At 69.1% G+C, this 57,671-nt stretch carries 30 protein-coding genes (1 of these 30 only partly in view); 23 read left to right on the plus strand and 7 right to left on the minus strand.

Annotated features, from left to right (window positions below):
• The 13 genes in view from gspG to UAJ10_RS06560 are tightly spaced (at most 29 nt apart) and all read left to right on the plus strand, a layout consistent with a single transcriptional unit that may run on beyond the window.
• On the plus strand, positions 1-237 hold the 3' portion of the coding sequence (gspG, locus tag UAJ10_RS06500; protein ID WP_322914567.1) for a type II secretion system major pseudopilin GspG. Its footprint begins 192 nt before the window's first position; only the last 237 of its 429 coding nucleotides appear in the window; the start codon falls outside the window, past its left edge; its stop codon occupies positions 235-237.
• A 24-nt stretch (positions 238-261) separates the two neighbouring features.
• The gene (locus UAJ10_RS06505) at positions 262-1,473 is read left to right on the plus strand and encodes a type II secretion system F family protein (RefSeq protein ID WP_322914568.1); all 1,212 of its coding nucleotides are present in this window, start codon (positions 262-264) and stop codon (positions 1,471-1,473) included.
• Complete coding sequence (locus UAJ10_RS06510; RefSeq protein WP_322914569.1) at positions 1,470-3,164, plus strand: GspE/PulE family protein; 1,695 nt, start codon at positions 1,470-1,472, stop codon at positions 3,162-3,164. The genes UAJ10_RS06505 and UAJ10_RS06510 overlap by 4 nt, the downstream gene beginning before the upstream one ends.
• Entirely contained in the window at positions 3,157-3,996 is an 840-nt protein-coding gene (locus UAJ10_RS06515; RefSeq protein ID WP_322914570.1) for a hypothetical protein, read from the plus strand. The genes UAJ10_RS06510 and UAJ10_RS06515 overlap by 8 nt, the downstream gene beginning before the upstream one ends.
• Positions 3,993-4,547, plus strand: coding sequence for a PilN domain-containing protein (locus UAJ10_RS06520; RefSeq protein WP_322914571.1), 555 nt, complete (start codon positions 3,993-3,995; stop codon positions 4,545-4,547). The genes UAJ10_RS06515 and UAJ10_RS06520 overlap by 4 nt, the downstream gene beginning before the upstream one ends.
• Positions 4,544-5,164: a hypothetical protein gene (locus UAJ10_RS06525; protein ID WP_322914572.1), complete on the plus strand. Its 621-nt coding sequence runs from the start codon at positions 4,544-4,546 to the stop codon at positions 5,162-5,164. The genes UAJ10_RS06520 and UAJ10_RS06525 overlap by 4 nt, the downstream gene beginning before the upstream one ends.
• Positions 5,161-5,691 carry a hypothetical protein gene (locus tag UAJ10_RS06530; protein WP_322914573.1) on the plus strand — a complete coding sequence of 177 codons (531 nt, stop codon included), beginning with the start codon at positions 5,161-5,163 and terminating at the stop codon, positions 5,689-5,691. The genes UAJ10_RS06525 and UAJ10_RS06530 overlap by 4 nt, the downstream gene beginning before the upstream one ends.
• Positions 5,691-8,150 (plus strand): cohesin domain-containing protein, encoded by a 2,460-nt coding sequence (locus tag UAJ10_RS06535; RefSeq protein WP_322914574.1) that lies wholly within the window; start codon positions 5,691-5,693, stop codon positions 8,148-8,150. The genes UAJ10_RS06530 and UAJ10_RS06535 overlap by 1 nt, the downstream gene beginning before the upstream one ends.
• Positions 8,147-8,404 carry a type II secretion system protein gene (locus tag UAJ10_RS06540; protein WP_322914575.1) on the plus strand — a complete coding sequence of 86 codons (258 nt, stop codon included), beginning with the start codon at positions 8,147-8,149 and terminating at the stop codon, positions 8,402-8,404. The genes UAJ10_RS06535 and UAJ10_RS06540 overlap by 4 nt, the downstream gene beginning before the upstream one ends.
• Positions 8,401-8,631: a hypothetical protein gene (locus tag UAJ10_RS06545; RefSeq protein ID WP_322914576.1), complete on the plus strand. Its 231-nt coding sequence runs from the start codon at positions 8,401-8,403 to the stop codon at positions 8,629-8,631. The genes UAJ10_RS06540 and UAJ10_RS06545 overlap by 4 nt, the downstream gene beginning before the upstream one ends.
• 5 nt (positions 8,632-8,636) lie before the next feature.
• Positions 8,637-9,029: a type II secretion system protein gene (locus UAJ10_RS06550; RefSeq protein ID WP_322914577.1), complete on the plus strand. Its 393-nt coding sequence runs from the start codon at positions 8,637-8,639 to the stop codon at positions 9,027-9,029.
• Positions 9,029-9,619: a hypothetical protein gene (locus UAJ10_RS06555; protein ID WP_322914578.1), complete on the plus strand. Its 591-nt coding sequence runs from the start codon at positions 9,029-9,031 to the stop codon at positions 9,617-9,619. The genes UAJ10_RS06550 and UAJ10_RS06555 overlap by 1 nt, the downstream gene beginning before the upstream one ends.
• Before the next feature lie 29 nt (positions 9,620-9,648).
• Positions 9,649-10,401: a DsbA family protein gene (locus tag UAJ10_RS06560; RefSeq protein ID WP_322914579.1), complete on the plus strand. Its 753-nt coding sequence runs from the start codon at positions 9,649-9,651 to the stop codon at positions 10,399-10,401.
• A gap of 85 nt (positions 10,402-10,486) precedes the next feature.
• Here UAJ10_RS06560 and UAJ10_RS06565 read toward each other — a convergent pair whose 3' ends face one another.
• From UAJ10_RS06565 to groES, 5 genes are all read right to left on the minus strand, one after another.
• A complete protein-coding gene (locus UAJ10_RS06565; RefSeq protein WP_322914580.1) occupies positions 10,487-10,750 on the minus strand; it encodes an usg protein in 264 nt (87 codons plus the stop codon).
• A gap of 116 nt (positions 10,751-10,866) precedes the next feature.
• Positions 10,867-11,766, minus strand: a complete 900-nt coding sequence (locus UAJ10_RS06570; protein WP_322914581.1) for a J domain-containing protein — start codon at positions 11,764-11,766, stop codon at positions 10,867-10,869.
• Positions 11,767-11,923: 157 nt separating this feature from the next.
• The gene (locus UAJ10_RS06575) at positions 11,924-12,394 is read right to left on the minus strand and encodes an Hsp20 family protein (protein WP_322914582.1); all 471 of its coding nucleotides are present in this window, start codon (positions 12,392-12,394) and stop codon (positions 11,924-11,926) included.
• A 236-nt stretch (positions 12,395-12,630) separates the two neighbouring features.
• The gene (groL, locus tag UAJ10_RS06580) at positions 12,631-14,250 is read right to left on the minus strand and encodes a chaperonin GroEL (protein ID WP_322914583.1); all 1,620 of its coding nucleotides are present in this window, start codon (positions 14,248-14,250) and stop codon (positions 12,631-12,633) included.
• 28 nt (positions 14,251-14,278) lie between these two features.
• On the minus strand, positions 14,279-14,590 hold the full coding sequence (gene groES / locus UAJ10_RS06585; protein WP_322914584.1) for a co-chaperone GroES: 312 nt from the start codon (positions 14,588-14,590) through the stop codon (positions 14,279-14,281).
• 749 nt (positions 14,591-15,339) lie between these two features.
• On the opposite strand from groES, the gene UAJ10_RS06590 reads away from it, so the two are divergent.
• The 4 genes from UAJ10_RS06590 to UAJ10_RS06605 all read left to right on the plus strand — a co-directional run bounded on the left by UAJ10_RS06590 (position 15,340) and on the right by UAJ10_RS06605 (position 43,227).
• Positions 15,340-17,103, plus strand: coding sequence for a ShlB/FhaC/HecB family hemolysin secretion/activation protein (locus UAJ10_RS06590; protein ID WP_322914585.1), 1,764 nt, complete (start codon positions 15,340-15,342; stop codon positions 17,101-17,103).
• A 23-nt stretch (positions 17,104-17,126) separates the two neighbouring features.
• A complete protein-coding gene (locus UAJ10_RS06595; protein WP_322914586.1) occupies positions 17,127-41,945 on the plus strand; it encodes a filamentous hemagglutinin N-terminal domain-containing protein in 24,819 nt (8,272 codons plus the stop codon).
• Positions 41,946-42,018: 73 nt separating this feature from the next.
• Positions 42,019-42,753: a SapC family protein gene (locus UAJ10_RS06600; protein WP_322914587.1), complete on the plus strand. Its 735-nt coding sequence runs from the start codon at positions 42,019-42,021 to the stop codon at positions 42,751-42,753.
• 132 nt (positions 42,754-42,885) lie between these two features.
• Positions 42,886-43,227 carry a cupin domain-containing protein gene (locus UAJ10_RS06605; protein WP_322914588.1) on the plus strand — a complete coding sequence of 114 codons (342 nt, stop codon included), beginning with the start codon at positions 42,886-42,888 and terminating at the stop codon, positions 43,225-43,227.
• Here UAJ10_RS06605 and UAJ10_RS06610 read toward each other — a convergent pair.
• Positions 43,213-44,616, minus strand: coding sequence for an aminotransferase-like domain-containing protein (locus tag UAJ10_RS06610; protein ID WP_322914589.1), 1,404 nt, complete (start codon positions 44,614-44,616; stop codon positions 43,213-43,215). The two genes, UAJ10_RS06605 and UAJ10_RS06610, sit on opposite strands and share 15 nt — an antisense overlap.
• A 121-nt stretch (positions 44,617-44,737) precedes the next feature.
• Here UAJ10_RS06610 and hemA point away from each other — a divergent pair, with 121 nt between their 5' ends.
• From hemA to UAJ10_RS06640, 6 genes are all read left to right on the plus strand, one after another.
• A complete protein-coding gene (hemA, locus tag UAJ10_RS06615) occupies positions 44,738-45,958 on the plus strand; it encodes a 5-aminolevulinate synthase (RefSeq protein ID WP_322914590.1) in 1,221 nt (406 codons plus the stop codon).
• A 269-nt stretch (positions 45,959-46,227) separates the two neighbouring features.
• On the plus strand, positions 46,228-47,220 hold the full coding sequence (gene cyoA / locus UAJ10_RS06620; RefSeq protein ID WP_322914591.1) for a ubiquinol oxidase subunit II: 993 nt from the start codon (positions 46,228-46,230) through the stop codon (positions 47,218-47,220).
• 7 nt (positions 47,221-47,227) lie between these two features.
• Positions 47,228-49,213 carry a cytochrome o ubiquinol oxidase subunit I gene (gene cyoB / locus UAJ10_RS06625; protein ID WP_322914592.1) on the plus strand — a complete coding sequence of 662 codons (1,986 nt, stop codon included), beginning with the start codon at positions 47,228-47,230 and terminating at the stop codon, positions 49,211-49,213.
• 2 nt (positions 49,214-49,215) lie between these two features.
• Positions 49,216-49,842 (plus strand): cytochrome o ubiquinol oxidase subunit III, encoded by a 627-nt coding sequence (cyoC, locus tag UAJ10_RS06630; protein WP_322914593.1) that lies wholly within the window; start codon positions 49,216-49,218, stop codon positions 49,840-49,842.
• Positions 49,842-50,210: a cytochrome o ubiquinol oxidase subunit IV gene (gene cyoD, locus UAJ10_RS06635; RefSeq protein ID WP_322914594.1), complete on the plus strand. Its 369-nt coding sequence runs from the start codon at positions 49,842-49,844 to the stop codon at positions 50,208-50,210. The genes cyoC and cyoD overlap by 1 nt, the downstream gene beginning before the upstream one ends.
• 116 nt (positions 50,211-50,326) lie before the next feature.
• The gene (locus tag UAJ10_RS06640) at positions 50,327-51,325 is read left to right on the plus strand and encodes a carbon-nitrogen hydrolase family protein (protein ID WP_322914595.1); all 999 of its coding nucleotides are present in this window, start codon (positions 50,327-50,329) and stop codon (positions 51,323-51,325) included.
• 103 nt (positions 51,326-51,428) lie between these two features.
• Here UAJ10_RS06640 and UAJ10_RS06645 read toward each other — a convergent pair whose 3' ends face one another.
• On the minus strand, positions 51,429-57,062 hold the full coding sequence (locus UAJ10_RS06645) for an autotransporter domain-containing protein (protein ID WP_322914596.1): 5,634 nt from the start codon (positions 57,060-57,062) through the stop codon (positions 51,429-51,431).
• Between the last annotated feature and the right edge of the window lie 609 nt (positions 57,063-57,671).

Raw genomic sequence — 57,671 nt, forward strand, 5'->3', positions numbered from 1 at the left:
GACGTGGGCCGCTTCCCCACGACGGAGGAAGGGCTGGCCGCCCTGATGACCCGCCCCGCCACCGACGGCGACAAATGGAACGGCCCCTACCTGCGCAAGGACGTGATCCCCGATCCCTGGGGGCACCCCTACCTCTACCGCTCGCCCGGCGAGAAGGGGGAGTTCGCCATCACCTCCTACGGGCGCGACGGCCAGCCGGGCGGCAGCGGCCCCGACGCCGACATCAGCAACGAGTAGCCAGGCTGGCGGGGATCATTTCGAATGCGGTATGAGGTCCGGGCGCTGTCGCCCGATCACCTGATGACCCAGCTGGTCCTGGATGCCCAGGACGAGGACGACGCGCGCCGCCAGGCGGCGACGCGCGGCTTGGCCGTGGCCGAGGTGCGCCCGGCCAAGGGTCTGCGGATGCCAGGCGCCCTTGGCGGGGCCTTGGGGGGTGCGACAGCCCGGCAATGGTCCCTGGTGCTGTTCAGCCAGGAGCTACTGGCGCTGCTGCGCGCCGGCCTGTCCATCGTCGAAGGGCTGGAGGCGCTGCTGGAGAAGGAGGCGAACGAAACCGCGCGCGCGATCCTGCAGCGCCTGCTGGCCGGCCTGCGCGACGGCAAGCGCCTGTCCGTCGTGCTGGCGGAACAGCCGGCGCACTTCCCGCCCCTGTACGTCGGCATCGTCCGCGCGGCGGAGGGGACCAGCGACCTGCCCCGCTCCCTGGCCCGCTATCTCGACTATCGCCAGCGGGTGGACGGCGTGCGCGGCAAGGTGGTCAGCGCCGCCATCTATCCCTGCATCCTGGCCCTGGTGGGCGGCGCCGTGTCCCTTTTCCTGGTGGGCTACGTCGTTCCCAGCTTCGCCCAGATTTACCAGGGCACGGGCCGTTCCCTGCCCTTCCTGTCGCGCCTGCTGATGGATTGGGGCCGCTTCGCCGGGGCGCATGCGGCGCCACTGGCGGCGGGCATCGCCACCCTGGCGGTCCTGCTGGCCCTGGGCGTTCGGCAGGCTGTCCGGCGCGGCGGTGTGGGCCGGCTGCTGGCCCTCATCCCCGGCATGGCGGCGCGGGTGCGGATTTACGAGCTGTCGCGCCTCTACCTCACCATGGGCATGCTGCTGGAGGGCGGCATCACCGTGGTCGCCGCCATGATCTCCATCCAGGGCATGATGTCGGCCGACGTGGCCGCCCGCCTGCGCCGGGCTTGCGAGGCGGTGCAGGCCGGCACGCCCCTGTCCGACGCCTTCGAGGCCCAGGGCCTGGCCACCCCCATCTCGCTGCGCATGCTGCGCGTGGGCGAACGCTCGGGCGAGCTGGGCGCCATGCTGACCCGCTCCGCCGAGTTCTACGACGGGGAAATCGGGCGTTGGATCGATCGCTTCACCCGCGTCTTCGAGCCGCTGCTGATGGCCGCCATCGGCATCATCGTCGGCGCCATCGTTGTGCTGCTCTACATGCCCATCTTCGACCTGGCGGACAGCCTGCAATGAGCCAAGACGCCCCTCTCCTGACTTGGGATGACGAGGCCCTTCTGCGCCGGGCGCGGCAGGCCGCGCTGACCAGCCAGCGCGGCACGCTGGCGGAGTTCGACGCCCTGGCCGGCGGGGAACCGCGCCAGCGCCTGCACCGCCTGGGCCAGGTGCTGGGCCTGCCCGTGCTGGAAACGGCGGCCATGCTGGCCATGGCGCCGGCCCTGGACCTGCTGCCCCTGCCCCGCGCCATGCAGCGCCACTGCGCCCTGATGCGCCGGGACGGCGGCGGACTGCTGGCCGCCGTCCCCGACCCCTTCGACGCCGATCTGCTGACCTGGCTGGAAACCCAGGCGGGGGCAGGGGCGGAGCTGGGCGTGGCGCTGGCCCTGCCGGCCGACATCCACGCCTATCTGTCCAAGCTGGAAGAGTCCGTGCGCGCCATGGACAGCGTGGTGCAGGCCGGCGACGGCGACCGCCGCGACGGCCGCACCGCCGCCATCCTGTCCTTCGCCAGCGTCAGTGAGGCCGCCAGCCCGGCGGTGAAGCTGGTCAATTCCACCCTCTACGACGCGCTGAAGGCCGGCGCGTCGGACATCCACATGGAAAGCACGGCCACCGGCCTGGCCATCAAGTACCGCGTCGACGGGGTGCTGGACCGGGGCACGGCGATCAACGGCACGGAAACGGCGGAGCAGGTCATCAGCCGCCTGAAGGTGCTGGCCGAACTGGACATCGCCGAACGCCGCGTGCCGCAGGACGGCAGCTTCCGGGTGGAGGCGGCGGGGCGGGAGATCGACCTGCGCGTCTCCATCATGCCCAGCATCCATGGCGAGGACGCCGTCATCCGCATCCTGGACAAGCGCGCCATGATGGCGGCCTACGGCGCGCTCAGCCTGGAAACGCTGGGCTTCGACGCCGCCTCGCTGGCCATCCTGCGGGAGCTGGCGGAGGAGCCGCACGGCATGTTGCTGGTCACCGGCCCCACCGGTTCGGGCAAGACCACGACGCTGTACGCCGCACTGACGGAAATCCACAACGGGCGGGACAAGATCATCACCATCGAGGATCCGGTGGAATACCAGCTGCCGGGCATCCTCCAGATCCCGGTGAACGAGCGCAAGGGCCTGACCTTCGCCAAGGGTTTGCGCAGCATCCTGCGGCACGACCCGGACAAGATCATGGTGGGCGAGATCCGCGACCGGGAAACGGCGGAAATCGCGGTGCAGTCCGCGCTGACCGGCCACCTGGTGCTGACCACCGTGCACGCCAACAGCGTCTTCGACGTCTTTGGCCGCTTCACCCACATGGGCATCGACCCCTACGCCTTCGTCTCCGCCCTCAACGGCATCTGGGCCCAGCGCCTGATCCGCGTGAACTGCCCGCACTGCGCCGCCGATTACATGCCAGAGGACGGGGAACTGCAGCGCCTGGGCCTGACGGTGGAGGCCATCGCCGGATTCCGCTTCCGCCGCGGGATGGGTTGCGGCGACTGCCGGGGCACCGGCTACAAGGGCCGCCGCGCCATCGCCGAGATCCTGACCCTGACGGATGAACTGCGCGAGATGGTGGTGGAGAAAAGCCCCATCCGCCAGATCAAGGATGTCGCCTACCGCAACGGCACGCGCAGCCTGCGCGACGTGGCCATGGCCCTGGCGCGCGAGGGCGGCACCACCCTGGCCGAGGTCAAGCGGGTGACCCAGCATGCGTAAGCCCAAGCCCCCCTCCCTCACCCGTTTCCTGGGCGGCCGGCTGGAACTGACGCTGAGCCGCGCCAGCCTGTCGTTGGCCCTGCGGCGCACGGCTTGGGCGGCCCCCCTTCCCCTGGCGGAGCTGTCGTTGGCCGGCACCTTCCATCCCGACGTGCTGGCCCCCACCCTGGTGGCGGGCCGCCTTGCCGGCCTGCCGCTGTCGGTCACGCTGGACGACGATTTGGTGCGGCTGTTCATGGTGGCGCCGCCCGGCAACGCGCGCGGCCTGGGCGACATCCGCGCCGTGGCGGCGCTGCGCTTCCAGCGCCTCTACGGCGACGACCTGGCCGCCTGGCGCCTGACCTTCGACGCGGCGGTGGACCGGCCCTTCCTGGCCTGCGCCATGCCCCAGGGGCTGTATGACGCCCTGCTGGACCTGGCCCGGACGCACCGGCTGGCGCTGATCGTCCTCACCCCGCGCTTCGTCACGGCCTGGAACGCCGAACACCGGCGGCTGGATGGCGCCTGGCTGGGCGTGGCGCAGGACGGGGCGATCACCCTGGGCTGCGTGGACGTTCCGTCCGGCGGTGGTACCGCCAGCCTGATGGCCGTGCACCGCCTGGCCCTGCCGGCGGGGGCGGACGCTCGCTGGCTGCGTGGCCAACTGCGCGCCGTGGCGCTGCGCCATGGCCTGGCGGATCCGGTGGCCGTCAAGCTGGTGGGGCGACCCCTGCCCGGCTTGGCCAGCCCCGCCGCCGGCACGCCCATCCTGACCTGGCAGCAGCCGGCGCCGCGGCCCACCGCCGCCCAGGCGTTCGCCTACCTTTTCGGCGGGGGGCAGCGCGCGGGATGAGACGGCAGAACATCAACTTCGCGCCCAGCGGCTACACCCGGCTGAAGCAGGAGACCCCCGCCGCCGCCAAGGTGCTGGGCATCCTGGGCCTGGGCCTCTGCCTGGCGGCGGCGCTGGAAGCGCGGGACCGGCTGGACCGCCTGTCGGCCCTGGACCACGCGGTGGCGCAGGCGGAAGTCGACCTGGCGGCACGCACTGGCAGCCGGGCGCCGCCACCCGACATCCCCGTTCCCGAGGCGCAAGCCACGGCGGTGAACAGTGCGGTGCGGCAGCTGAACCTTCCCTGGCGCGCCCTGCTGGACGCGGTGGAGGCGGGCACGCCCAAGACCGTCGCCTTGTTATCGCTGGAACCCGATGCCCGGCGCGGCCTGGTGCGCATCGAGGCGGAGGCGGCGGATGGCGAGGCCATGCTGGCCTACGTGAAGCAGCTGAAGCAGCAGCCCCTGCTGGCCGGCGCCGTGCTGGTGAAGCACCGGACGGAGGAAAGCCAGGCGCGCCGCCCCCTGCGCTTCCAGATCGAGGCCGGGCTGGCCGCCGGGGGGGCGCCATGAGCCTGCTGTCCACCCCCGCCCCCACCCTGCTGCTGCGCGCCCGCCTGGCCCTGGGCCGCGCCGGCTGGACCAGCCTGCTGGCCGGCGCCTTGTTCATCGCGGGCGCCACCGCCTTCCTCATCGGCCTGCCCGCGCTACAGGCGCGGGTGGACGCCCGCCAGGCCGACCTGGCGCAGCTGACGGCGCGGGTGGCCAAGGCGGGGCGGCTGCCGCCACCGGCCGCCCCGCCCCTACCCACGGCGCAGCGCAACCTGCAAGCCTTCTATGACGCGTTGGGCGACGTGCGTTACGTCGACCAGGACGTGGCCGTCATCCTGGACGAGGCCGACCGCGAGGGCCTGACCATAGCCCAGGCCGACTACAAGCTGGGCTATGACAAGGCCGGGCTCTATCACGTCTACACCATGCAGATGCCGGTGACGGGCAGCTATACCGCCATCCGCGCCTTCTGCCGGCAGGTGCTGCTGTCCCTGCCCTATGCCGCCCTAGAAGAGTTCAGCGTCAAGCGCGCCGCCATCGGTGACGCGACGGTGGAGGCGCGGCTGCGCCTGGCGTTGTACCTCGACGGCCCGGCGGACTACGCGCCGGGCAAGCCGGTGGAAGGGGGTGCGCGATGAAGGCCCGCCAAGCCCTGATGCTGGCGGCCCTGGCCGCATCCGCCGGCCTGGCCATCTTCGGCGACCACACGCCGAAGGGCGGCGAGACGGTGGAGCCGGCGCCGCGCCCGCAGCCGGCGGCGGCGGCACCCAAGGCGGCCGTGCCCACCGCCAAGCATAAGCGCGCGGCGGTCATCCTGGCCCTGCTGCCGCGCGAAGACCTGATGGGCCCGCGCGATGAGGAGCGGCCGGAGTCCTCACTGTTCGCCGCGCAGAGCCTGGACCGGGCGCCTGCGGGGGCCGGCGTCCAGATGCCCGTGGCGGCGGCGCCCGCCACGCCGGGGCTGCCCTTCACCTACCTGGGCAAGAAGTACGAGAACGCGGCATGGGAGGTCTACCTGGCCATCGGGGACCAGACCTACTTCGTGCGCGAGGGCACGGTCATCGACCAGAAATACGCGGTCAACCAGATCAGGCCGCCGGTACTGACGATGACCTACCTACCAACCAAGCAGCAACAGACGATGACGATCGGCGGGGAAGAGTGATGGGGGTTGTGAGGGGGTGGCGACCCGGCGCGCGCAAGGGGATTTCCCTGCTGCTCAGCGTGGCGCTGACGGCCTGTGCCGGGCATTCCGCCTATCAGGACGGCGTGAGCCTGGTGGCCGAAGGCAGGATGGACGACGGCCTGGCCAAGCTGCAGGAGGCCTATCGCCAGGATCCGCGCGACGTGCAGGTCCGCACCGCCTATCTGCAGACGCGGGAGCGGGCCCTGACCACGGATGTGGAGCGCGCGGACAAGCTGGCGGCCAGCGGCTCGTATGACGAGGCGCGCGCCCTCTACCGCCACGCCCTGGGCCTGAACGCCAATTACGAGCGCGCGCAGGACGGCCTGGCGGCATTGGAGGCCCGCGCCCGGCAGGCCGGCTGGATGAACGAGGCCGACGCCCTGCTGTCGCGCGGCCAGGTGGACGCCGCCAGCCAGAAGCTGGCCCGCGTGCTGACAGAGGCGCCGGCCGACCCGCGCGCCCAGGCGCTGAAGCATGCCATCGACACACGCCTCGCCGCCTCGACGCCCCAGGCGCGGCTGGCGCAGGTCTACCACAAGCCCATCACCATCGAGTTCAAGGACGTCAGCCTGAAGCAGGTGTTCGAGGTCATCGCCCACACCTCGGGCCTGAACTTCCTGTTCGACAAGGATGTGAAGACGGACCAGCGCACCTCCATCTTCCTGAAGAACAGCACCATCGAGGGGGCGGTGCGCCTGGTGCTGTTGACCAACCAGCTGGAACAGCAGGTGTTGGACGGCAACACGGTGCTGATCTACCCCAACACCCAGGCCAAGCAGAAAGACTATCAGGAACTGAGCGTCCGCACCTTCTACCTGGCCAACGCCGAGGCCAAGACCATCGCCAACACCCTGAAGACCATCATCAAGGTGCGCGACATCGCGGTGGACGAAAAGCTGAACATGGTCATCGTCCGCGACACGCCCGAGGCCATCCGCATGGCGGAAAAGCTGGTGGCGGTGGAGGACGTGCCGGACCCCGAGGTCATGCTGGACGTGGAGGTGCTGGAGATCCAGCGCAGCAAGCTGCAGAACTTCGGCATCCAATGGCCAGCCTCCGCCAGCTTCCAGCCGTCCCCCCTGGGCAGCATCACGACGGGCGGGGACAGCTCCTCCAGCGGCTCGTCGAGCAGCGGCAGCGGCAACAGCAGCTCCGCCGTGTCGCTGTATGACCTGACGCACCAGACCACGCGCAACATCGGCGTCAGCGTGGGCAGCGCCACGGCCAACGCCAACCTGCAGGATTCCGACGCGCGCCTGCTGACCAACCCGCGCATCCGGGTGCGCAACCATGAGAAGGCCAAGATCCTGATCGGGCAGCGGCTGCCCAACATCACCTCCACCGCCACCTCGACCGGGTTCCTGTCGCAGTCGGTGAACTACATCGACGTGGGCCTGACCCTGAATGTGGAGCCCACGATCTACCTGGACGACAACGTCGGCATCAAGCTGACGCTGGAGGTCAGCAGCATCATCCGCCAGGTGACGACGCAGACCGGCACCAGCGCGTACGAGATCGGCACCCGCACGGCCAGCACCGCCCTGCGCCTGAAGAACGGGGAAACCGACGTGCTGGCCGGCCTGATCGACAGCCAGGAACGCACCTCGGGTAACAAGCTGCCGGGCCTGGGCGACGTGCCCGTGCTGGGCCGCCTGTTCGGCGCCACCACGGACGACGACCAGAAGACGGAAATCGTCCTGTCCATCACGCCGCACCTGGTGCGCAACCTGCAACGGCCGGACGTGAACGACGCCATGTTCACCGCCGGCACCGAGACCAGCATGCACACCGCCGTCCCTGGTTCCGGCGGCGGCAGCGTCTCCACCACCTCCACCGTCACCACCACCGTGGCGCCGGTGTCGCCCATGCCGCCGGCCGCCCCCGGCGGGGTCAACGGCTCCTCCGCGACGGGGGGCGGCGTCGGCACCGGCGCGGTGAACGACCTGGGCCTCAGCCAGAACGGCGTGGGTGGTGCCATCGGCGGCTCGGCAGAGGAAGGGGCCGTGGGCGCGGTGCCAGGAGCCGGCACTGCCCAGCTGCAGCTGCAGGGCACCAATCAGGCGGCGGTAGGCGGCACCGTCACCGTGAACCTGCTGGCGCAGGCGACGCAGGGGGTCACCAGCTTCCCCGTCACCCTGGGTTTCGATGCCGCCAAGCTGCAGGTCACCAACATCGCGGAAGGGCCCTTCCTGAAGCAGACCGGCGCCAGCACCAATTTTTCCAGCCGCCTGGGCAACGGCCAGGTCATCATCGCCGACAGCAGCACCGGCGGCGCCGGCGTCACCAGCCAGGGCGTCCTGGCCACGGTGACCTTCAAAGCGCTGGCCACCGGGCCGGCCAGCGTGCAGGTCGCCTCCGCCTCTCCCATCGGGGTGGACGGTGTGCCCATCACCCTGCTGTCGCCCAGCCCCTATACCGTGCAGGTCGCGGCCAAATGACGGGGCGGCGCACCTCGCAGGCGGGGTTCACGCTGGTGGAACTGCTGGTCACCCTGGCCATCGTCGGCCTGCTGGCCACGCTGGTCCTGCCGGTGGCCCAGGTGGCGACCCAGCGGACGCAGGAGACGGAGTTGCGCCGCGCCCTGCGCGACATCCGCGCCGCCATCGACGCCTATCACCGCGCCAGCGACGACGGCCGCATCGCCAAGGAGGCCGGGACCACGGGCTACCCCCCGACCTGGACGTGCTGGTGACGGGGGTGGAGGACCAGAAGGATCCGGAGAAGCACAAGATCTATTTCCTGCGCCGGGTGCCGCGCAACCCGCTGGCCAGCGATCCCGACCTGGCCGACGCCGCCACCTGGGCCAAACGCAGCTATGCCAGCGAACCCGACGACCCGCAGGAGGGCGACGACGTCTATGACGTCTACGCCGCCAGCCCGCGGCTGGGCCTCAACGGCATCCCCTACAACAAATGGTGAGGGCCATGACACGACGCGCGGCGGAGAGGCGCCCGGCGGGCTTCACCCTGGTGGAACTGCTGGTGGTCATGGCCATCATCGGCATGCTGCTGAGCCTGGCCCTGCCCCGCTATTACCACGCCATCGACACCTCCAAGGAACGGGTGCTGGCGGAGAACCTGCGCGTCACCCGCGACGCCATCGACAAGTTCTACGGCGACACCGGCCGCTATCCCGAGGCCCTGGACGAGCTGGTGCGGAAGCACTACCTGCGCGCCCTGCCTTTCGATCCGGTGGCCGACAGCGACAGCGCCTGGATCATCGTCCCACCGGAGGAGCAGTTCACCGGCAACGTCTACGACATCAAAAGCGGGGCGCCGGGCACCAGCCATGATGGCAAGGCCTTCGGGGACATGTGATGCGGGACCGCCGTGACGCCATCCGCCCCGATGAAGCGGGCTTCACCTACCTGGGCCTGCTGATCATCCTGGCCATCATCGGGGTGGTGGCCGCGGTCAGCCTGCAGGCCGGCGCCCTGATGCAGCGGCGCACGGCGGAGGAAAGCTTGTTGGACATCGGGGCGGACTTCCGCACCGCCTTGCGCGGCTATGCCGACAGCACGCCCGCCGGCCTGCCCCGATCGCCCCGCACCTTGCAGGACCTGGTGCGCGACCCGCGTTACCCGGGCGTGCGCCGTTACCTGCGCCGCGTGCCGCCCGATCCCATGGGCGGCGACCACCCGTGGGGCCTGGTGATGAGCCCGGATGGCGCCGGCATCATCGGCATCTACAGCCAGGCGCCGGGCCATCCCATCAAGCGGGACGATTTCCCGGCCGCATACCAAGACTTCCGCAACCGCGACAGCTATGCCGACTGGGTCTTCACCCAGGCGCCGGCCCGCAATTCCCAGCTGCCCTCGCGCCCCATTCCCTTGGGCCCGGGCACCTCCGCGCCCGCCAGCCCCGGCACCGGCGCCACCCCCTCTGGCCCCCCCTCGGGCCCCCACTGATCCCCGCCGCAATCCAGGACCGATCGCCCGTGCGAACCACACTTTCCGCCCTGATGACATCCTGCCTGCTGCTGGCCGGCACCGCCGCCCAGGCCGCGCAACCGGCCCCCCGGCAGCCGGATGATCTTGACGCCCGCATCCACGCCTATCTCCTGTCCCACCCGGAGGTGCTGACGGAAATGCAGCAGGCCCTGGCGGCCAAGCAGGCGGTGGAGCGTGAGGCGCAGACCCGCGCCACCCTGGCCGCCAACCACGACGCCCTGGTGGCCAACGCCGGGGACGCCGTCCTGGGCAACCCCAGGGGCGACGTCACCATCGTGGAATTCTTCGATGACGAGTGCCCCTACTGCAAGATGATGGCGCCCACGCTGGAGGCGGTGGTGAAGACCGATCCCGGCGTGCGCGTGGTGCTGAAGGAACTGGCCGTCCTGGGGCCCGGCTCGGAAATCGCGGCGCGCTACGCCCTGGCGGCCCAGCAGCAGGGCAAATACCTGGCGCTGCACGCCGCCCTGATGGCCGACAAGACGCCGGAACACCAGCTGACCGAGGCGCGCGTGAAGGAGATCGCGGCCGGCGCCGGCCTGGACACCGCCCGGCTGGAGCGGGACAGCCAGTCGGCGGACATCGTCGTCCGGCTGCAGCGCACCCGCGCCCTGGCCCAGACCATCGGCATCCGGGGCACGCCCGGCCTGGTCATCGGCGACACCGTGCATTCCGGCGCCATGACACCGGACGCCCTGGTCAAGGCCATCGCCGCCGCGCGGGCCGCGAAGGCGCCCTGACCAACACACCGCGGCGGGCCGGGACAGCGGTGGGCCGGGACAGCGGTGGGCCGGGACAGCGGTGGGCCAGGACAGCGGGGGACTGTCAGTGCAGCCGGCCCACGTCCTGCCCGTGACGGATTTCCGCAGCTTGGACCAGGGCCGCCGAAACGACCCGCACCCGGTGGATGCGGCCGTCCAGCCGAGCCTCCCAAAAATCGAGGAACCGGCGGAGCTGCGGGAAGCGGGGCGCCTGGTCCAGTTCCTGCCAGACATAGGCTTGCAGCAGGCCGGGATGGTCGGGCATGCGGTAGACGATCTCAGCCGTGGTCAGGCGCCAGCCCAAAAGCTGTTTTTCCAAGTCCGTCATGACGTCCTTCCAACCGTGGTGCGGAGGATGGAATTCTGGCATCACCCGAGTGCCACGCGTCAATATTTATCTAGCTAGTCCAATGCGTTAGCAGCAGACGGCAGCGGCTGCTGCCATCACTCCTCCATGGACCCGCGGGGGGCGTACCCGGCGGGCTGCCAGGTTCGCAGGAAGGAGTCCAGCGCCGCGTCCGCCGACGGTGGCAAGGCCAGTCGCACGGTCACATATTGGTCGCCCCGACCACCCGCAGAGGGTATGCCGCGTCCCTTCAACCGCAGCCGTGTGCCGTTATTGGCCCCCTTGGGAATGGTCATCAGGACGTGACCGTCGATGGTCGGGACCCGCACCTTGGCCCCGAAAACCGCCTCATGCAGCGTGACGGGTAGATCCAGGTGCACGTCGTCCCGTTCGCGCCTGAACCACGGATGGGGGCGCACCGACACCGCGACCAACGCGTCGCCCGGAGGTCCGCCGGCGACACCGGGGGTGCCCCGGCCGCGCAGCCGGACCTTGCCCCCATCCTCCAAACCCGGCGGCAGATCAACGTCCAGCCGCGCCCCATCGGGCAGGGTCACACGATGACGCCCGCCCTTCGCCGCTTCAACGAAGTCCACGGTAATGGTGACCGAGATGTCCTGGCCCTTGCGCGGGCCGGCGCCGGGCCGGGAACCGCCGCCGAACATATCGGCGATGATGTCCTCAAAGCCGCCCATTCCGCCCACGCTGGACGTGAACTGGAAGCCGCCACCCGGTGCGCTGGCATGGTGGCGGCGGGAGTAGGCCTGCGGCCGCTCATTGCCGTCGGCATCGATTTCGCCGCGATCGAAGCGCGCCCGCTTGGCGGCGTCCGACAGCAGGTCATAGGCGGCGGTGATCTCCTTGAACGCGTGCTCCGCCTCCGGCCGGTTCTGGTTGAGGTCGGGATGATGGGCTTTGGCGAGCTTGCGGTAGGCCCGGCGGATTTCCTCGGCCGAGGCGGTCCGCGATACGCCCAGGATGTCGTAGGGATTGCGCATCTGTCGTGCAGGCATCAATGAAGGGGAAGGGCAAGGATGGCCCATCGCCCCTGTTCGAACAGCCGCGCCTTATCGCGGCACCGGCAGCGCGCGAAGATGGGGCCCGGCAACACGCCGCCGGCGCGAAGGCCGGCGGCGGCTCCCTTCATCTTCGGGCTCAGGCGGCTTGCTTCTCGCCGGCCTGATGCTCTTCCAGGCGCGGATTGGCGCCGCCGGCCAGGATTTCGATGCGCCGGGGCTTCATGGCCTCCGGCAACTCGCGCTTCAGATCGATGGTCAGCAGGCCGTTGTCCAGCGAGGCGCGATCAACGAACACGAAATCCGCCAGTTCGAAACGGCGCTCGAACGAGCGGGCCGACAGGCCGTGGTGCAGGTAGTGCGCCTTTTCCTCGGCGGCCTTGCGGCCCTGGACGATGAGCAGGTTGGGATGGGCGGTCAGGGCCAGTTCTTCGGCCGACCAGCCCGCGAGGGCGACAACGATGCGGTAGGCGTTCTCGCCGGTCTTCAGGATATCGTACGGGGGATAGCTGTCCGCCGGGGTGGTGGTGGACAGATGCTCCAGCACCGTGGCCAGCCGGTCGAAGCCGACGCCGGAACGAAACAGGGGCGAAAAATCAAAAGCGCTCATAGCCATGTCCTCCATTGAGCAACGAGGTACGAGCGGCCCCGGGACCCACCCGGGAGCCGGTTCGGGCCGGATCCGCAATCGGCATCCGACACCTGCGAATATAGAATATGCTTGAAATATATCAATAATAAATTTGGCGTAGTTTTGTTTTCACAGAAATAAAAATGGAGCAGGAATAGCCACGGCAGCAAGCGCCACCGTGGCCAAGTCTTCTTAGTTACTTTTATTAGACTACATCAGTCGAATTCCGCCGATACCGGGGCGGCGGGCTTCTTTTCCGGAATCTGGGCCACCATGGCCTCGGTGGTGATCAGCAGGCCGGCAACGGAGGCCGCGTCCTGCAGGGCGGTGCGCACCACCTTGGCCGGGTCGATGATGCCGGCGGCCACCAGGTCGCGGTACTGGCCGGCCTGGGCATCGAAGCCCCAGTTGTAGTCCCCGTTCTCGGTGACCTTGCCGACGACCACCGACCCGTCGTAGCCGGCGTTGGCCGCGATCTGACGCACCGGCGCCTGCAGGGCCTTGCGGATGATGTCCACGCCCATGCGCTGGTCGTCGTTGACCGGCTTCAGGCCATCCAGGGCCTTCACCGCCCGCGCCAGGGCCACGCCGCCCCCGGGCAGGATGCCTTCCTCCACGGCCGCGCGGGTGGCGTGCATGGCGTCGTCGACGCGGTCCTTGCGTTCCTTCACGTCGACTTCGGTGGCACCACCCACGCGGATGACGGCGACGCCGCCCGCCAGCTTCGCCAGACGCTCCTGCAGCTTCTCACGGTCGTAGTCCGAGGTGGTCTCCTCGATCTGCGCCCGGATCTGCGCGCACCGCGCCTGGATGGTGTCCTTGGCGCCCGCCCCTTCGACGATGGTGGTGTTGTCCTTGCCGATGACCACCTTCTTGGCCCGGCCCAGCATGTCGATGGTGACGGTGTCGAGCTTGATGCCCAGGTCTTCGGAGATGACCTGACCGTTGGTGAGGATGGCGATATCCTCCAGCATGGCCTTGCGGCGGTCACCGAAGCCGGGTGCCTTCACCGCCGCGACCCGCAGGCCGCCGCGCAGCTTGTTGACCACCAGGGTGGCCAGGGCCTCGCCCTCCACATCCTCGGAGATGATCAGCAGCGGCCGGCCGCTCTGCACCACGCGCTCCAGCACCGGCAGCAGGGCCTGCAGGCCGGACAGCTTCTTCTCATGGATGAGGATGTCGGGATCCTCAAGTTCCACGGTCATCTTGTCGGCGTTGGTGACGAAATAGGGCAAGACATAGCCCCGGTCGAACTGCATGCCCTCGACGATGTCCAGTTCGGTGTCGAAGCTCTTCGCCTCCTCCACCGTGATCACGCCCTCGTGGCCCACCTTCTCCATGGCCTTGGCGATCATCTCACCGATCTCGGCCTCGCCGTTGGCGGAAATGGTGCCGACCTGGGCGATCTCGGCGTTGGTGGTGATCTTCTTGGCCTTGCCCTTCAGCTCGGCCACGACGGCCTCCACGGCCAAGTCGACGCCGCGCCGCAGGTCCATGGGGTTCATGCCGGCGGCGACGGCCTTGGCGCCCTCGCGCACGATGGCCTGGGCCAGCACGGTGGCGGTGGTGGTGCCGTCACCCGCCAGGTCGTTCTGCTTGGCCGCCACCTCGCGCAGCATCTGCGCGCCCATGTTCTCGAACTTGTCGGCCAGTTCGATTTCCTTGGCGACGGTCACGCCGTCCTTGGTGATGCGGGGCGCGCCGAAGCTCTTTTCGATGACGACGTTGCGACCCTTGGGACCCAGCGTGACCTTGACAGCGTCCGCCAGAATATCGACGCCCCGCAGCAGGCGCGCGCGGGCATCGGCCGAGAACTTCACGTCCTTGGCTGCCATTTCGTTCTCCCGTGAATGATGTACTGCCTCAGGCGGCTTTCCGGGCCGCATTGGTGTCGATGACGCCGAGGATGTCGCTCTCCTTCATGATCAGGAGATCCTCGCCGTCGATCTTGATCTCGGTGCCGGACCATTTGCCGAATAGCACCCGGTCGCCGACCCGGACGTTCAGGTCGATGACATGGCCCTGCTCATTACGGGTGCCGGGACCGACCGCGAGCACCAGGCCTTCCTGGGGCTTTTCCTTGGCGGTATCGGGAATGATTATGCCGCCGGCGGTTTTCTGCTCACCGTCAACGCGGCGCACGACGACACGATCGTGCAAGGGGCGGAATCGCATGGGGGTCACTCCTCATTACAAGCGAATGCCATGGATTTCTAAGGCGGCCCTCCCTTCTGGGCCGGGCCGCGGCAAAAATTATTCAGCCCGGAATCCATGTCAAGAGGGGTGTCCCAGGGGTCGAGGCAAAAATTTTCGGCCTTGATTCCGCTGTCCGACTGGGCGCCCAAGTGGCCGTCGCGGTAGCCGGCCAAGGATGGAATCCCTGCGTCCGGTCGACGTTGCGCCCGGACCGGGATGCCCACCTGGCCGGCCACCTATGCCTTCGGTATAGGCACTGCCGTTTTGAACATTCCTTGCACCCATTGCTTCCCTTTCAATTATGCATACTAGTGTACTTCTTTAAAATAAACTGGTTAACGCTAGGGGATAATTTCGGGCACAGCTTCAATATTTCGACACAGCCGGCTTAAAGATAACTGACAAAATCTGACATCACGGTGCTCATTTTTCCGCTTTACAGGCACAATCACAATTAATCACATATTGTCGTAAATGTTCACTCTTCCAACATTCACACTTTATTAAGTGTCGTCCTGTTGACTATCACCATTCTTGTGCGCCATTGTCCGGCACCCTCAAAAGCGATATGTCCGAAAGTAGCTGACCTTCCGGCCCCTACCCCCCTTTCGCCTGAGCCGTTCTTGTCCGCCGGTCCCATCCAGGCTCGCCCCCTGGGGACCGGGTTTTCCGTTGTCTGCCGCCACCATCCCGTCCGCCGCCGCTTAAGCCCCAAGGTGCCCCTGGAAATGACCGAGACCGCCCAGCCCCTCCTGTCGCCCCACGCGCGCACGGCCCACAAGCGGGCGGACTCGGGGCGCGGCCGGCGTGCCTTGCGGGCGGCGGCGCTCACCACGGCGGCCCTGTTCATCACCCTGCCGGCGATGGCGCAGCAGGCCCAGCCGCCGCGGCTGCCGTCAGGCGCCGAACCGGGTCGCGAGGCGCCCCGGCCCGTCATGCCCACGCCCGGCGCGCCCGGCGCCGCCATCACCGTGCCCAAGGCGACGGCGGCCCAGGCGCCGCAGGGCGCGGAGCAGTACAGCTTCGCGCTGAAGGGGGTGGTGATCGAAGGCGCCACCGCCTTCCCGGCCGCTGAACTGGCGGCCTTCTATGCCGGCCTGGTGGGCAAAACGGTCACCGTGGCCGACATGTTCAAGGTCGCCAACGATATCGAGGTGCGCTACCGCGACGCCGGCTACATCACCAGCCGCGTCGTGGTGCCGGAGCAGACCATCGAGGACGGCCGCTTCCGCATCCAGGTCATCGAAGGCTTCGTCGCCGACATCCGGTTCGACGACGACATCGGCCCGGCCCGCGCGGCCGTGGCCCGCCTGCTGGAACCCCTGCGCGGCGTCACCCCCATCAGCGTGGGTGAAATCGAGCGGCGCCTGCTGCTGGCCGACGATCTGCCCGGCCTGACGGTGCGCGCCAGCCTGGAACCGTCGCCCACCATCCTGGGCGCCTCCATCATCGTGGTGAAGTCGGAGCGCAAGGCGGTCGATGCCTCGCTGGCCTTCGACAACCGCAACACCCCCTACGTCGGCGCCTTCGAATGGGTGGGCTCCGTCTCGGTCAACAGCTTCGGTGAGCATGCCGACCGCCTGACCCTGACCAGCAAGGTCTCCACCCCCTTCCGCCGCGAATGGTTCGTCCAGGGCGGCTACCAGGGCATGTTCAGCAGCGACGGGCTGACCGCCGGCCTCACCTCCAGCTTCTCCCGCGCCAGCCCGGGGCAGGAACTGGACCAGCTGAACGTCCACAGCCGCGTGGCGTCCGAGATGGGCACCGTCACCTACCCCATCATCCGGTCGCGCTTGGAAAACCTGCGCGCCTTCGGGGAGTTCGAGTACCGCGACATCCGCACCACGCTGGGCGCCGACCTGTTCAACCAGGACCACCTGCGCATCTTCCGCGCCGGCGTCAGCTACGACAAGACGGACACCTGGGACGGCATCACCGCCGTGCGCGGCACCGTGCACCAGGGCCTGGACATCCTGGACGCGACACCGCGCAAGTCCGACTACGCCTCGCGCCTGGGCGGCAACGCCGACTTCACCAAGTTCACGGTGGACGTGACCCGCGTCCAGCAGCTGCCGGCCAACTTCAGCCTGCTGGCCACGGCCACGGCGCAGATGTCGCTGGCCCCCCTGCTGGCCAGCGAGGAGATGGCGCTGGGCGGTCCCAACTTCGGCCGCGCCTATGACGAGGGCGAAATCTCCGGCGACAACGGTTGGGCCGGCTCGCTGGAGCTGCGCTACACGCCGCTGGTGCCCGAGCTGTTCCCCGAGGGGATGCAGTTCTACGCCGTGTTCGACGGCGGCCGGGTGTGGAGCCTGTCCAACTACCGTCCCACCGGCCGCGTCACCGTGGCGTCGGTGGGCGGCGGCGTCCGCATCAACATGGCCAAAGAGCTGTTCACGACCCTTGAGGTCGACCAGCCGCTGGACCGCCAGGTCCAAACCCAGGGCGGAAAGCCGACCCGGGTCTTCTTCAGCATCACGGCGCACTACTGAAATCGGAACGGGGAAATCCAATCATGAACCACGGCAGCTTTTTCCGCCCCCGTTCCGGCGCCAACCGTCCGGGCACCCGGCAATCCCAGGCCCTGCCGGGCATGAAGCGTTTCCGCGCCGATCTGCGCGGCGCGCTGATGGCCTCGGTCGCCGGGCTGGCGCCGCCGGCGCCCAAGATGGCCAACCGCCGCAACCGGCGCGCCGGCCGCGCCGCCATCGCCGTCGGCACCACGCTGGGCGCCTACATCGTCTCGTCCCTGCTGTCGGCGGCGCACGCCAACCCGACGGGCGGCACGGTGACCGTGGGCCAGGCGGTCATCGACGCGTCCAAGCCCAACACCCTGACCATCACCCAGGGCACCGACAAGGCCGCCATCAACTGGCAGTCCTTCAGCATCGGCGCCGGTGAAAAGGTCGACTTCCTGCAGCCGTCCAGCGGCAGCGTCATCCTGAACCGGGTCATCGGCAATGACCCGTCCAGCATCTTCGGCCAGCTGACCGCCAACGGCACGGTCATGCTGGTCAACCCCAACGGCGTCGTCTTCGGCGCCGGGTCACGGGTGGACGTGGGCAGCCTGGTGGCCACCACCGCCAACATCAGCGACGCCGACCTCCTGGCCGGCCGGTACGCCTTCAACCAGGCCTCGGCCAACCCCAACGCCGCCATCGTCAACGCCGGCGACATCACCATCAAGGACAGCGGCCTGGCCGCCCTGGTGGCGCCCAGCGTGCGGAACTCCGGCGTCATCCACGCCAAGCTGGGCCGCGTGGCCCTGGGCGGCGCCCAGACCTTCACCCTGGACTTCCAGGGCGACGGCCTGCTGAGCTTCGACGCCAGCTCCGCCGTCACCGCCCTGCCCCACAACGCCGACGGCACGCCCGCGCAGGCGCTGGTGGTCAATTCCGGCCAGATCGCGGCCGAGGGCGGCACCATCGAGCTGTCGGCCCGCGCCGTGAAGGGCGTGATCGACCACGTCATCAACACCGACGGTGTCCTGGTCGCCACCAGCGTCAGCGCCAAGAACGGCAAGATCGTGCTGTCGGGCGGGGACACCGGCACCGTCGCCGTGGGCGGCACCGTGAACGCCAGCGGCAGGGACGCGGGCCAGACGGGCGGCAGCGTCGTGGCCATGGGCGCCGACGTGGCCGTGGCCGCGGGCACGGTGGTGGATGCCGGCGGCGACGCCGGTGGGGGCCACATCGCCATCGGCAGCGACGGCACCGGCACCACGCTGGACACCGCCAAGTCCCTGTCGAAGAGCGTCAGCCTGGCGGCGGGCGCCACCCTGAACGCCGACGCCGTGACCAGCGGCAACGGCGGCCGTGTCAGCCTGCTGTCCCAGGACAGCACCCTGTTCTCCGGCACCGTCAGCGCCAAGGGCGGGGCCCGGGGCGGCGACGGCGGCTTCGCCGAGGTGTCCAGCCACAACGGCGTGACCCTGGACGGCGACGTCAACCTGCAGGCGCCCAAGGGCAAGACCGGCACCCTGCTGCTGGACCCCACGACGCTGGAGATCACCAACGGCGCGGCCAACAGCGGCAGCCAGGACAGCCACATCACCAGCGGCACCCTGGCCGCCGGCGCGGCGGATGCCGGCTCGGGCACCACCCTCAACACCGTGTCCTCGGGCAAGATCGTCGCCCTGACCGCCACCAGCGACGTGGTGCTGCAGGCCAGCGGCCTGATCACCGTGGACAACCTGGGCACCGTGAACCTGGGCAGCGGCCACAGCCTGACCCTGCAGTCCACGGCCACCGGCGGCATCACCTTCACCAACCCGTCCACCACGGAAATCGTGGCCAGCGGCGGCGGCAATATCACCCTCCAGTCGCTGGGCATCGGCAGCACCATCACCAACGTCGCCAAGCTGACCAGCGACACCGGCGTCATCACCATCACGGCCAACGGCAACGTGACGCTGGCCAACGCGGTCACCACCGGCGGCGGCGTCGCGATCACGTCGGTGGTCGGCTCCATCACCAACGTCGGCACCACCAACCTGATCACCGGCGGCACCGGCGGCAATGGCGGCGTCGTCCTGTCCGCCCAGGGCGGCGGCATCGGCACGCCCACCTCCACCATCAGCACCCACACCCAGGGCCTGGGCCTGGAAACGGGTGGCAGCCTGTACGTCACCAACGACCAGACGCTGCTCGTCCTGGCCCTGAGCGCCACGCACGCCCGTCCCGGCGTCACCAACACCTATCAGCTGACCTCCCCCGGCCTGACGTTCGACGCGACCGACACGGGCAGCCTGAACCTCAACACGCTGCAGCAGTCGTCGCTTCTGTATGCCCAGGTCAGCACGGACCATGACGCGATCGTCGGCAACGTCAACGTCACCGGCAGCGGCGTCTTCTCCCTGACCTCCACCGGCGGCAACATCCTGGCCGGTGCCGGCAACACGGGCGCCACGCCCATCACCGCCGCCTCCGTCCAGCTGACGGCCCAGGGCACCACCGGCCTGAATGGCGCCATCGGCAGCAGCGCCGCGCCCCTGCAGACCGACACCGCCAGCCTGCGCGCCAGCGCCGGCTCGGGCGGCATTTATGTCGCCAACGGCGGCGCCCTGGCCCTGCAGAGCGCCGTCGCCAGCGGCACGGTGAACGTCGCCACCGCCGGCACCCTGACCGTGGGCACCGTCACCGGCGGCACGGTGACGCTGGCCAGCACGGGCGGCGCCATCCAGGACGACGCCAATGCCACCACCACCATCAGCGCCAACACCCTGAACCTGAGCGCCGCCAGCGGCATCGGCGTCCATGCCACCCCGCTGACCAGCAACGCCTCGACGGTTCAGGCGGCCTCCGGCACGGCCGGCATCTACCTGAACCTGACCAACACCACCGCCACGACCCTGTCCAGCGTCGCCAACACCGGCACGGGCGCGATCGAGGTCGCAACGGCCGCGAACACCACCGCCGCCCAGGTTTCCACCGGCGGCAACTCGGGCGACAACATCACCATCACGGTGGCCAACGGCGCCCTGGGCGTCGGCACCATCAACGCCGGCGCATCGGGCAACATCACCCTGACGACCACGGCCGGTTCCTCCGGCGGCGACGGCGTCGTCGCCATGGGCACCGGGGCGCTGGTCACCGGCCAGAATCTGGTGCTCAGCACCTCGTCCAAGGGCTATGTGCAGCTGTACACCTCCGTCGCGAAGGTGACGGGCAGCGTGGGCCAGGGCGCCCTCATCGCGCAGATGACCGGCGACCTGGTGGTGGGCGACTTGGCCACCACCTACGTCCCGGTCTCCGGCCTGGACAATCAGGTTTCAGGCCCCAAGATCATCGTCGGCGCCGTGGACGGCAACATCACCATCGCCGGCACCATCAAGGCGCTGGGCACGACCACCTATCCCGGACAGGTGCAGATCGAGGCCCGCGGCGCCATCCGGGCGGACAGCGGCGTCACCACGTCCATCACCTCCGACAGCGTGGATCTGGAAGCGAACCAGAGTATCGGCACCGCCGCCTCCCACCTCAAGACCAACACCACGGAACTGTCCGTCTCGGCCGTCGGCGACATCTACCTGGACAACGCCGTCGCGCTGACCGAGCTGTCGATCACGGACGATCACACCTCGTCCGGCGTGGCGAACACGGTCGCCATCACCGCGCCCTATCTGACCTTCGGCATCAGCGACGACGGGTCCCGGTTCACGCTGACCAACATCGTCGGCACCACCATCGACAGCCTGAGCTTCACCAGCGACGAGACCCTGGTGCTGGGCCACATCCAGGGCAGCGCCGAAAGCAGCGTTTACCTGACGGCCACCCAGGGCAACATCCTGGACGACGCCAACAGCCAGACCCGCGTCACCGGCGACTACGTCAACCTGACCGCCAGCAACGGCAGCCTGGGCAGCGCGGCCAACCCGCTGAACATCAACGCGCCGTACCTGAGCCTGACCACCGAAGGCAACCTGTACGCCAGCGACATCGCCGACCTCTCCCGCCTGTCGCTGACCACCAACCACGCCACCAACGGCAGCGTGAACACCTATCAGCTGACGGCGCCGTCGTTGGTGTTCAACGTCACCGACAGCACCGCCGCCACGTCCTTCAACACCCTGACGGACGTCACCGGCCTGGCCTTCACCTACACCAACGACCGCACCATCACGCTGGGCGACATCGACGTCACCCGCACGGGCTCACTGAACTTGACGGCCAGCTACGGCAGCATCCTGGACGACGCAAACACCGCGACCCAGGCCCTGGCCGGCACCATCACCCTGTCGGCCGTCTGGACCGCGGGCGGCCTGGGGACCAGCGCCAATCCGCTGCAGTTGGCCACCGGCACCCTGAGCGTGGCGGCCAACACAGGCGACACGCACGCCGTCGTGTCCATGCCCGTCAACTCCACCGCCAACGTGGTGACGCTGAAGACCGGCAACTACAACAGCGGCAACATGACGGTCGAGGCGCTGCAGGGCGACCTGGCCCTGGGCACCATCACCACCACCGGCCAGTCCGTCACCCTGAAGGCCGACGCCGGTTCCATCACCAATCCCAACACCAGCGGCGGCATCACCCCCAGCTACAGCACACTGACGGTGGGTAGTGGCGGCACCGTCAGCCTGACCGCGTCGGGCGCCATCGGCGGCAGTGCCGCCCCCATCCTGATCAGCGCGTCGGGCGGCACATTGAACGCCACGGCCACGGCCGGCGACGTCTATGTCACCAACGCCAGCGCCCTGAAGCTGGGCGCCATCAGCGCCAGCGGCACGGTGGGCGTCGCGGCCACCTCCGGCAGTCTGACCGATGACGGCGACAGCGGCACCACGGTCGCCGGCGCCACCGTCGCGCTGACCGCCGCGTCCGGCAGCGTCGGCTCCTCGGCCAGCCCGCTGGGCGTCACCACCGCCAACCTCGCCATCACCGCGCAGGGCAGCATCCAGGTGGTCGACAGCGCGGCGCTGTCCAACCTGACCCTGGCGAGCACCAGCACCAGCGCCGCCAACAGCTTCTCCGTCGGCGCCACGAACCTGACCGGCTTCGCGCTGAGCGATAGCGGCAGCCTGTACACCCTGACCCAGCTGACCAGCACCTCCGCCCTGAACTTCACCTTCACCGGCGGCCATGCCATCACCGTCCTGGGTCCGGTGAACGGCAACGCCGGCACCGCCAACTATGGCATCGGCACCAGCGGCGGCGCCGTCACCCTGGCGTCCACCGCCGGCACCGTCACCGTCGGCAGCATCGCGACCGGCGGCGGGGCCGCGACCATCACCAGCGGCGGCGGCGGCGCGTTGACCGTCACCAGCCTGGCCACGGGCGGCGGGGCGGCCACGCTCACGGCCGGCGGCGTCCTGACCGTGACCGGCCTCACCACCTCGGGCGGCGCCGCCACCCTGACGTCCGGCACCACGGCCGCCCTGTCAGGCGTGGACACCGGCAACGGCGCGCTGGGCATCACTGTGGGCAGTGGCGACTTCACCGTCGGCGCGCTGACGGCCAGCAGCGTCTCGATCAACGCCAAGGCCGGCAACATCAAGGACGACGGCGACAGCACCACCAAGATCACCGCCGGCACCGTCTCGCTGACGTCCGGCACCGGGTCCATCGGCGTGGCCGGGACCAGCGACAGCGACACGTCCAAGTGGATCGCCCTGTCGGGCACCACCAACCTGACGCTCAGCGCCCCCACCAACATGTATGTGGTGGATGACCACGCGCTGACCGCGCTGGCGCTGAACTTCACCGGCAACAACAGCGCCGGCGTCTTCAAGCTGACCGCCCCCACCCAGACCTACATCATCTCCAGCGCCAGCGGCACGCTGAGCGTCAACCGGGCGGGCGCCACCTCTGGCGGCACCGGCGACCTGAGCACCTTCAGCCTCTACGCCCGCGAAAGCGTGAACGTCGGCACCGTGTCCGCCACCGACAGCATCTCGGTGACCACCGACAACACCACCGCCAACATCGGCTTCCTCAGCGGCTTCGGCGGCCTCATTTCCGCCAGCGGCACCGTCAACCTGACGACCAAGGGCGCCAACGCCAGCAACGGCAACATCGGCACCAGCACCAATTCGGTGTCGATCGAATCCACCACGCTGAACATCGATTCCCTCGGCGCGGTCTATGTCGACGACGCCGGGCTCGCCAACCTGTCCATCATCAGCCGGCACGTGTCGTCGTCCGACAACGACAACAACATCAAGGTCACCGGCTTCTTCCTGCAAAGCTCCGGCCTGATCGTCGGCGACGGCGCGACCCAGTCGCTGGCCAATGGCAGCGTCTTCGCCGCCAAGAACGGGACGCCGGCGCTGAACTTCAGCTACACGACCGACCGGGCGATCGCGGTGATGAACAACATCACCGGCAACGCCATCTCGCTGACCTCCACCGGCGGGTCCATCACCGGCTCGTCCGGCAAGACCATCACCGGCACCTCTGTCAGCCTGTCGGCCCTGGCCAAGGACGCATCCGTCGGCACGTCCAGCCAGGCCGTCGGGGTCAGCACCGCCAACCTGTCCATCGCCTCCGCCGGCAGCATGTATGTCGCCGACAGCGCGGCGCTGTCGTCCCTGGCGCTGAACGCCACGCTGACCCAGACCGGCACCCCGTCCGCAGGCTTCGGCATCACCGCCAGCAACATCACCGACAGCATCACCTACAGCAACAGCGGCCCCTATGGCCTGCAGATCGGCACCTTCACCGCCAACAGCGGCAACGTCGCGCTGAGCGTGCAGACGAACCAGCTGATCACCACCGGTACCATCAACACCGGCACGGGCACAGGCGCCGCCGTCACCTTGACCACCACCGGCGCCATCCAGGCCGCCACCAGCTCCTCGCGCATCACCACCGGCGCGCTGACGCTGAACGCCACGAACGTCGGCATCTACCAGGACGGCACCGACCCCTTCCTGACCACGGCCAGCAGCCTGGCCGGCACCATCCAGACCCTGGACCCCAGCACGAAGAAGGTCACCGGCGGCAGCATCAACCTGTCGAACACCGGCGACCTGGCCCTGGGCGCGCTCACCGTGGGCAACACGGCCAAGATCACCACCAGCGGCGCCATCACCAGCGGCGGCGGCACCGTGTCCGCCCCCATCGTGACCATCAAGGCGACCGGCGGTTCCATCGGCGCCAGCGCCGCCCACCTGAGCGTCGACACCCAGGCCCTGTCCCTGGACAGCGGCAACGACATCTATGTCGACGCCCGGTCGGACCTCTACGCCCTGAACGTGACCGACCGTCACGCCACGGCGCGCGCCAACACCTTGTCCATCACCGCGCCGCACCTGACCTTCACGGTCACGGACTCCGGCTCGCAGTTCAACCTGGTCAACGTCGTCGACGCCAGCGGCGTGGACTTCAGCTTCACCGGCGACAAGGACATCCAGATCGGCACCGTGAACGGCCAAAAGGGCCGCACGGTGAGCGTCACCTCCACCAACGGCAGCCTGAGCGACAACGGCGCGGTGCTGCTGGCGGGCGGCGAGGTCGACTTGGCCGCCACAGGCTCCATCGGCACGGCCGGCGCGCATATCAAGACCACCGCCCTGACGCTGGGCGTCACCTCCGGCGCCAACATCTACGTCGACAACGGCCTGGATCTGTCCGCCCTGTCGGTGCGGACGACGCAGAGCACGGCCACCGGCGGCATCTTCTCCATCACCGCGCCCCAGCTGACCTTCACGGGCGGCGATGACGGCACCTACACCCATTTCGACCTGGTCAGCGACACCACGGGCATCAACTTCTCCGCCACCGCCCAGCACAGCATGAAGATCGGCACGATCGACACGCGCGCCAGCGGCGCGCCGGCCGGTGGCCTGGTCACGCTGTACGACTACCAGAGCATCCTGGCCATCGACGGCAGCAACCGGGTCACGGCGGCGGAGACCTCGCTGACCACCTGGAACGGCGGTGGATCGGTCGGCAGCGGCGCCACGACGCTGAACCTGTCCACCCCGCTGCTGGACATGGACACCAGCGGCAGCGTCTACCTGAATTCCGACACGCACATCGACGCGCTGGACCTCTACACCCGCCATCCGACGTCCAACGCCAGCACCTACAGCATCACCTCGCCCGGGCTGACCTTCGGGATGAGCGACGCCGGCACCGGCGCCAGCCTGACCAACATCGTCGACACCACCGGCCTGGCGCTGAGCGTCACCAGCGACGCCGGCATGACGGTGGGCACCGTCAACCTGGGCACGGCCGGCACCCTGGCGCTGCACACAACCAGCGGCGACATCAAGGGCGACGGCAACGGCAGCACCGGCATCACCGCCGCCAGCCTGTCGCTGGTGTCGGACAGCGGCGCCATCGGCACCTCGGGCGCGGGCAACGAGATCGACGCCCAGGTCAACACCCTGACGGCGAACGCCCAGAGCGGCGCCGTGAACCTGGGCTTCTCCGCCTCCGCCGCGCTGAAGGGCCTGACCGCCGGCGGTGACGTCGTGCTGAACAACAGCGTCGGCGACATCGCGCTGGGCAGCATCGAGTTGAACGGCCACAACCTGACCGTCGACAACGAAGGCGGCTCCATCCTCAGCGGCACGCTGAACGACACCGCCACGGTGACGCTGATCGCCCAGGGGTCCATCGGCAACGTCAGCGCCATCACCACCACGTCCAACGGCGCCGCCACCACCCTGAACCTGACCGCGCACGCGGCCAACGGCGCCACGGGCAGCGTCAATGTCAGCGAAACCAACGGCAACCTGATCGCCAGCAGCATCGCCGCCCCCGGCGGCGTCACGCTGAAGACCAGCGACGGCGGCATTTCGGTCGGCACCATCAACGCCGGCACCTCCGCCGTCAGCCTGACAGCGGGCGAAGGCGACATCACCGCCATCAACGGCGGCAACCTGATCACCGGTGGCAGCGTCACCCTGGTGACGGACAGCGACACCGGCTATTCCATCGGCGCCGCCGGCAACGTCCTGGTCGTGGCCACCCCGGTCCTGTCGCTGACCAACACCAAGAACATCTACCTCAACGACAACAGCACGCTGACCAAGCTGACGCTGGATCGCACCGGCGACTACACCGGCGGCGGGACCATCCAGCTGAACGCCACCGGCCTGACGGCCGCCTGGGCCGAAACGTCCAGCACCATGACCATCGGCGTCCTGACGCAGTCCGGCCTGGACCTGACCCTGCGGACCAACCACAACGTCGCCGTCGGCACCATCAACCTCGGCAGCACGGGTTCCCTGGACCTTGAGGTCGATCCCGCGTCGGGCAACGGCGCCATCACGGCGACCGCCGGCAGTTCCTCCATCACCGCCGGCAAACTGACGCTGCAGGTCTCCTCCGAGAACAGCACCGACGGCAGCGGCATCGGCAGTTCCGCCACCCTGCTGAAGGTTTCCGCCACCGACTTCACCGCCAGCGCAGGCCAAGGCGGCATCTACATCGCGCCCACCTCCAACATCAACCTGTCGAACGTCGCGTCGGGCGGCGCGCTGACGGTGTCCACCACCTCGGCGGTGGATATCACGTTGGGCAGCGTCACCTATGGCAACGGCCAGGCCCTGACCGTCACCACCGCCGGCGCCATCCTGGGCGGCGGCGGCGTGCTGCAAGGCGGCAGCCCCAGCATCGGCGGCAGCTACGGCGCCATCAACCTGACCGCCGGCACCGGCATCGGCGGCGTGGACGCCCCGCTGCAGATTTCCGCGACCAACAACGCGGTCAACGCCACCGTCACCGGCACCGGCGACATCGTCATCAACAGCCAGGGGGCGATGCTGGGTGGCCTGACCACCACCACCCATGACGGCCAGATCGTCATCACCTCGTCCGGTTCCCTGCTGCTGAACGGCGCCACCTCGTCCAACGACATCTCCGGCGACGGCATCTCCGTCACCGTCAACGGCGGCAACCTGACACTGGGCGGCGCCATCACCGCCGGCGCCACCCAGGGCAACATCACGCTGACGGCCAACAACGGCAGCATCCTGGCCAGCAACGCGCCCACCACCAGCAACGAGGTCAGCGCCTTCTCCGTCAGCGCCACCGCCACCAGCGGCCTGGGCGGGTCGGGCAAGGGCCTGAACCTGGTGGGCCAGCGGGTGAACGCCATCAGCCAGAGCGGCACCGTCTACCTGTCGCCGCAGGCCACCACCACCCTCGCCTACGTCTCTTCCGGCGGCGGCGCCATCAACATCGTCGGCAACGGCGGCCTCTACCTGGGCAACGTCCTGTCGAGCGGCGGCAACATCACCGTTTCCGGCGGCACCGGCACCACCGTCTATGCCGGCAACGTCAACGCCGGCAGCGGCAACGTCACCATCGTCGCCAGTTCCAGCGGTGGTGCCATCATGGACGACGGGCTGGATCTGACCCGCATCGTCGGCAACGCCGTCTCGCTGAGTGGGGCCACCGGCGTCGGCAGCTCCACCCGCGCCGTCCAGACCACCGCCAACAGCCTGACCTTGGTCGACAACGCCGGCGGCGCCGGCATCTATGTCGACGATAACAACACCAGCGGCGTCACCATCACCAGTTCCACCGCCGCCGGCGGCAACACCGTCATCACCACGGCGGGCCCAACCACGGTGGTCAGCGCCACCGCCACCTCCACCACCGGCGGCGGCAACGACATCACCATCACGGCCGCCACCGGCAACCTGACCATCGGCGCCATCAGCACCAATACCGCCAGCCTCAACGGCGGCACGCTGACCCTGACCGCGACCAACGGGTCCATCCTGGCCCGCGCCGGCAGCGCCACCAACCTGACCGGCTACAACGCCAGCCTGTCGTCCAAGAGCGGCATCGGCACGCTGACCGATTTCGCCAGTGGCGCCGGCGCCCCCATCGTCACCGCCGTGACCAACCTGACCGCGTTGTCGGCCACCGACGCCGGCTCCATCATCAACGTCAAGCAGACCGGCAACCTGACCCTGGGCACCGGCACCAACGTGACCCTGGGCGCCAACGGGTCCGTCTACCTGCAGGCCACCGGCAATATCAACGTCAGCACCGGCCTGCCCAACGTCGGCACCGGCAACCTGGCCTTGCTGGCCGGCGGCACGCTGACCCTGCCCACGGCGGGCGTCAGCACCTCGGGCGACCTGTACCTGAAGGGCGTCACCGATATCGTCGCCGCCGGCGCCACGCCGCGCGCCCTGACCATCACCGCCGATAGCCTGCGGTTCATCAGCGGTGCCGCCGGCGGCAACACCAGCCTGACCACCACGGTGGGGGCGCTGGACGCCGAGCTGACCGGCACCACCACCGCCGCCAACCTGACGGTCGGCAACACCGGCGGCCTGTCCGGCCTGACGCTCAGCACCGCCAAGGGCAACATCACCTTCACCAACGACGTCGGCTTCACCACCACGTCGGTCACGGCCAACGGCACCACGCCGACGGTCAGCTTGACGGCCAGCACCGGCGACCTGGCCGTGGGCACCAGCGGCATCAGCGCCGGCGCCACGGGCACGGTCAACCTGACCGCCACCACCGGCGCCATCGGTGGCGCCGGCGGCGGCGCCATCACGGCCAACACGCTGAACCTGACCAGCCTGAAGGCCATCGGCAGCAGCGGCAACGCGCTGAGCGCCACCGCCGCCACCCTGTCGGCCAACGTCACCGGCACGGTGCTGGCCAACGGCGCCGGCGACTACGGCATCTACATCTCCGCCCCCGGCACCCTGTCGCTGGCGGGCCTCACCACCGCCGACGGCGTCGTCTCCATCACCGGCGGCGGGTCGGGCACCACGCTGACCTCCACCGGCGGCATCACCGCCGGCAACGGCCACGCCATCACCCTGACCAACAGCGGCGGCGCCATCAGCGTCAGCGGCACCATGACCGGGTCCAGCCTGGACGCCACGGCCACGACCATCAGCGTCGGTGCCATGTCCACCAGCGGCGCCCAGAACTACACCGGCAACACCACCATCACCGGTGACCTGACGGCCAGCGCCGTCACCATCACTGGCAACCTGACCCTGGGCGGCACCGGCGCCCGCACCATCGACACGCACGCCAGCAACGGGGACATCGACGTCACCGGCACCGTGACCGGCGCCAGCCATGACCTGACCCTGACGGCCGGCACGGGCGACATCACCCTGGGCGGCGCGGCCACCGGCATGGGTGCCCTGTCCGCCAGCGGGGCCACCATCACCACCCACGGCGTCGCCGGCGCCGGCAACCAGTCCTACACCGGCGCCACCACCCTGGGCGGTACCTACAGCACCGGCAGCGGCACCTTCACCGTCACCGGCGCCGCCACCCTGGGCGGCGATACGACCGTCACCACCACCAATACCGCGGTGGGCTTCACCTCCACCGTCGATGGCGGGCATGACCTGACCATCGGCAGCGGCACGGGCGCTGTCAGCCTGAGCGGCGCCGTGGGCGGCACCACCCGCCTGGGCGCTCTGACCGTCAATTCCACCGGCGCCACCACCCTCGGCAGCGCGGTGAAGGTCGGCAGTCTCACCACCAACGCCGGCGGCAGCATCGTCCTGACGGCCGGCAGCGTGGATGCCACCGGCACGATCAGCCTGGGCGACAGCCTGTCGCTCGGCACCGACACCACGCTGAAGGGCGGCACCGTCACCCTGGGCGGCGCCATCGACGGCGCCCATGGCCTGACCGTCACCGGCAATGCCGTCTTCAATGGCACTGTCGGGGCTGACACGCGCCTGAGCAGCCTGTCCGTCAGCGGCACGTCCACCATCAACACGACGACCGTCAGGACGACCGGCACCCAGACCTATACCGGTGCCGCCACGCTGGCCGCCAACACCACCCTGACCGGCACCACCGTTGGCTTCAGCGGCACCCTGGACGGCGCCAAGACCCTGGCCATCATCGGCAACGCCGGCTTCGGCGGCGCGATCGGCGGCACCACCAGCCTGAGCAGCCTGTCGGTCAGCGGCACCAGCAGCCTGTCCGGCGCCGTCACCACCAGCGGCACCCAGGCCTACACCGGCGCCGTCACGCTGGTGAACGACACCACGCTGACCGGCACCACCGTCACCCTGACCAACGGCGCCAACGGCACCACCGCCGACACCCAGTCGCTGACCATCGCGGGCAACCTGGGCACCAGCGGCGCCTTCGGCGCCACCACACGCCTGAAGAACCTATCGATCAGCGGCACCGCCAGCCTGACCGGCACCACCACCACCGGCGGCACCCAGACCTACGGCGGGGCGGTGACCCTGGCCGGCGACACCACGCTGGTCGGCACCACCGTCACCCTGGCCAGCACGGTCAACGGCGCCCACAGCCTGACCATCACCGCCGACGCCGCCATCGCGGGCACCATCGGCGGCACCACCGCCCTGACCAGCCTGTCGGTCAGCGGGGCCAGCACCCTCAGCGCTGCCGCCATCACCACGACCGGCACCCAGACCTACACCGGGGCCGTCACCCTGGCGCGCAGCACCGGCGCCACCGTCCTGAACACGACCAACAGCAACGTCCTATTCAGCGGCACGGTCGACGGCAACGGCGACGTGGTGTCGGGCAGCGACGGCCTGACCATCAACGCCGGCACCGGCAACATCACCTTCGCCAGCACCATCGGCGCCACCACCCGCACCGGGTCCATGCAGTTCTACAGCGGCGGCGCCACCAGCTTCGGCGGCGCGATCAAGGCGGGTTCCGTCTACACCGACGCCGTCGGCACCCTGGCGCTGAACACCGGCAGTGTCGACACCACCGGGTCCCAGGCCTATGGCGAGGCGCTCAGCCTGACCGCCGACACCACGCTGAAGGGCAGCAATATCACCCTGAGCGGCACCGTGGATGGCGTGCACAGCCTGACCATCACCGGCAATGCCACCCTCAGCGGCATCATCGGCGCCACCAACGCCCTGACCAGCCTGTCGGTTGGCGGCACCAGCACGCTGTCGAAGAACATCACCACCACCGGCACGCAGAGCTACACCGGCGCCGTCACCCTGGGCGCCAACGACGTCCTGTCCGGCAGCACCGTCGCCTTCGGCGGCACGGTCAACGGCGGCCACACCCTGGCCATCACCGGCAACGCCACCTTCGCGGACACCGTCGGCGCCACCAACGCGCTGACCAGCCTGGCGGTCAGCGGCGCCAGCGGCCTGAACGGCGGCAGCGTCAGAACCACGGGGAGCCAGACCTACACCGGCGCCGTGACGCTCGGCACCGGCACGACGCTGATCAGCACGGGCAACGGCACCGTCGCCTTCGGCGGCACCGTCGATGGCGCCAACAGCCTGGCCGTCAGCAACGGCGGTACCGGCAACACCAGCTTCGGCGGGAACGTCGGCGGCACCACCGCGCTGGCCAGCCTGTCGGTCAGCGGCACCAGCACCCTGCCCGGCACCGTCACCACCACCGGCACCCAGACCTACACCGGCCTGGCCACCCTGACGGCGGCCACCACCACCCTGGCCGGCGGCACCATCACCCTGACCGGCGGCGCCGACGGCACCACGACCGACCAGCAGTCGCTGACCGTCACCGGCAACCTGGTGACCGGCGCCCTGGGCGCCACGCATCGCCTGAACAACGTCTCCGTCAGCGGCGCCGAGACCCTGTCGGGCAGCGTCACCACGGCCGGCACCCAGACCTACAGCGGCGACGTCACCCTGGGCGCCAACGCCACCCTGACCGGCACCACCGTCACCTTCAGCGGCACCCTGAACGGCGCCCATGCCCTGGCCATCACCGGCAACGCCGACTTCAGCGGCGTCATCGGCGGCACCACCACCCTGACCAGCCTGTCGGTCAGCGGTACGTCCCACCTGTCGGGTGACGTCACCACCACCGGCACGCAGAGCTACACCGGCGCCGTCACCCTCGCCGCCGACACCATCCTGACCGGCACCACCGTCACCCTGACCAACGGCGCCAACGGCACCACCGCCGACCAGCAGTCCCTGTCCGTCGTGGGCAACCTGGGCACCAGCGGCGCCTTTGGCGCCACCAAGCGCCTGAAGAACCTGTCCGTCACGGGCACCGCCAGCCTGACCGGCACGACAGCCACCGCCGGCACCCAGACCTACAGCGGCAACGTGACCCTGGCCGGCGACACCACCCTGGCCGGCACCACCGTGACACTGAGCGGCACGGTCAACGCCACCACCGCCGGCGCCCAGGGACTGACAATCACCGGCGACGCCGTCCTGGGCACCGTCGGCGGCACCAAGGCCTTGAAGGCCCTGTCGGTCTCCGGAGCCAGCAGCCTGGGCGGCAACATCACCACCACGGGCATCCAGACCTACACCGGGGCGGCCACCCTGACAGGCGCCGCCATCCTGACCACCACCAACAGCGCGGTCAGCTTCAGCGGCACCTTGGATGGCGCCCGGGCCCTGACCATCAGCACCGGTTCCGGCAACGTCACCTTCAGTGGCGCCATCGGCGGCACCACCACCCTCGGCACCCTGACCATCAACAGCAGCGGCGCCACCGCCTTCAACGGCGCGGTCAAGGCCGTCAACATCGCCACCGACGACGCGGGCACCCTGACCCTGGGCACCGGTTCGCTGGACGCTCAAGGCACCCTGACGCTGGGTGAGGCGTTCAGCCTGACCAGCGACACGGTGCTGAAGGGCACCACGGTCACGCTCGACGGGGCCATCAACGGCGCCCATGGCCTGACCATCACCGGCAATGGCGTCCTGAACGGCGCCGTGGGCGGGACCACAGCCCTGTCCAGCCTGTCCGTCAGCGGCACCGGCAGCCTGGGCGCCAACGTCACCACCACCGGCACCCAGACCTATACCGGCGCCGTCACCCTGGCGGCCAACGACATCCTGGCCGGCAGCACCGTCACCTTCACCAGCACCCTGAACGGCGGCCATACCCTGGCCGTCACCGGCAACGCCGTGTTCGGTGGTGCGGTCGGTGCCACCACCACGCTGACCAACCTGTCGGTCAGCGGCACCTCCGCCCTGAACGGTGGCAGCGTCAAGACCACGGGTGGCCAGACCTACGCCGGGGCGGCCACCCTGGGCGCCGACACCACGCTGACCGGCGGCACCGTCACCTTCACCAGCACCCTGAACGGTGCCCAAGCCCTCGCCGTGACCGGCAACGCCAGCTTCAGCGGCGCCGTCGGTGGCACCACCGCCCTGTCCAGCCTGTCGGTCAGCGGCACCAGCAGCCTGCCGGTCGCCGTCACCACCACCGGCGCCCAGAGCTACACCGGCCTGGCCACCCTGTCGGCGGCCACCACCACCCTGACCGCCACCACCGTCACCCTGACCGGCGGTGCCGACGGCACTGCGGCGGACCAGCAGTCGCTGACCGTCACCGGCAACCTGGTCACCGGGGGCCTGGGTGCCACCCACCGCCTGAACAACGTCTCCGTCAGCGGCACCGACACCCTGTCGGGCAGCGTCACCACGGCCGGCACCCAGACCTACAGCGGCGACGTCACCCTGGGCGCCAACGCCACCCTGACCGGCACCACCGTCACCTTCAGCGGCACGCTGAACGGGGCCCATACCTTGGCCATCGTCGGCAACGCCGGCTTCAGCGGCGTGGTCGGCGGCACCGCCGCCCTGACCAGCCTGTCGGTCAGCGGCACCAGCAGCCTGGCGGGCAACGTCACCACCACGGGCACGCAGACCTACACCGGGGCCGCCACCTTGGCCGCCGACGCCACCCTGGCCACCACCAATGCCGCCGTTAAGTTCCTGAGCACCCTGGACGGGGCACATGCCCTGACCATCGGCAGCGGCACGGGGGCCGTCACCCTGTCGGGCGCGGTCGGCGGCACCACCCGCCTGGGCGACCTGGTAATCAACAGCGGTGGCGTCACCACCTTCGGTGCCGCCGTCAAGGCCGCCAGCGTCACCACCAATGCGGCCGGCAGCCTGATCCTGAACGGCGGCAGCGTCGACACCACCGGCACCCAGACCTACAACGACGTCACCACCCTGGGCGCCGACACTACCCTGACGGCGACCACGGTCACCCTCAACGGCGCGGTCGACGGGCCCCAGGTGCTGGCCATCACCGGCAACGCCGTGCTGAACGCCGCCGTGGGCGGCAACAGCTTCCTGACCAGCGTGTCGGTCACAGGATCCACCGCGTTGAACGGCGGCACTGTCGGCAGCTCGGGCGCGCAGACCTACACCGGCACCGCCACCTTGGGCGCCAACACCACCCTGAACGCCAGCACGGTCAGCTTCGGCGGCACCCTTGACGGCGCCAAGACCATGGCCATCACCGGTGGCGCCGTCTTCGGCGGCACCGTGGGCGGCACGACCGCCCTGTCTAGCCTGTCGGTCAGCGACAGCACCGCCTTCAACGGCGGCGGTGTCACCACCACCGGCACCCAACACTACAGCGGCGACGCCACCCTGGGCGCCGACACCACCCTGACCACCACCAACAGCCTGCTCATCCTCGGCGCGGTGGACGGGGCGCACGCCCTGACCATCAGCACCGGCACGGGCAACGTGATCCTGGGCAACACCGTAGGCGGCACCACCCGCCTGGGCGCCCTGACAATCAACGGCAGCGGCATCACCACGCTGAGCGCCGTCAAGGCGGCCAGCGTCACCACCGACGTGGGCGGCGCCACCGACCTGTTCGGCGCGGTCGACACCACCGGCACCCAGACCTACAACGACGCCGTCGTCGTGGGCGTGAACACCACCCTGACGGGCACCACCGTCACGCTGAACGACACGCTGAACGGTGCCAAGACCCTGGGCATCATCGGCAACGCCGTGCTGAACGGCACGGTCGGCCTCACCAACGCCCTGACCAGCCTGTCGGTCAGCGGCACCACCGGCCTGAACGGCGGCAGCGTCAAGACCAGTGGCACCCAGACCTACGACGGTGCGGCTACCCTGGGCGCCGACACCACGCTGACCACCACCAACAGCGCCGTCACCTTCAGCGGCACGCTGGACGGCGCGCAGGCCCTGACCATCACCGCCGGCAGCGGCACCGTCACCTTCACCGGCGCCGTGGGCGGCATCACCCGCCTGGGTGATGTCACCGTCAACAACAGCGGCACGCTGGCCCTCAACGGTGGCGCCAAGGCCGCAAGCCTGACCACCGACCTGGGCGGCAACGTCACCCTGGCCGGCGGCAGCGTGGACACCACCGGCATCCAGGCCTACGGCGAGGCCGTGACCCTGGCCGCCGACACCACGCTGAAGGCCACCGCCGTCACCCTGAACGGCACGGTCAACGGGGCGCACGCCCTGACCGTCACCGGCGACGCCTCCTTCAACGAGACCGTCGGCGCCACCACCGCGCTGACCAGCGTCTCGGTCAGCGGCGACACCATCGTGAACGGCGGGGTCGTCAAGACCACCGGCACCCAGGGCTACACCGGCACCGTCCTGCTGGGCGGCAACGCCACCCTGACCGGCAGCACCATCACCTTCACCGGCACCCTGGATGGCCTGGCCAGCTTGGCCGTCACCGGCAACGCCGTCTTCGGCGGCGCCGTCGGCGGCACCACCGCCCTGACCAGCCTGACCGTCAGCGGCACTAGCGCCCTGAACGGCGGTGCGGTCACCACCACAGGCGCGCAGACCTACACCGGGGCCGCCACCCTGGGCGCCGACACCACCCTGGCCACCACCAACGCCGCCGTTAAGTTCCTCAACGCCCTGGACGGGGCGCACGCCCTGACCCTGACCACCGGTACCGGCAACGTCACCCTGACGGGTGTGGTGGGCGGCACCACCCGCCTGGGGGCCCTGACGGTCACCAGCGGCGGCGCCACCACCTTCGCCGGCGCCGTCAAGGCCGCCAGCGTCACCACCAACGCCGCCGGCACCCTCAGCCTGGCCGGCGGCTCGGTCGACACCACCGGCACCCAGTCGTACGGCGAAAACATCGGCCTGGTGACCGACACCGTCCTGAAGGCCAGCACCGTGACCTTCAACGGTACGGTCGACAACAACCAGGCCCTGACCGTCACCGGCAACGCCGTGCTGAACGGCGCCGTCGGCGGCAACAGCTTCCTGTCCAGCCTGACCGTCAGCGGCACCACGACCATCAACGGCGGTAGCGTCGGCACCTCGGGCGCCCAGAGCTACACCGGCACCGCCACCTTGGGCGCCAACACCACCCTGACGGCCGACACGGTGACCTTCGGCGGCACCCTGGACGGTGCCAAGACCCTGGCCGTCACCGGCAACGCCGTCTTCGGCGGCGCGGTCGGCGGCATCACCGCCCTGACCAGCCTGGCGATCAACGGCGACACCACCCAGAACGGCGGCGGCGTCACCACCACGGGCGGCCAGAACTACTTCGGCAACACCACCCTGGGCGCCGACACCACCCTGGCCACCACCAACGCCGCCGTCATCGCCAGCGGCACGGTGGACGGGGCGCACGCCCTGACCATCACCACCGGCAACGGCAACGTGATCCTGGGCACCGTCGGCGGCACAACCCGCCTGGGCGCCCTGACCATCAACAGCGGCGGCACCGCCACGCTGAGCGCGATCAAGGCCGCCAGCCTGGTCACCGACGCCGGCGGCACCACCGCCCTGTTCGGTCACAGCGTCGACACCACCGGCGCCCAGACCTACAACGACGCCCTCACCTTGGGCGCCGACAACACCCTGACCGCCACCACCGTCACGCTGAACGGCACGGTCAATGGCGCCAAGGCCTTGACCGTGACCGGCAACGCCGTGGTGAACGGCGAGATCGGCGGCACCACCGCCCTGACCAGCCTGTCGATCAGCGGCACCAGCGCGCTAAACGGTGGCGGGATCAGGACCACGGGCGGCCAGACCTACACCGGGGCCGCCACCCTGGGCGCGGCCACCACCCTGACCACCACCAACAGCGCTGTGGCGTTCGCCAGCACGCTGGACGGGGCTCAAGCCCTGACCATCACCGCCGGCAGCGTCACCTTCACCGGCGCCGTCGGCGGCACCACCCGCCTGGGCGATGTCGTGGTCAACAACAGCGGCACGTTGGCCCTCAACGCCGCCGTGAAGGCTGCAAGCCTGACCACCGACCTGGGCGGCAACGTCACCCTGGCCGGCGGCAGCGTGGACACCACCGGCGTCCAGGCCTACGGCGAGGCCGTGACCCTGGCCACCGACACCACGCTGAAGGCCACCGCCGTCACCCTGAACGGCACGGTCAACGGGGCGCACGCCCTGACTGTCACCGGCGACGCCTCCTTCAACGAGACCGTCGGCGCCACCACCGCGCTGACCAGCGTCTCGGTCAGCGGCGACACCATCGTGAACGGCGGGGTCATCAAGACCACCGGCACCCAGGGCTACACCGGCGCCGTCCTGCTGGGCGGCAACGCCACCCTGACCGGCAGCACCGTCACCTTCAACGGCACCCTGGATGGCCTGGCCAGCCTGGCCGTCACCGGCAACGCCGTCTTCGGCGGCGCCGTCGGCGGCACCACCGCCCTGACCAGCCTGACCGTCAGCGGCACCAGCGCCCTGAACGGCGGTGCGGTCACCACCACCGGCCTGCAGACCTACACCGGGGCCGCCACCCTGGGCGCCGACACCACCCTGGCCACCACCAACGCCGCCGTTAAGTTCCTCAACGCCCTGGACGGCGCCCAAGCCCTGGCCGTCACCACCGGCACCGGCAACGTCACCCTGACGGGTGCGGTGGGCGGCACCACCCGCCTAGGGGCCCTGACGGTCACCAGCGGCGGCGCCACCACCTTCGCCGGCACCGTCAAGGCGGCCAGCGTCACCACCAACGCCGCCGGCACTCTCAGCCTGGCCGGCGGCTTGGTCGACACCACCGGCGCCCAGTCGTATGGCGAGGCCCTGCCGCTCAGCACCGACACGGTGCTGAAGGGCGGCACCGTCACCCTGAACGGCACGGTCGACGGCGCGCATGCCCTGACAATCACGGGCGACACGGTGCTGAACGCGGGCGTGGGCCTCACCACCAAGCTGACCACCCTGACGGTCAGCGGCGCCACCCTGCTGAACGGCCACAACGTCCGCACCACCGGCACGCAGAACTACCAGGGCGCCGTGGTCCTGGGCGGGGCCGCCACGCTGACCGGCGACACCGTCACCTTCGGCGGCACGCTGGACGGCGCCTACATCCTGGCCGTCAACGCCAACGGCGTGTTCAACGGCGTCGTGGGCGGCACCACCGCCCTGTCCCGCCTGTCGGTCAACATCGGCACCGCCACCCTGAACGGCGGCGCCGTCACCACCAGCGGCGCGCAAAGCTACAACGTCGCCGCCGTCCTGGGGGCCGACACCACGTTGGCCACCACCGATGGCGGCTCCATCGGCTTCGGCACGCTGGACGGGGCCCATGCCCTGACCATCAACGCCGGCAGCGGCAACGTCTTCCTCACCAAGGCGGTGGGCGGCACCACCCGCCTGGGCGCCCTGACCATCAACGGCAGCGGCACCACCACCGTCACCAGCACGGTCGCCGCCGCCAGCGTCACCACCGGGACCGGCAACGCCCTGGTGCTCAACGGCGGCAGCGTCGACACCACCGGTGCCCAGACCTACGGCGGCCCCATCACCCTGGGCGCCGACACCGTCCTGACCGGCACCACCGTCACCCTGTCCGGCGCGCTGGACGCCCTGACGGCCGGCGGCCAGTCGCTGGCCATCATCGGCAACGCCGTGATGGACCAGGCGGTGGGCGGCACCACGGCGCTGAACACCGTCCGTGTCAGCGGCACCACGATGTTCGGCGACCCCTCGGTCACCACCACCGGCGACCAGACCTATGCCGGCGCCGTCACCCTGGGCGCCGACACCACCCTGACCAGCGCCAGCGGCACCATCACCCTGGCCGCCGGCGCCGACGGCGTCACCGCCGGCGGCCAGTCGCTGATCCTGGTGGGCAACACCGCGCTGACCGGCGCCTTCGGCGGCACCACGGCGCTGAACACCCTGTCGGTCACCGGCACCGCCGCCCTGAACGGCAGCGTGACCACGGCCGGCACGCAGACCTACGACGGCGCCGTGACCCTGGCGGGTGACACCCGCCTGGGCAGCGGCGGGGCGGTCACCTTCACCGGCACCCTGGATGGCGCGCAGGCGTTGACCATCGCGGCCGGCACGGCGGACGTCACCTTCACCGGCGCCGTGGGCGGCACCACCCGCCTGGGCGACCTGAATGTCACCACCGGCGGCGCCACCACCTTCACCGGTGCCGTCACAGCGGCCACCGTCACCACCGACGCCGCCGGCACGCTGGCGATCAACGGCGGCAGCGTCGACACCACCGGCACACAGACCTACGGTGAGCGGGCGGTCATGGGCGGCACCACCGTCCTGAGCGGCAGCCTGGTCACCCTGGCGGCCGGCGCCGACGCGGCCACCCCCCTGGCGGCGCAGCCCGCGCTGACCATCCAGGGCGACGCCAGCCTGACGGGCGACATCGGCGTCAACGCCGCCTTCGCCGCCCTGACCGTGACGGGGGCAACCACCCTGAACGGCGGCACCATCCATACGGGCCGGCAGACCTACACCGGCCTGGTGACCGTGGCCGGGGGCAGCACCTTGAAGGCCGACAACGGCCTCACCCTCGCCACCGGCGCGACCGGCGCGGCGGACCTGACCATCGCCACGGCGGGCGGCGACGTCGCCTTGGGCACCCTGGCCCTGACCGGCACCACCTCCGTCACCACCGACGGCGGCCAGGTGCGGGCGGGCACGGTTGGCACCAAGACGCTGTTCATCACCACCAGTGGCGGCGACATCACCGTCGCCGGCACCGCCACCCTGTCGGGCGTCACCCAACTGACGGCCGGCACCGGCGGCGTCACCGTCGCCGACAGCCTGACCAGCGGCGGCAGCCTGACCGTGACGGCCAAGTCCCTGACCGTCGGCGGCACCGCCACCCTGGCGGCCGGCACCACCATCAGCACCACGGGCGACGTCGCGTTCGCCGGCACGCTGAACGCCAAGTCCGGCCTGGCCGTCACCAGCACCGGCGGCGATATCACCCTGGGCGGCCCGGTCACCCTCACCGGCGCCAGCCAGCTGACGGCGGCTGGCGGCATCACCATCGCCGACAGCCTGACCAGCGGCGGCAACTTGACCGTGACGGCCAAGTCCCTGACCGTCGGTGGCACCGCCACCCTGGCGGCCGACACCACCGTCAGCACCACCCAGGGCCCCGTGACCTTCGCGATGCTGGGCAATGGCGGTGCGCTGGCGGTCAACGCCGGCGGCGGCGACGTCACCTTCGCCGGTGCTGTAGGTGGTGCTGCGGGCGGCCAGTTGGGCACCCTGGTGGTCAACACCAGCGGCGCCACCACCTTCGGCGGCGCCGTGCGGGCCGCGTCGGTGACCACCGATGCCCCGGGCACGCTGGCCCTCAACGGCGGCAGCGTCACCACCACCGGTGCGCAGACCTTTGGCGAGCGCGCGGTGCTGGGGGCGGATCTGGTGCTGACCGGCACCACCGTCACCCTGTCGCAGGGGGCCGACGCCAAGACCATGGGCGGCCAGGGCCTGACCGTGGCCGGCACGCTGGTCGCCGACGGCGCCCTGGGCGGCACCACCGCCCTGCGCCAGATGTCGGTGACCGGCCCGGTGACGCTGACCAACGCCAGCGTCACCACCACCGGCGGCCAGACCTACAGCGGCGCCCTGACCCTGGGCAGCGACACGGTCCTGACCGGCGGCACCCTGACCCTGACGGGCGGCGTCGACGGTGCCAGTGCCGGCGGCCAGTCGCTGAGCCTGGTCGGTAACGCCGCCTTGACCGGCGCCTTCGGTGCCAACCAGGCGCTGAAGAGCCTGTCGGTCAGCGGCACCGCCAGCCTGAACGGCGGCAACATCGTCACGGCCGGCGCGCAAACCTACGCCGGTGCCGTCTCCGTGGCCGCCGACCAGGGCCTGACCAGCACCGGCGCCTCGCTGGTGTTCGGCGGCACGGTGGACAGCGCCAGCCGCGCCGCCCTGAACCTGGTGGCCGGCGACGCCATCCAGGTGACGGGCACGGTGGGCGCCACCGGCCCGCTGGGCACGCTGCGTCTCTCGGCCAAGGGCAAGGCCACCTTCGGCAAGGCCGTGACGGTGAGCAGCCTGATCGAAACGGCGGCGGGCGACGTCACCACCTTCCACGGCACCCTGGTGGCCGACGGCAACGGCGGCCTGCAGTTGACCGGCAACGGCTTCGTCTTCGACCAGGCGGTCTCGGCCACCGGCGGCGCCATCGCGCTGAACGACACCAAGGCCGACGGGGCGATCAGCTTCGCCAGCGCCGCCAACGTGTCGGCGGCGGCGGGCTTCACCCAGACGGGGGGCGCCAGCTTCCTGCTGCCGGCCACCATCACCGTCACCAGCGGCCCCATCACCTTCGCCACGGTGGCGACGCTGCCGGCCGGCACGGCCAGCATCACCACCAACGGCGACATCACCATGGTGGGCCTGCAGGGCCCGACCACGGCCCTGACCATGGCGTCGGGCACGGGGGCGCAGCGCATCGGCGTCGCCAATGGCCTGCCCACGCAGACCATCGTCGTCGCCAGCCTGAAGGTGCCCACCGCCGCCTCCGCCAAGATGTACGGCACGGTGGCGTCCAAGCAGCAGTCGTTGGCGGCCGGCGCCATCGACAGCCCGCTGAAGGGGGCGCCTTGGTTCATCAACGACACGCCCTGGGGCCCGACCGACACGGTCAGCACCGTGGCGGCGACGGTGGTGGCCAAGGTGCCGGTGCCCAGCACGCCGGGCGTCACCGCCCTGTTCACCGGCACGGTGTCCAACACCGGCATCACGCCGGACGCCCTGTCGGCCTACGTCTCGCCGCAGGTGCTGTCGGCCGGCGGCAACAGCGTGGTGGGCGCCAGCGCCCAGCCGGCGGTGCTGACCACCTCCGGCACCACCCCGACCCCGGCCGGCGTCAGCACCCCCACCACGCCGCTGACCACCACCGGCGGCACCACCGAAGAAAACACCCCCCGCTGAGGCACGGGCGGCGCGGGCAACCCCCGCGCACCCCTCAGCGGCATGCGCAACCTGATTTGGACTTGGAACAGAGATGAGCACGCAGACCCTTCCCGCCTTTTACCAGCGCCCCCGCCCCCTGGCCGCGGAGCGTGACGGCGACCTGTCGCTGACCCCCGCCGCCGGCTACCGGTTCGCCGCCGGTTCCAACTCCGTGCCGGTGATCGCCGCGGAGTTCACGCTGGCGTGCAAGCACTACCCCATCCTGTTCCTGGATGGCGCCCCGCCCCAGGCCGTGGCTCTGCTGGGCATGCGCAACGGCGAGAACCTGTTCGTGGACACCGATGGCGCCTGGGAAGCCGGCGCCTACATCCCGGCCTACGTCCGCCGCTACCCCTTCATCTTCCTGGAGAACCGGGAGAAGGCGGAGTTCACCCTGTGCATCGACGAAGCGGCCCCCAGCCTCAGCCACGGCGGCCCCAACAAGCTGTTCGAGGGCGGCCAGCCTACCGAGGTGACCCGCAACGCCCTGGCCTTCTGCAGCGACTACCAGGGCCACTACAACGCCACCACCGAGTTCGTGGAGGCCCTGATCAAGGCCGACCTGCTGGTGGAGAACCGCGCCGACGTCACCCTGAAGGACGGCCAGAAGCTGAGCCTCGCCGGCTTCAAGGTCATCGACGAATCCCGGTTCAACCAGCTGCCGGCCGAGGACTTCCAGCGCTGGCGCGAGCGCGGCTGGCTGGCCCTGGCCTACGCCCACTTCATCTCGGTCAGCAACTGGGCCGGCCTGGTGGACCGCACCTCGCAGCGCCCGGCGATCAACTGACGCAAAGGCGCATCGTTTGAATGACACCGGCGGCCCGGGTTCTCCCGTGGCCGCCGTTTTCGTGTTCGCCGTTGCCGCAGGGTCGGCGCATCGCCAGAATGCGACCCCAAACGCCACGATGGGATCATCCCGATGGAAACGATCGGCAACCTGTTGACCGCCCTGCCCCCGGCCAGGGAAGAGGAGCGGTTCAGGGACATCCTGCGCCGCCCCGGCTGCCGCATTGAGCAGATCGTCTCCCACGGGCAGGTGACGCCGGTCGACCGCCCCTACTGCCAGGCGCATGACGAATGGGTGCTGGTCCTGGCCGGGGCGGCGCGGGTGGAGATGGCGGGCGGGGAGACGACCCTGACGGCCGGCGACCATCTGTTTATCCCGGCGAACCTCAGCCATCGGGTGACCTACACCGATCCCGGCCAGCCCACCGTCTGGCTGGCCGTCCACATCGGTGAGGCCGCGTCAGACCACCAGTGAGGACATGGCCGGCGGCTGGCCCAGCAGGTCGGCCACGATGCGCAGGCTTTGCGCCAGGTCGTCGCGGGATGCGGAAGCGCCCAGGCCCAGGCGTACCGCCTCCGGCGGGGTGTCGAGGGCGAAGGCGTCGCTGGCCACCACGCCGACGCCCACAGTGCGCAGGCGGGCGGTGAATTCACCGCGCGTCCAGGGCGGCGACAGGCGCAGCCACAAATGGAAGCCTTCCGGGTCGGCGCTGACGGCGTCGCGCGGCAGGATGCCGGCGGCCAAGGCCTGGCGGGCCGCCGCCTCGCGCCGGATGGCCTCCAGCACGCGCGCGGCCGTGCCTTCCTCAATCCAGCGCGTGGCCAGCGCGGCCGTGAGGGGGGACGCCATGGAGGCCGTGGCCCGCAAGGCGCCCACCAGCCGCGCCGTCCCCCGCGTGTCCGGCGCCACCAGATAGGCGATGCGCAGCGCCGGGGCCAGGCACTTGGCCAAACCCGCCACATGATAGGTGACATCGGGCGCCAGCGCGGCGAAGGGGGGGACCGGCGCGCGCGGCAAGGCGCCGTAGGCGTCATCCTCGACGATGGCGACGCCGTGGGCGCGGGCGATGTCCGCCAGCACGCGACGCCGCGCCTCGGGTATGGTCAGGGTGGTCGGGTTCTGGATGGTGGGGCTGGTGTAGAAGGCGCGCGGCCGGTGGGCGGCGCACAACGCCTCGAACGCGGCGGGCAGCGGCCCCTGCGCGTCGCCCGGCACGGCGATGGGCCGCAGGCGCAGGTGGGCGGCCAGTGAGAGGAAGCCGGGATAGCTCAAGGATTCCGCCAGCACCACGTCACCCGGCGCCGCGATGGCGCCCAGGGTTGCCAGTAGCGCCCCCTGCGCGCCGGGGCAAACCAGGGTGCGCTCCACCGCCACACCCGGCAGACGGGGGGACAGCCAGGCGACGCCGGCGGCGCGGTCCCGCACACTGCCCCCCGGTTCCTGGTAGCGCATCAGCAGATCCAGCCCGCCCTGGGTCTCCAGCTCCGCCAGGGTGGCCCACATGTCGGCCGACAGCGCCGCGTCGTCGAAGCGCGGCGGCAGGTTCATGCTCATGTCCACCATGCCGCCACTGCCGGCGGACGGCGCCGCGCGGATGGGGGCCGCCGGGGCGGACGCGCGGGACCGGACATAGGTGCCCTGGCCCACCCGCCCCTCCACCAGGCCACGGCGCTGCGCCTCGCTGTAGGCGCGGCTGACGGTGGTGAAATCGATGCCCAACTGGTCGGCCAGGGCGCGTTGCGGCGGCAGGCGCGTGCCCTCGGCCAAGCGGCCGGACGCGATGTCGGCGGCGATGGCGTCGGCGATGGCCAGATAGACCGGCCCCGCCGCCTTGCTGACAACAGGACTCCAATGCGCGGTCATTCCGTTTCCATCCCTTGTCCACACCCAACAATCCATATATATGGATATTGCATGTTTTTACCAATGCGCGAGCGCCCGATCCGCAGTTTATAGGGACGCCTGCCGGGAAATGGATGGAAAAATGGACCTGAACGCCAGATTCCAGGCGCTGATCAGCGATATGAAGATGGAAGGCCGCTATCGCACCTTCATCGAGCTGGAGCGTATCGCCGGCGCCTTCCCCGCCGCCCTGTGGCATGCGCCGGACGGGCGAAAGCGGCGCGTCACCGTGTGGTGCAGCAACGACTACCTGGGCATGGGCCAAAACGCCGACGTGCTGGCCGCCATGCATGCGAGCCTGGACATGTCGGGGGCGGGTACCGGCGGCACGCGCAACATCTCCGGCACCAACCGCCAGCATGTGGCGCTAGAGGCGGCGCTGGCGGACCTGCACGACAAGGAATCGGCGCTGATCTTCACCTCCGGCTGGATCAGCAATCTGGCGGCCCTCGGCACGCTGGGCCGCGCCCTGCCGGGCTGCGCCATCTTTTCCGACGCGTTGAACCACAATTCCATGATCGAGGGCATCCGCCGCTCTGGTGCGGAACGCTTCATCTTCCGCCACAACGACGTGGCCCATCTGGACGCGTTGATGGGCCAAGTGGCACCCGACCGGCCCAAGATCGTGGCCTTCGAAAGCGTCTACAGCATGGATGGCGACATCGCCCCCATCGCCGCCATCTGCAACGTGGCGGAGAAACATGGCGCCATCACCTACCTGGATGAGGTGCACGCCGTGGGATTGTACGGCGCCCGCGGTGGCGGCGTGGCGGAGCGGGACGGTGTCGCCGACCGGGTCACCCTGATCGAGGGCACGCTGGCCAAGGCCTTCGGCGTCATGGGCGGCTATGTCGCCGGCCCGGCGCTGATCATGGACGTCATCCGCAGCATGGCCGACAGCTTCATCTTCACCACCTCGCTCTGCCCCCACCTGGCAGCCGGGGCGCTGGCCGCGGTCCAGCATGTCGCCGGCCATCCGGAGGAGCGCGCGGCCCAGGCGCGCAACGTGGCGACGCTGCGCGGCATGCTCCAGCGGGCCGGCATCCCGGTCATGGACAGCGCCAGCCACATCCTGCCGGTGATGGTGGGCGACGCCCATCTGTGCAAGCGCACCAGCGACTTGCTGCTGTCCGACCACGGCATCTATGTCCAGCCCATCAACTACCCCACCGTGCCCCGGGGCACCGAACGGCTGCGCGTCACCGCCACCCCCTTTCATACCGAGGCGCACATGCGCGATCTGGTGGACGCGCTGGTGGCCATCCGCCGCGACCTGGGCTGGATGCCCGGCCGCGCCGCCTGACACCCCTTGCCCAATCCGTTCCCGTCACCGTCGCCGGTCCCGCAGCCGGCGGCGATGCGAGCATTTCGCCCTGCCACGCATCCATACAAGTGCTGCTTGCCGGCCTCAGCGCCGGGTTTCTCGGTAGGGCAGACTCGGCATTTTCGCTGGTTGCCTGTCTGCATTATGCAGACATACAAAACATACATACAAACATATCATCGTCCACGGCCAGCGCACCCGCGTTCCGGCGGGGGATGCCGCCTGGCCTTTGTATGGAGAAGAGGTTCATGAGACGGATGGGGACCGTCCCCGAAAACGGGGGCGGCGACACGCGCGGCGGTTGGGTCCGCGCCGCCGGGCGGGCGCTCTGGCCGCTGGCGCTGCTGGCCCTGTCGGGCTGCGACGGTATCGAGCTGCTGGATCCCAAGGGCGCCATCGGGGAGCAGGAGAAGACCCTGATCCTGCTGGCACTGGGGCTGATGCTGCTGGTGGTCATCCCGGTGATGGTGCTGACCCTCGTGTTCGCCTGGCGCTATCGCGAGGGCAACCCCAAAGCCACCTACGCGCCCAAATGGGCCCACTCCAATCGTATCGAGGTGGTGGTGTGGTCCATCCCCTGCTGCATCATCATTTTCCTGGGCCTGCTGATCTGGCGCACGACCCATGAGCTGGATCCCTACCGCCCGCTGGAGTCCAAGGTGGCGCCGGTGCGGGTGGAGGTGGTGGCCCTGAACTGGAAGTGGCTGTTCATCTACCCCGACTACGGCGTCGCCTCGGTCAACCGCCTGGAGTTGCCGGTGGACACACCCGTCAACTTCACCCTGACGGCGCAGTCCATGATGAATTCCTTCTTCATCCCCCAACTGGGCAGCCAAGTCTACGCCATGGCCGGGATGCGCACCCAGTTGCACCTGATCGCCAACCAGCCCGGCACCTACGCCGGCCTGTCATCCGCCTTCAGCGGCCCGGGCTTCTCCGACATGCATTTCGACGCCGTGGCGGCGGACCGCGCTGGTTTCGACGCCTGGATCGCCCAGGCCCAGGCAGCCCCCGCCATCCTGGACGCCGGCGTCTACCGGGCGCTGGAGGCGCCCAGCGTGAAGCATCCGGTGACCCTGTACAGCGCGGTGGAGCCCGACCTGTTCGACCGCATCGTCGACCAGTTCATGCCGGCCATGACCCCCAACGACAAGCTGGCGCTGTGCACCGCGCCCCGGGCCACGGCCCAGGGCCCGTCCACGCCCAAGTCCACACCCAAGCCCTCTTCCGTCACGGAGTAAGCCCGCGATGTTCGGAAAACTGACCCTGTCGGCCATCCCCTGGGATGAGCCCATCATCATGGGGACGGGTGCCGCCGTCGCCCTGGGCGGTCTGGCCCTCCTGGGCCTGATCACCTATTTCGGCAAGTGGCGCTATCTGTGGGATGAATGGATCACCACCGTCGACCACAAGAAGATCGGCGTCATGTACTTCGTCCTGGGCCTGGTCATGCTGCTGCGCGGCTTCGCCGACGCCATCATGATGCGGGCGCAACAGGCCATCGCCAACAACGACGCGGCGGGCTATCTGCCGCCCCACCACTACGACCAGATCTTCACCGCGCACGGCGTGATCATGATCTTCTTCGTGGCCACGCCCTTCATCCTGGGGCTGATGAACGTGGTGGTGCCATTGCAGCTGGGGGCCCGCGACGTGGCCTTCCCCTTCGTGAACTCGCTGGGATTCTGGCTGTCGGTGGCCGGCGCCGTGCTGGTCATGCTGTCCATGTTCGTGGGCGACTTCGCCGCCACCGGCTGGGTCGCCTATCCGCCCCTGTCGGAACTGGGCTACAGCCCCTCCGTCGGGGTCGACTATTACATCTGGTCGCTACAGATATCGGGGTTGGGCACCACGCTGGCGGGGGTGAACTTCATCGTCACCATCCTGCGCATGCGGGCCCCCGGCATGACCCTGATGAAGATGCCCGTCTTCGTCTGGACCTCGCTGATCACCAACATCCTGATCGTGGCCGTCTTCCCCGTGCTGACCGCCACGTTGGCCCTGCTCACCGCCGACCGTTACCTCGGCATGCACTTCTTCACCAATGAGCTGGGCGGCAACGCGATGATGTACATCAACCTCATCTGGGTGTGGGGCCACCCAGAGGTGTACATCCTGATCCTGCCGGCCTTCGGCGCCTATTCCGAAATCATCGCCACGTTTTCGCGCAAGCCGCTGTTCGGCTACACCTCGATGGTCTACGCCACGTCGTCCATCGGCATCCTGTCCTTCTTCGTCTGGCTGCACCACTTCTTCACCATGGGGTCGGGCGCCAACGTCAATGCCTTCTTCGGCATCATGACGTCCATCATCTCCATCCCCACGGGCGTGAAGCTGTTCAACTGGCTGTTCACCATGTACCGGGGGCGGGTGCGCTTCCATTCCGCCACGCTGTGGACCATCGGCTTCATGGTCACCTTCGCCGTGGGCGGCATGACCGGGGTGCTGCTGGCGGTACCCGGGGCCGATTTCGTGCTGCACAACAGCCTGTTCCTGGTGGCCCATTTCCACAACGTCATCATCGGCGGCGTGGTCTTCGGCTGCCTGGCCGGCATGACCTTCTGGTTCCCCAAGGTCTTCGGCTTCACCCTGGACGAGTTCTGGGGGAAGGTGTCGTTCTGGTGCTGGCTCATCGGCTATTGGCTGGCTTTCACGCCCCTGTACGTCCTGGGCTTCAAGGGCATGACCCGGCGCATGAACCACTATGACGTGCCCGGCTGGCACCCCTATCTGGTGGTGGCTCTGGTGGGGGCCTGCATCATCGGCGCCGGCATCCTGGCCCTGGTCATCCAGCTGGTGGTCAGCATCCGCGACCGGGAGAAGAACCGCGACCTGACGGGCGACCCCTGGAACGCCCGCAGCCTGGAATGGTCCACCGCCTCCCCCGCGCCGTTCTACAACTTCGCCCACGTGCCGCAGATCACCTCCCTGGAGCAGCATTGGGAGGATAAGGAGATGGGACGCGCGGGCGTGCAGGTGGCGGGATACGAGGATATCCACATGCCGCGCAACACCGCCGCCGGCGCCGTCATCGCCGCCTTCGGCCTGGTCATGTGCTTCGCCCTGATCTGGCACATCTGGGGCCTTGCCCTGTTCGGCCTGGCCGGCATGGTCGCGACCTTCATCCAGCGCACCTATGACCGCGACGTGGACTATTACGTCCCCGCGTCCGAGGTCGCCCGCATCGAGAACGCGCGCTACGCGCTGTTGAAGCAATCGGAAAAGGTGGCTTGATCATGAGCACCGCCTTGGCAACCAACACGCATGCGGTCGCTCATGCGGCCCATGATCACGGCCACGGCCACGACGACGGCAGCAAGACCGTCCTGGGCTTCTGGCTGTACCTGATGAGCGACTGCCTCATCTTCTCCTGCCTGTTCGCCACCTTCGCCGTGCTGGCCCCCAACGTGGCCGACGCGCCCACGGGCAAGCAGCTGTTCGACCTGCCCTATGTCGGGGTGGAAACCGTGCTGCTGCTGGTCAGCAGCTTCACCTTCGGCCTGGCCATGCTGAACATGCACGCCGGCCGACGGGGCCGGGTCATCGCCTGGCTGGGCGTCACTTTCCTGGTCGGCGCCGGCTTCATTGGCATGGAGGTGCATGAGTTCGCCAATTTGATCGGCGAAGGGGCGGGCCCGGGGCGCAGCGCCTTCCTGTCCGCCTACTTCACGCTGGTGGGCACGCATGGCCTGCACGTCACCGCCGGCCTGCTCTGGCTGGCGGTCATGATGCACCAGACGGCGACGTTCGGCCTGGACGGCATCGTGCGCCGGCGCCTCGCCTGCCTCAGCCTGTTCTGGCACTTCCTGGACCTGATCTGGATTTGCGTCTTCACCTTCGTCTACCTGCGGGGGGTCCTCTGATGTCCGCGACCACGTCCACCACCACCGCCGGTGCCACCCACGGCACGCTGGCCTCCTACGTCACCGGCTTCATCCTCTGCCTGATCCTGACGGGCCTGTCCTTCGGCGCCGTCATGGGCGGGGTGTTGCCGCCGGAGAAGATCATGGGCGCCATCAGCGGCCTGGCGGTCGTCCAGCTGCTGGTGCAACTGATCGTCTTCCTGCATCTGGGCCTGGCGCCGGAACAGCGCAACTACACCGTCATCGGCGCCCTGACCGTGCTGTTGATCGCCACTGTCGTCATCGGCTCGCTGTGGGTGATGCATAACGCCAACGTCAACATGATGCCGACCCAAATGTCCGTGGAACGCGCCCTTTCCAAGGACTAATGGCCCAAAGACCGATGGGCCCAAGGACTGACGCCTGACGGGGCGGTCGTTCGCGACCGCCCCGGTCTGCTATCCTTCCCCTCCCCCGCCCCACCCCGCCGGAAAGGCCATAGCCCATGATCAACCCCATCGTGCGCGCCGCCGTGGTGCAGGCCGCCCCCGTGATGTTCGATACTCCGGCCACCGTCGCCAAGCTGGTCGAGTTGGCGGAACACGCGGCGGCGCAGGGGGCGGAGATCGTGGTCTTCCCCGAGGCCTTCGTCGGCGGCTATCCCAAGGGCCTGAACTTCGGTGCCCACCTGGGCATGCGCAGCCCCGAGGGGCGGGAGGATTTCCGCCGCTATTACGAATCCGCCATCACCATCCCGGGACCGGAGTTCCAGGAAATCAGCGAAGTGGCCAGGCGCGACCGCCTGCACCTGGTGGTGGGGGTGATCGAGCGCGAGGGCGGCACCCTCTATTGCACCGCCCTGATGCTCGGCCCCGACGGCCGCCTGCTGGGCAAGCACCGCAAGCTCATGCCCACGGCCCTGGAACGCCTGGTCTGGGGCTTCGGCGACGGGTCCACCATCACCGTGGTGGACAGCGCCATCGGCCGCTTCGGCAGCGTCATCTGCTGGGAAAACTACATGCCCCTGCTGCGCATGGCCATGTACGCCAAGGGCATCGAGTTCTATTGCGCCCCCACGGTGGACGACCGCGAAACCTGGCTGCCCACCATGCGCACCATCGCGCTCGAGGGGCGCTGCTTCGTATTGTCGTCCTGCCAGTACCTGACCCGCGCCGACTGCCCCGCCGACTATGCCGCCGTGCAGGGTGGCGACCCGTCCACCGTGCTGATCCGCGGCGGGTCCTGCATCATCGATCCGCTGGGCAACGTGCTGGTCCCGCCCTGTTTCGATGGCGAAATGACCCACCTGGCCGACCTGGACCGCCGCCTGATCGCCCGTGGCAAGTACGACCTGGACGTGGCCGGCCACTACGCCCGCCCTGACATCTTCAGCCTGACGGTGGACGTGCGCCAGAAAAACCCCGTCACCTTCATGGCGCCCCCACCCATGGGCATCGATCCGACTGTGGGGGAACAGGTGGTGATCGGGCTGAAGAGGAATTGAGACATATGCCGCCGGCGGGCGCGCACCGTGCGACAACCCACACCAAGAGAACAGCCCGGCAGTTTCCCACCGGGCCGTTGTCCTGTGCGAGGCCTACCCCGTCTTACCAGCTGAGGCGGAAGCCGGCGGTGAAGACGTGGTCGGTCTCATGCCGGCGCAGCGTGCCGTCGTAGTTGGCGTAGAGGTTCAGGTTGTTGCCTTCCTGCAGGGTCAGCCCACCGCCGATGCCCAGCGCGTTGGCGCCCGTGTCGGGGCCGGTCACCGCGAAGGTGGTGCCCGCGAGTGCCGCCTGGCTGGTCAGCGCCCGGTCGCGGAAGTCGTGCAGCCAGGACGCACGGATGGCCGGCGTGATCACCGTGCCGCCGTCCGTCTTCCAGCGGGCCGAGGCCCGGCCGCCCACGTTGCTCTGCAGCGCCGTGGCGTCCAGATCCTGCAGCACCAGGTTCAAGGCGCCGGCGCCCGTCTCGGTGAAGCCGTCACGGCCGACCTTCAGCCACTGGATGCCGGCCTGCGGCTCCAGCGTCAGGTTGGACACCCGCACCCGGTAGCCGGCCGTGACACCGGCGCTCAGTTCGTCACCGGTGGTGTGGCCGAAGGCCGTGCGGCTGAGGCCGCCGAAGCCCATGGTCCGCGCCGTGTCGTACTGGTCGTAGGTGTAGCCGGCGTTGCCGGTCACGAACAGGCCGTCGCCCAGGTCGACGTTGCCGTAGGCCGACAGGCCATAGCTGCTGGTCTCGTTGGCCCCGCCCGAGGTGCTTTGCAGCAGCACGCCGGCCAGGCCCAGGGTCACGCCCGGCGCCACCGCCCGGTCGCCGCCGAACAGGCCGCCGCCGGTGTTGCTGTGCCCGCCCGCGGCGTTGCCGTCGCTGTCCACCCGGGTGAAGGCCCCCAGGCCTTGCGCCCAGAAGTGCCAGCCCTCCTCCGGCGCCGAGCCGGCTGCCGCCCCGCGCTCGTCCTCCACCGGCGGGGCGTCGCCGCCGCTGGCCATGCTGGTGTAGAGGGTGCGGCCCACCAGCTGGGCCTGCATCGTGCCCTGCATACCGCCGGCCACGCCGTCGCGCACCGCCGCCAGGCGCTGGCCCAGCACCTGGGTGGCGGCCAGGCCCCGGTTCAGGCTGTAGGCCACGATGTTGGCCTGGCTGCTGCCCCCGATCTGGGCCAGGGCGTCCAGCGACGCGCCCACCGTGGGCAGGCCATACAGGGCCTTCAGCACGGTGCCGAGGTCGGCGTTGCCGGCCCCGGTCAGCCCCGCCACCACGCGGCCCATGGTCTGCTGGTTGGCGCTGGCCCCCAGGCTGGCCAAGCTGCCGTAGGTGGGAGTCACGTACAGGTCGATGGCGTTGCTGCCGTACAGCGCCGTGAACCGCGTGCCGGCCAATAGGCCCGACGCCGGCTGGGTGATGCCGGCGAAGGTGCCGGTCACGCCGCCCGCCGCCTGCACGATGGTGAAGTCCGTGCCCAGGCCGGGGGTGTAGGTGTTGCTGGCGCTGCCGGTCATGCCGCGCAGGTTTGGCTGCAGCACGGCGCCGGAGCCGATGACGTAGCTGCCGCCCGTGACCAGGACGCGGGAGTAGTTGCCGGCCCCCTTGCCGGTGCCCGTGCCATCGATATCGATGGACAGCACCGACTGCGCACCTTGGGTCAGGCCGTTGGTGAAGGTCAGGGTACCGGGCGAGTTGCCGGGCGCCAGGATACCAGCGACGGAGGCTTGGCCGGTGACCACACCGGCGCCACGCAGGGCGCCGCCGGAACCGATGGCCACATTGCCGCTGATGGTGCCGTTCATCGACACCTTGCCCGCGGCCACCGTCACCGACTGGCTGATGGTGCCGCCGGCGTCCACCGTCATGACCGGCGTGGCGCTGGCGATCTGCGAGGCCGAAACGGTGGTCCCCGACACCTGCACCGGCGCGTTCACATTGCCCGAGATCGACAGGCTGCCGCCCGTCACCTGCACCGGCTGGCTGCTGACGATGGTGCCGCCGCTGGCCACCGACACGTTGCCGCCGCTGACCGTCACCGGCGCCGTGATGGTGCCCGCCACGTTCACGCTGCCCGCGCTGGCCGTCACGGACTGGGTCACCACGCCGCCGATGCTGATCGACACGCTGGCCATGCCGCTGGTCACCTGCACCGGGGCCGCGACCACGCCCGACACGTTGACACTGCCGCCCGACACCGTCACCGGCTTGTCGCTGGCCACCACGCCCCCGCTGGCGATCGACAGGTTGCCCGACGACACCTGGATGGGGGTGGAGGTGTTGACGATGCCGCCACTGGCGATCGATACGTCGCCGCCGCTGACCGCCAGCGGCGCCATCACCATGCCCGCCACCGCCACCGAACCGCCGCTGACATTCACCGTCTGCGTGCCGGCGATGGTGCCCCCGGCGCCCAGGTTCACCGAGCCGCCGCTGACCTCACCCACCGAGGCGCTGCCCCCACTGATGCTCACCGAGCCACCGGCGATGGTGTTCAGCGTCGACTGCCCGCCGCTGACTTTCACCGTGCTGCCCGAGTTGATGGTGCCGATCGTGGGCGCCCCGTCCGTCACATCGACCGTGCCACCGGCCACCTGATCCACTGTCGTGGTGGACCCGCTGCCGATGGTGGTGCTGCTGCCGGAACCGATGACCGCGCCACCGACGGTGATAACCAGCTCGGTCTGACCGCCCACCACGACGCTGCTTGCTCGTACGTTATGGCCCGGCGCCACCAGTGTGTAGCCCGCATAGGACGAAGAAGCGTCGCCCGCCGCCACGATGGTGTAGGTCTGATCCTTCTCCAGGTCGAAACCCGCGCCCGCGTTCAGGATGATGGCGCCGCCACTGATGGCCGCAGTGCCGGTGACGTTCAGGCCACCGTAGATGCTGGTCGACGCCACGTCGATCAGCAGCGCGCCCGAGCCGCCCTGGGCGTAGTTGCCCGCCACGTTGACGATGGTGTCCAGGCGCAGGGTGGCGCTGCCGGTGTTGGTCAGCGTGTGGCCGCCCAGGTTGACGTCCACGCCCAGCGCGATAGTGTCGCCGGCCAGCACCATGTTGCTGAGGGTATTGATGATTGTGCCGGCGCCACCGTTGAAGCCGGTGAACCGGCCGAAGCCATCCCCCGAGCCGCCGACGATGACCAGGTCGCGGGACGACATGTTGACGACATCGCCCGCGATCAGACCGCTGTTCACCAGGGTCCCCAGGGTGCCGGTCCCGGTGATGCTGAGGGCGGCCAGGCCGCCGGTGATGGTGCCGCTGTTGCTGAGCACACCGATGGTCCCGGCATTGGCGATGCCGGTCTGGCCGCCCTGGATCAGGCCGGCATTGACCAGCGTGCCAACGGTCGCGTTGGAGAGGGAAATGCCGTTTTGCGGCCCCGAAATGGTACCCGTAGCGTTGTTGCTCAGCTTGTCGATGGTCGCCGGGATCACCGCCGACAGCGTGGGGTTCGAGTTCACATCGGACAAATAGAAGGGAAAACTAGCAATAGAGATGCCATTGCCCAAAAAATCGGCACTGATGATCCCATCGTTCATCAACGTGCCGATATTGCCACCATTAAGGGCTATGCCTACGAGGGCGCCCGAGATTGTCCCGGAGGCACTGTTGATCAGGTTGTTGATCTGGGCAGGAACTATTGTTGCCCCGTCATTGAACAGGCCCGCGACAATATCCAGGCCATAACGATCCGCGCCATTGATCACGCCGGCATTAGCCAGGGTGCCGATGGTGGCACCATAGATGCTCATGCCGTTATAGCCACCGCCGATGGTAGCGCCTTGAAGATTGGCCAGGGTCCCGATGAGAATTGGCACCACCGGACTGAGGCCGGTGGAATAGCCGCCAAATGCAGTGCTCTCGATATTAAACCCGTCGCCCCCACCGTCGATCAGCCCGGCATTGATCAGAGTGCCGACTGAGGCGCCGCGTAAAACGATGCCCGCAGCATTGCCCGCGATAGTGCCCGTCGAATTATTGACCAAGCTTCCGATCGTCGGAGGCGTGATGATAGTTCCAAGATCCAGCGCGGCGGCAATTTGCAGACCGGCCTCCCCCCCCTCGATCAGGCCGCTATTGGACAGCGTTCCGACGTGCCCCCCGGCGATCTCAATGCCGGAATGAAATCCGGAAATGATGCCCGTGAGGTCATTGGCCAGGCTGAAGACCCGACCACCCGCAAATGTCGTACCGTCATACCCCGTCAACAGCGAGATGCCGTAGCCACCGCCGCCGATCAGTCCGGCGTTGGCGATAGTTTCCACGGTGGCGCCACTGACCTGGATGCCATGAACAGCGCCACTGATGGTCGCCCCCATCCGGTTGACCAAAGTGCCTATGGAGCCGGGAGTGACCGTTGTACTGGTGATGCCAGAGACGGCGTCATAGATGCTTTCGGTCTTTCCGGTAACCACCACGCCTTGCCAGCCGAGACCCACGATCTGGCCATCATTCAGCAGCGTGCCGATGGATCCGCCCTCCAGCCGGATGCCTGTGACTCCGGCGATCAGCGCGTTGGGTAAATTGGCAAGGGTGCCGATTTGGGGCCCGACAGCGCGGGAATATCCCGTCTGCGCCCCCGGATCGTAAACATAGATTTGGTCACCGGTTAGATTGATACCGTTTCCCCGCCCCTGACCACCAAGCGACGTGACGTTGCCCTCGATGGTGCCGGCGTTGACCAAGCTCCCAATGGTGCCAGCATTGGCGATACCCGCCTGCTCCCCTTGGATCAATCCGCCGTTGGACAGCGTGCCAATGCTTCCTCGGGCCACCAGAATACCGGTAGTATTGCCGGAAATGGTGCCACCAGCCAGGTTCTGGATGCCGTCGACGGTGCCGCCGACAGTCACACCATAGGCGGAGCCTCCGATCACGCCCGTGTTGATGATGTTGCCGGCGATGACGCCGGTATCGACGATGGCACCCAGGATGCCGCTGTTGCGGATGGCCGCGACACTCCCAGAGATGGTGCCACTGTTGGAGAGCGTACCGATCGTGCCACTGTTGACGATGGCGGTCTGGCCCCCCTGGATCAGGCCGGTGTTGGACAGCATGCCAATGGTTCCCTGAGCCAGAATACCGGTGTGGCCGGAAATGGTGCCTGTGGCACTGTTCGTCAGGTTACCGATGGTAGACGCGATCGCCTGGCTGCTGAACGTTTGCGCGATGTCGTCATAGCTGGAGATGTAGCCGTTCGTGATCATCACGCCGACGCCATGCTGGCCGGTGCCGACAATCTGACCGGCGTTCACCAGGGTGCTGATTGATCCGCCCGCAATGTTAATGCCCGATGCGCCCATGATCAACGCGCCGGCCGCGTTGCTCAAGAGCCCGATCGAGGCTAAGACAGGTTGAGAATATACCGTTTGCGTGGCGGGGTCGTAATTATAGGTCTCATCAACAGATAGGGCGATGCCTGTCGTGTCGCCCTTGATGGTGCCGGTGTTCACCAGACTACCGATGCCGGTGCCTGACAAGTCGACGCCATGGTAGCCGCCTTGGACGATGCCGCCGTTGAAAACGGCGCCGATGGTGCCCGCATCGCCGAACTGGCTGACCTGGATGCCGTAGTTGCGGCCCGTCACCAAGCCGGTGTTGGTGACTGTGCCCAGCGTCCCGCCCGGCACCTCAAGTCCGATATAGCCGCCGACAATCGTTCCACTGTTGATCACGGTTTCAGCCGAGCTGCCACCCCAGAAGTCGACACCTTTCAGGGTGCCGTACGCCAGCCCTGTATTATTGACCACGTCAATATGACCGCCGGGGTAACCAACAATGCCGCCACTGTCGTCACCACCTATGGTTCCAGAATTATAGATCGTCTGGATGGAGCCCATGTTTGCCACACCTTCATGGCTTCCCCCTATGCTTGAGGCATTCGAGAGATAACCGATGGTGCCAAAATTGAAGACACCAACGCCGTGGCCGTAAATATAACCATTATTTTTTAACGTGCTGACAGTGCCAAAGTTTTCAAAAGCGTTATTGGCGGCGCCTGTAATGGTCCCGTTATTTGAGATGGTGCCAACCGTGCCCCAGTAGGGATAGGAAAGAGTGGTTTGATTGCCTGTAAGGACCGTATCCCCACGGGCTGCGGAGGATGCCGCCGCGACGCCGAGCGCAGAAGCGGAAAGCAGCAGGACGCTCAGACGCCGGGAACGTGCCTGGAACATGGAAACTCCTGGAATATGGGCGGGCCGACACGCGGGAGAGGAAGGTTTAAAGAAATTTGCGCTTATTTGGAGGATTATATTGGAGAAATGCAATCTTTATGCCCGCAGGCGGAAGAAATTTTCAGCTCGAGGGCTTAGTCCGTTCGGGCGGGTAAGTCGGACGAAACCGGGAACATCGCCGCC

Source organism: Nitrospirillum guaranorum (genome assembly GCF_034653275.1).
In the GTDB taxonomy this organism is placed as follows: domain Bacteria; phylum Pseudomonadota; class Alphaproteobacteria; order Azospirillales; family Azospirillaceae; genus Nitrospirillum.

Coding starts and splice junctions, on each gene's coding strand:
- UAJ10_RS06505 (WP_322914568.1), top strand. CDS start 262: ATGCGGTATGAGGTCCGGGCGCTGTCGCCCGATCACCTGATGACCCAG.
- UAJ10_RS06510 (WP_322914569.1), top strand. CDS start 1,470: ATGAGCCAAGACGCCCCTCTCCTGACTTGGGATGACGAGGCCCTTCTG.
- UAJ10_RS06515 (WP_322914570.1), top strand. CDS start 3,157: ATGCGTAAGCCCAAGCCCCCCTCCCTCACCCGTTTCCTGGGCGGCCGG.
- UAJ10_RS06520 (WP_322914571.1), top strand. CDS start 3,993: ATGAGACGGCAGAACATCAACTTCGCGCCCAGCGGCTACACCCGGCTG.
- UAJ10_RS06525 (WP_322914572.1), top strand. CDS start 4,544: ATGAGCCTGCTGTCCACCCCCGCCCCCACCCTGCTGCTGCGCGCCCGC.
- UAJ10_RS06530 (WP_322914573.1), top strand. CDS start 5,161: ATGAAGGCCCGCCAAGCCCTGATGCTGGCGGCCCTGGCCGCATCCGCC.
- UAJ10_RS06535 (WP_322914574.1), top strand. CDS start 5,691: ATGGGGGTTGTGAGGGGGTGGCGACCCGGCGCGCGCAAGGGGATTTCC.
- UAJ10_RS06540 (WP_322914575.1), top strand. CDS start 8,147: ATGACGGGGCGGCGCACCTCGCAGGCGGGGTTCACGCTGGTGGAACTG.
- UAJ10_RS06550 (WP_322914577.1), top strand. CDS start 8,637: ATGACACGACGCGCGGCGGAGAGGCGCCCGGCGGGCTTCACCCTGGTG.
- UAJ10_RS06555 (WP_322914578.1), top strand. CDS start 9,029: ATGCGGGACCGCCGTGACGCCATCCGCCCCGATGAAGCGGGCTTCACC.
- UAJ10_RS06565 (WP_322914580.1), bottom strand. CDS start 10,750: ATGACGGACTTGGAAAAACAGCTTTTGGGCTGGCGCCTGACCACGGCT.
- UAJ10_RS06570 (WP_322914581.1), bottom strand. CDS start 11,766: ATGCGCAATCCCTACGACATCCTGGGCGTATCGCGGACCGCCTCGGCC.
- UAJ10_RS06575 (WP_322914582.1), bottom strand. CDS start 12,394: ATGAGCGCTTTTGATTTTTCGCCCCTGTTTCGTTCCGGCGTCGGCTTC.
- groL (WP_322914583.1), bottom strand. CDS start 14,250: ATGGCAGCCAAGGACGTGAAGTTCTCGGCCGATGCCCGCGCGCGCCTG.
- groES (WP_322914584.1), bottom strand. CDS start 14,590: ATGCGATTCCGCCCCTTGCACGATCGTGTCGTCGTGCGCCGCGTTGAC.
- UAJ10_RS06590 (WP_322914585.1), top strand. CDS start 15,340: ATGACCGAGACCGCCCAGCCCCTCCTGTCGCCCCACGCGCGCACGGCC.
- UAJ10_RS06595 (WP_322914586.1), top strand. CDS start 17,127: ATGAACCACGGCAGCTTTTTCCGCCCCCGTTCCGGCGCCAACCGTCCG.
- UAJ10_RS06600 (WP_322914587.1), top strand. CDS start 42,019: ATGAGCACGCAGACCCTTCCCGCCTTTTACCAGCGCCCCCGCCCCCTG.
- UAJ10_RS06605 (WP_322914588.1), top strand. CDS start 42,886: ATGGAAACGATCGGCAACCTGTTGACCGCCCTGCCCCCGGCCAGGGAA.
- UAJ10_RS06610 (WP_322914589.1), bottom strand. CDS start 44,616: ATGACCGCGCATTGGAGTCCTGTTGTCAGCAAGGCGGCGGGGCCGGTC.
- hemA (WP_322914590.1), top strand. CDS start 44,738: ATGGACCTGAACGCCAGATTCCAGGCGCTGATCAGCGATATGAAGATG.
- cyoA (WP_322914591.1), top strand. CDS start 46,228: ATGAGACGGATGGGGACCGTCCCCGAAAACGGGGGCGGCGACACGCGC.
- cyoB (WP_322914592.1), top strand. CDS start 47,228: ATGTTCGGAAAACTGACCCTGTCGGCCATCCCCTGGGATGAGCCCATC.
- cyoC (WP_322914593.1), top strand. CDS start 49,216: ATGAGCACCGCCTTGGCAACCAACACGCATGCGGTCGCTCATGCGGCC.
- cyoD (WP_322914594.1), top strand. CDS start 49,842: ATGTCCGCGACCACGTCCACCACCACCGCCGGTGCCACCCACGGCACG.
- UAJ10_RS06640 (WP_322914595.1), top strand. CDS start 50,327: ATGATCAACCCCATCGTGCGCGCCGCCGTGGTGCAGGCCGCCCCCGTG.